At 68.4% G+C, this 57,671-nt stretch carries 46 protein-coding genes and 2 pseudogenes (2 of these 48 running past the window's edge); 24 read left to right on the forward strand and 24 right to left on the reverse strand.

Annotated elements, in window-relative coordinates:
• Together WS95_RS03070 and WS95_RS03075 are read right to left on the reverse strand one after the other, a co-directional pair.
• On the reverse strand, positions 1 to 974 hold the 5' portion of the coding sequence (locus WS95_RS03070; protein ID WP_059822234.1) for a serine hydrolase. The gene continues 109 nt to the left of window position 1, outside the view; only the first 974 of its 1,083 coding nucleotides appear in the window; it begins with the start codon at positions 972 to 974; its stop codon lies off the left edge, out of view.
• Between the two features lie 197 nt (positions 975 to 1,171).
• Positions 1,172 to 1,450: a hypothetical protein gene (locus WS95_RS03075; RefSeq protein WP_059822237.1), complete on the reverse strand. Its 279-nt coding sequence runs from the start codon at positions 1,448 to 1,450 to the stop codon at positions 1,172 to 1,174.
• Between the two features lie 51 nt (positions 1,451 to 1,501).
• On the opposite strand from WS95_RS03075, the gene WS95_RS03080 reads away from it, so the two are divergent.
• Entirely contained in the window at positions 1,502 to 2,377 is an 876-nt protein-coding gene (locus WS95_RS03080) for a LysR family transcriptional regulator (RefSeq protein ID WP_059822239.1), read from the forward strand.
• 72 nt (positions 2,378 to 2,449) lie between these two features.
• The gene (locus WS95_RS03085) at positions 2,450 to 2,734 is read left to right on the forward strand and encodes a transcriptional regulator (RefSeq protein ID WP_082727524.1); all 285 of its coding nucleotides are present in this window, start codon (positions 2,450 to 2,452) and stop codon (positions 2,732 to 2,734) included.
• Positions 2,735 to 2,843: 109 nt separating this feature from the next.
• On the opposite strand, the gene mgtA is transcribed toward WS95_RS03085, so the two are convergent.
• From mgtA to WS95_RS03095, 3 genes are all read right to left on the reverse strand, one after another.
• Complete coding sequence (gene mgtA, locus WS95_RS03090) at positions 2,844 to 5,609, reverse strand: magnesium-translocating P-type ATPase (RefSeq protein WP_059822243.1); 2,766 nt, start codon at positions 5,607 to 5,609, stop codon at positions 2,844 to 2,846.
• 47 nt (positions 5,610 to 5,656) lie between these two features.
• A complete protein-coding gene (locus tag WS95_RS35275; RefSeq protein ID WP_179950161.1) occupies positions 5,657 to 5,824 on the reverse strand; it encodes a hypothetical protein in 168 nt (55 codons plus the stop codon).
• Between the two features lie 521 nt (positions 5,825 to 6,345).
• The gene (locus WS95_RS03095; protein WP_059783303.1) at positions 6,346 to 8,004 is read right to left on the reverse strand and encodes a S8 family peptidase; all 1,659 of its coding nucleotides are present in this window, start codon (positions 8,002 to 8,004) and stop codon (positions 6,346 to 6,348) included.
• A gap of 421 nt (positions 8,005 to 8,425) precedes the next feature.
• Here WS95_RS03095 and WS95_RS03100 point away from each other — a divergent pair, with 421 nt between their 5' ends.
• On the forward strand, positions 8,426 to 9,322 hold the full coding sequence (locus WS95_RS03100; protein WP_059822245.1) for a glutamate/aspartate ABC transporter substrate-binding protein: 897 nt from the start codon (positions 8,426 to 8,428) through the stop codon (positions 9,320 to 9,322).
• A gap of 75 nt (positions 9,323 to 9,397) precedes the next feature.
• Here the strand turns inward: WS95_RS03100 and WS95_RS03105 are convergent, their stop codons facing one another.
• Entirely contained in the window at positions 9,398 to 9,946 is a 549-nt protein-coding gene (locus tag WS95_RS03105; protein WP_059822247.1) for a hypothetical protein, read from the reverse strand.
• A 300-nt stretch (positions 9,947 to 10,246) separates the two neighbouring features.
• Between WS95_RS03105 and WS95_RS03110 the strand changes: the two genes are divergently transcribed.
• Positions 10,247 to 11,494: a multidrug effflux MFS transporter gene (locus tag WS95_RS03110; protein ID WP_059783308.1), complete on the forward strand. Its 1,248-nt coding sequence runs from the start codon at positions 10,247 to 10,249 to the stop codon at positions 11,492 to 11,494.
• Between the two features lie 21 nt (positions 11,495 to 11,515).
• On the forward strand, positions 11,516 to 12,037 hold the full coding sequence (locus tag WS95_RS03115) for a GNAT family N-acetyltransferase (protein ID WP_059822249.1): 522 nt from the start codon (positions 11,516 to 11,518) through the stop codon (positions 12,035 to 12,037).
• 44 nt (positions 12,038 to 12,081) lie between these two features.
• Here WS95_RS03115 and WS95_RS03120 read toward each other — a convergent pair whose 3' ends face one another.
• The 3 genes from WS95_RS03120 to WS95_RS03130 form a co-directional block, all read right to left on the reverse strand.
• Positions 12,082 to 12,771: a hypothetical protein gene (locus tag WS95_RS03120; RefSeq protein ID WP_059822252.1), complete on the reverse strand. Its 690-nt coding sequence runs from the start codon at positions 12,769 to 12,771 to the stop codon at positions 12,082 to 12,084.
• 123 nt (positions 12,772 to 12,894) lie between these two features.
• On the reverse strand, positions 12,895 to 15,150 hold the full coding sequence (pbpC, locus tag WS95_RS03125; protein ID WP_059822254.1) for a penicillin-binding protein 1C: 2,256 nt from the start codon (positions 15,148 to 15,150) through the stop codon (positions 12,895 to 12,897).
• 10 nt (positions 15,151 to 15,160) lie between these two features.
• On the reverse strand, positions 15,161 to 21,205 hold the full coding sequence (locus WS95_RS03130; protein ID WP_059822256.1) for an alpha-2-macroglobulin family protein: 6,045 nt from the start codon (positions 21,203 to 21,205) through the stop codon (positions 15,161 to 15,163).
• A gap of 304 nt (positions 21,206 to 21,509) precedes the next feature.
• On the opposite strand from WS95_RS03130, the gene WS95_RS03135 reads away from it, so the two are divergent.
• The 5 genes from WS95_RS03135 (at position 21,510) to WS95_RS03155 (ending at position 26,679) form a co-directional block, all read left to right on the forward strand.
• Positions 21,510 to 22,016, forward strand: a complete 507-nt coding sequence (locus tag WS95_RS03135) for a sugar dehydrogenase complex small subunit (protein ID WP_059822258.1) — start codon at positions 21,510 to 21,512, stop codon at positions 22,014 to 22,016.
• A complete protein-coding gene (locus WS95_RS03140) occupies positions 22,016 to 23,635 on the forward strand; it encodes a GMC family oxidoreductase (RefSeq protein ID WP_034204694.1) in 1,620 nt (539 codons plus the stop codon). The genes WS95_RS03135 and WS95_RS03140 overlap by 1 nt, the downstream gene beginning before the upstream one ends.
• Before the next feature lie 2 nt (positions 23,636 to 23,637).
• Positions 23,638 to 24,915, forward strand: coding sequence for a cytochrome c (locus tag WS95_RS03145; protein WP_059822261.1), 1,278 nt, complete (start codon positions 23,638 to 23,640; stop codon positions 24,913 to 24,915).
• Positions 24,916 to 25,089: 174 nt separating this feature from the next.
• Positions 25,090 to 25,509 carry a DoxX family protein gene (locus WS95_RS03150; RefSeq protein WP_059822263.1) on the forward strand — a complete coding sequence of 140 codons (420 nt, stop codon included), beginning with the start codon at positions 25,090 to 25,092 and terminating at the stop codon, positions 25,507 to 25,509.
• A 63-nt stretch (positions 25,510 to 25,572) separates the two neighbouring features.
• Positions 25,573 to 26,679: a porin gene (locus WS95_RS03155; RefSeq protein ID WP_059822265.1), complete on the forward strand. Its 1,107-nt coding sequence runs from the start codon at positions 25,573 to 25,575 to the stop codon at positions 26,677 to 26,679.
• A gap of 94 nt (positions 26,680 to 26,773) precedes the next feature.
• Here WS95_RS03155 and WS95_RS03160 read toward each other — a convergent pair whose 3' ends face one another.
• On the reverse strand, positions 26,774 to 28,093 hold the full coding sequence (locus WS95_RS03160; RefSeq protein ID WP_059822267.1) for an MFS transporter: 1,320 nt from the start codon (positions 28,091 to 28,093) through the stop codon (positions 26,774 to 26,776).
• A gap of 44 nt (positions 28,094 to 28,137) precedes the next feature.
• Positions 28,138 to 29,322: a M20 aminoacylase family protein gene (locus tag WS95_RS03165; protein WP_059783324.1), complete on the reverse strand. Its 1,185-nt coding sequence runs from the start codon at positions 29,320 to 29,322 to the stop codon at positions 28,138 to 28,140.
• A 182-nt stretch (positions 29,323 to 29,504) separates the two neighbouring features.
• Between WS95_RS03165 and WS95_RS03170 the strand changes: the two genes are divergently transcribed.
• Both WS95_RS03170 and ppnP read left to right on the forward strand, forming a co-directional pair.
• Entirely contained in the window at positions 29,505 to 30,407 is a 903-nt protein-coding gene (locus WS95_RS03170; protein WP_059783326.1) for a LysR substrate-binding domain-containing protein, read from the forward strand.
• A gap of 186 nt (positions 30,408 to 30,593) precedes the next feature.
• Positions 30,594 to 30,914 carry a pyrimidine/purine nucleoside phosphorylase gene (gene ppnP / locus WS95_RS03175; RefSeq protein WP_006478890.1) on the forward strand — a complete coding sequence of 107 codons (321 nt, stop codon included), beginning with the start codon at positions 30,594 to 30,596 and terminating at the stop codon, positions 30,912 to 30,914.
• Between the two features lie 98 nt (positions 30,915 to 31,012).
• On the opposite strand, the gene WS95_RS03180 is transcribed toward ppnP, so the two are convergent.
• The 4 genes from WS95_RS03180 to WS95_RS03195 form a co-directional block, all read right to left on the reverse strand.
• Entirely contained in the window at positions 31,013 to 31,345 is a 333-nt protein-coding gene (locus WS95_RS03180) for a hypothetical protein (protein WP_052100110.1), read from the reverse strand.
• Between the two features lie 484 nt (positions 31,346 to 31,829).
• Positions 31,830 to 33,617: a chloride channel protein gene (locus tag WS95_RS03185; RefSeq protein WP_059822269.1), complete on the reverse strand. Its 1,788-nt coding sequence runs from the start codon at positions 33,615 to 33,617 to the stop codon at positions 31,830 to 31,832.
• 20 nt (positions 33,618 to 33,637) lie between these two features.
• Complete coding sequence (locus WS95_RS03190; RefSeq protein ID WP_034204702.1) at positions 33,638 to 34,051, reverse strand: MarR family winged helix-turn-helix transcriptional regulator; 414 nt, start codon at positions 34,049 to 34,051, stop codon at positions 33,638 to 33,640.
• 123 nt (positions 34,052 to 34,174) lie between these two features.
• On the reverse strand, positions 34,175 to 35,347 hold the full coding sequence (locus tag WS95_RS03195; protein WP_059822272.1) for an HPP family protein: 1,173 nt from the start codon (positions 35,345 to 35,347) through the stop codon (positions 34,175 to 34,177).
• Between the two features lie 359 nt (positions 35,348 to 35,706).
• Here WS95_RS03195 and WS95_RS03200 point away from each other — a divergent pair, with 359 nt between their 5' ends.
• Complete coding sequence (locus WS95_RS03200; RefSeq protein ID WP_059822274.1) at positions 35,707 to 36,675, forward strand: LysR family transcriptional regulator; 969 nt, start codon at positions 35,707 to 35,709, stop codon at positions 36,673 to 36,675.
• A 25-nt stretch (positions 36,676 to 36,700) separates the two neighbouring features.
• On the opposite strand, the pseudogene WS95_RS03205 reads toward WS95_RS03200, so the two are convergent.
• The 3 genes and pseudogenes from WS95_RS03205 to WS95_RS03215 form a co-directional block, all read right to left on the reverse strand.
• Positions 36,701 to 37,186 (reverse strand): annotated as a pseudogene (locus WS95_RS03205) (MFS transporter); the annotation flags it as partial.
• Between the two features lie 13 nt (positions 37,187 to 37,199).
• Positions 37,200 to 38,225 (reverse strand): annotated as a pseudogene (locus tag WS95_RS03210) (MFS transporter); the annotation flags it as partial.
• A 64-nt stretch (positions 38,226 to 38,289) separates the two neighbouring features.
• A complete protein-coding gene (locus WS95_RS03215) occupies positions 38,290 to 39,228 on the reverse strand; it encodes a 2-hydroxyacid dehydrogenase (RefSeq protein WP_059822777.1) in 939 nt (312 codons plus the stop codon).
• Positions 39,229 to 39,341: 113 nt separating this feature from the next.
• Between WS95_RS03215 and WS95_RS03220 the strand changes: the two genes are divergently transcribed.
• The gene (locus WS95_RS03220) at positions 39,342 to 40,250 is read left to right on the forward strand and encodes a LysR substrate-binding domain-containing protein (RefSeq protein WP_059822276.1); all 909 of its coding nucleotides are present in this window, start codon (positions 39,342 to 39,344) and stop codon (positions 40,248 to 40,250) included.
• 161 nt (positions 40,251 to 40,411) lie between these two features.
• Here WS95_RS03220 and WS95_RS03225 read toward each other — a convergent pair whose 3' ends face one another.
• Positions 40,412 to 41,500, reverse strand: a complete 1,089-nt coding sequence (locus WS95_RS03225; RefSeq protein WP_034204707.1) for a calcium:proton antiporter — start codon at positions 41,498 to 41,500, stop codon at positions 40,412 to 40,414.
• A gap of 541 nt (positions 41,501 to 42,041) precedes the next feature.
• Between WS95_RS03225 and WS95_RS03230 the strand changes: the two genes are divergently transcribed.
• The 5 genes from WS95_RS03230 to WS95_RS03250 all read left to right on the forward strand — a co-directional run bounded on the left by WS95_RS03230 (position 42,042) and on the right by WS95_RS03250 (position 47,790).
• Positions 42,042 to 43,598 carry a 3-hydroxyacyl-CoA dehydrogenase gene (locus tag WS95_RS03230; RefSeq protein WP_059822277.1) on the forward strand — a complete coding sequence of 519 codons (1,557 nt, stop codon included), beginning with the start codon at positions 42,042 to 42,044 and terminating at the stop codon, positions 43,596 to 43,598.
• Between the two features lie 55 nt (positions 43,599 to 43,653).
• A complete protein-coding gene (paaK, locus tag WS95_RS03235) occupies positions 43,654 to 44,976 on the forward strand; it encodes a phenylacetate--CoA ligase PaaK (RefSeq protein WP_059822279.1) in 1,323 nt (440 codons plus the stop codon).
• Between the two features lie 40 nt (positions 44,977 to 45,016).
• Complete coding sequence (locus WS95_RS03240) at positions 45,017 to 45,817, forward strand: enoyl-CoA hydratase-related protein (RefSeq protein WP_059822281.1); 801 nt, start codon at positions 45,017 to 45,019, stop codon at positions 45,815 to 45,817.
• A 136-nt stretch (positions 45,818 to 45,953) separates the two neighbouring features.
• Positions 45,954 to 46,625, forward strand: a complete 672-nt coding sequence (locus tag WS95_RS03245) for a MarC family protein (protein ID WP_034204711.1) — start codon at positions 45,954 to 45,956, stop codon at positions 46,623 to 46,625.
• 184 nt (positions 46,626 to 46,809) lie between these two features.
• Positions 46,810 to 47,790, forward strand: a complete 981-nt coding sequence (locus WS95_RS03250; RefSeq protein ID WP_059822283.1) for an aldo/keto reductase — start codon at positions 46,810 to 46,812, stop codon at positions 47,788 to 47,790.
• A gap of 25 nt (positions 47,791 to 47,815) precedes the next feature.
• Here WS95_RS03250 and WS95_RS03255 read toward each other — a convergent pair whose 3' ends face one another.
• The 4 genes from WS95_RS03255 to WS95_RS03270 form a co-directional block, all read right to left on the reverse strand.
• Positions 47,816 to 48,682: a CPBP family intramembrane glutamic endopeptidase gene (locus WS95_RS03255; RefSeq protein WP_059822782.1), complete on the reverse strand. Its 867-nt coding sequence runs from the start codon at positions 48,680 to 48,682 to the stop codon at positions 47,816 to 47,818.
• Between the two features lie 85 nt (positions 48,683 to 48,767).
• On the reverse strand, positions 48,768 to 49,424 hold the full coding sequence (locus tag WS95_RS03260) for a VC0807 family protein (protein WP_059822780.1): 657 nt from the start codon (positions 49,422 to 49,424) through the stop codon (positions 48,768 to 48,770).
• Positions 49,425 to 49,719: 295 nt separating this feature from the next.
• Entirely contained in the window at positions 49,720 to 50,784 is a 1,065-nt protein-coding gene (locus WS95_RS03265; protein ID WP_059822284.1) for a 2,3-butanediol dehydrogenase, read from the reverse strand.
• A 357-nt stretch (positions 50,785 to 51,141) separates the two neighbouring features.
• Positions 51,142 to 51,882: a GNAT family N-acetyltransferase gene (locus WS95_RS03270; RefSeq protein WP_059822285.1), complete on the reverse strand. Its 741-nt coding sequence runs from the start codon at positions 51,880 to 51,882 to the stop codon at positions 51,142 to 51,144.
• 207 nt (positions 51,883 to 52,089) lie between these two features.
• On the opposite strand from WS95_RS03270, the gene WS95_RS03275 reads away from it, so the two are divergent.
• Positions 52,090 to 53,301: an MFS transporter gene (locus WS95_RS03275; RefSeq protein ID WP_059822785.1), complete on the forward strand. Its 1,212-nt coding sequence runs from the start codon at positions 52,090 to 52,092 to the stop codon at positions 53,299 to 53,301.
• A 44-nt stretch (positions 53,302 to 53,345) separates the two neighbouring features.
• Entirely contained in the window at positions 53,346 to 53,834 is a 489-nt protein-coding gene (locus tag WS95_RS03280) for a DUF3331 domain-containing protein (RefSeq protein WP_059822287.1), read from the forward strand.
• Between the two features lie 23 nt (positions 53,835 to 53,857).
• Here WS95_RS03280 and WS95_RS03285 read toward each other — a convergent pair whose 3' ends face one another.
• Entirely contained in the window at positions 53,858 to 55,060 is a 1,203-nt protein-coding gene (locus tag WS95_RS03285; protein ID WP_034204716.1) for a GNAT family N-acetyltransferase, read from the reverse strand.
• Positions 55,061 to 55,234: 174 nt separating this feature from the next.
• On the opposite strand from WS95_RS03285, the gene pdxR reads away from it, so the two are divergent.
• From pdxR to WS95_RS03300, 3 genes are all read left to right on the forward strand, one after another.
• Positions 55,235 to 56,713, forward strand: coding sequence for a MocR-like pyridoxine biosynthesis transcription factor PdxR (gene pdxR / locus WS95_RS03290; protein WP_059822289.1), 1,479 nt, complete (start codon positions 55,235 to 55,237; stop codon positions 56,711 to 56,713).
• Positions 56,714 to 56,752: 39 nt separating this feature from the next.
• Positions 56,753 to 57,100, forward strand: coding sequence for a hypothetical protein (locus WS95_RS35540; RefSeq protein ID WP_230624768.1), 348 nt, complete (start codon positions 56,753 to 56,755; stop codon positions 57,098 to 57,100).
• A 425-nt stretch (positions 57,101 to 57,525) separates the two neighbouring features.
• Positions 57,526 to 57,671, forward strand: partial view of a CPBP family intramembrane glutamic endopeptidase gene (locus WS95_RS03300; protein WP_059822291.1) — the 5' portion only. Its footprint extends 694 nt past the window's final position; only the first 146 of its 840 coding nucleotides appear in the window; its start codon is at positions 57,526 to 57,528; its stop codon lies off the right edge, out of view.

Here is a 57,671-nt window from a genome sequence, read left to right on the forward strand (position 1 = left end):
CGCATGCGCATCACGACGCCGTGCCCCGATTCGTTGATGAAGCCGGTTTTCTGCAGCCGGATCGGCAGGCGGCGGTAGCGCACGAGCGGGTCGGAGTTGACGTACACGAGTTCGCCGTTGCCGGGACGCACGGTGGTCGACAGATCGGTCGAGAAATAGCGGATCAGCGGATCCTGCGCGGCCGCGCCGACGAGCCGTGCGAGATCTTCCGCCGTCGACACGTTGTGCGGCGACAGGCCGGTCGGCTCGCGGAAGTGCGTGTGCCGCATGCCGAGCCGGCGCGCTTCGCGGTTCATCGCGTTGACGAACGCGGTGCGCCCGCCCGGATAGTCGCGGCTCAGCGCGGCGGCCGCGCGGTTCTCCGACGACATCAGCGCGATATGGAACATCTCGCGGCGCGACAGTTCCGAGCCGACCTGCAGGCGCGAACCGGTGAACTTGATCGTGTCGCGATCGCGCGCGGTCACGCGCAGCACGCCGTTCAGCGGACGATCGGCGTTGCGCGCGACGACGGCCGTCATCAGTTTCGAGATCGATGCGATCGGCCGTACGGTGCGTGCATTGCGAGCCAGCAGCGGGGTACCGGAATCGACGTCGAGCACGTAGGCCGCGCGCGAATGCAGCGACCGGACCGCGCGCGGCGTGTAGCCGCAACTGGCGAGCAGCTTCGGTTTCGCGGGCGGGCGCGGCCGCACGGCCGTCGTGCGTTTCGCGCGTCGCTGCTGCGGCGCGGGTGCCGCGTGGCGTTTGACCGCCTGATGCGTCACGCGCGGGCGGCGATGCTTGACGGCCTTTTTCTTGCGATGGGGCTTCTTCTTGACGGCCTTCGTGTGGGCATGCGGTTGGGCGTGTATGGTGCGATGCGGCTGCACGCGTTGCGCGGACGCATTCGTGGCGAATGCGAGCAGCAGGAACGACAGGGCGAGGATCAGGGTGGTCCGGGCGCGAGGCAGGCGCGCGATGAGGCCGGTCAAGCGAAAGTCTCCTTTTCACGCGCGATGCGGCTGCGCGGAATGCGTGGGCGGTCAGCGGGTGCGGGAAATTATACGGTCGATCGTCGCGCGATGACGATCGGATGACGCGCAATGACGCGTGATACGGGAGGGTTTCCGGCGTTTTCGCGCTGCCGGACAGCGGTGCGCATGGGATGAAAGGCGGGCGGGTGCGCGGCTCAGCGCGGCCAGTTCCGCCGCGACACGACCGCAAAACTGATTGCGATCGAACCCGTCGCCGCGCGTGGCGGCGCGTCGTCCAGCGCGTCGCCGAAGCGGAAGCGGCGGCTGCGCCCGTCCGTGCATTTGGCACGACGCTTCGGTGCGCGCGCATCGGCGGCGTCGGCGCATGCGGTCGTATCCGCGACATCGGATGAGGGCTCGGCCACGCAGGCGGCCGCTGGATCGAGGGACATGAACGTGAATTCCGGGAAGGGCATGTCCGTATTGAACGCCATTGCATTCGATCGGTAAAATGAATATTTCGATCGTTACGATTCCGTTGAAGAATGGAACTCAAACTGTTGCGCACGTTCCTGACGGTCACCGAGCTGTGCCATTTCAGCCGCGCGGCCGATGCGCTGCACATGAGCCAGCCTGCGCTCAGCAAGCAGATCGGCGCGCTCGAGGCGAGCCTCGGCGGCAAGCTGTTCGAGCGCGGCCGGCATGGCGCGGAACTGACGCCGTTCGGCGAACGCTTCCTGCCCGACGCGCAGGCGCTCGTGCGCGATGCCGACGAAATCCTGGCGCGTGCGCGGGAAGCGACGAGCGGGCAGCGCGGGCACTTGCGGCTCGGCATCTGCTTGTCCGTGCTCACGCTCGTGCCGAAGCTGATCGCCGAATTCCGTCGTTGCAATCCGGGTATCGCGGTGACGCTGAGCGATCTGTCGTCGTCCGAACAGACACGCCGGCTGCGCGCCGGCAAGCTCGACGCGGGTTTCCTGCGTGTGCCCGCCGACGAAGGCTTGTCGTCGTTCAAGGTGATCGACGAGGCGCTCGCGCTCGCGGCGCCGCCGCATCTCGGCTTCAAGCGCGTGCCGGCCAATCTCGACGTGCTCAACGAGATCGGCTTCATCGCGCTGCAGCGTGCGCGCGGCCCGGGGCTGGCCGCACAGATCGACCGGTGGTGCGTCGCGCGCCGCTTCGTGCCGCAGGTGATGCAGCAGGCGGAGGACGTACAGTCGGTGCTGACGTCGGTCGCGGCCGGCGTCGGCGTCGCGTTCATCCCGTCGAGCGCGCGGTACCTGCTGCGCGACGCGACGGTGCTGCCGCTCGACGGCCGGGACGCGAAGTGGCGCGTGGGGCTCGCGTGGCGGTCCGATCGCGACGATCCCGTCACCGCGCATTTCGTGTCGTTCATGCGCGCGGCGCTCAAGGGGGCGTGACGCGGCGTAGAGTGTCCGCGATCGTTTTCTCAATGCATGCCGGCGCCGACGCCGGCCGACGAACCCGAACCGATGACTTCAGAAACCGACGCCTCCCCGCTCGATCCCGCACTCGTTGCCACGCTCGCGACGCTGCACGAAGCCGCGAACGATCCGGCCGGCAAGACGTGGTCGCTGCCGAAGATCGCGAAGCGTGCGCAGCTGCCGATGAGTACGCTGCGACGCGTGCTCACGCAGCTCGACGCCGCGGGCCTGAGCGCGACGACGCTGAACGAGGACGGTACCGGCAGCGCCGCACTGACCGACGAAGGGCGCGCGGTGTGCGCGCAGCTGTTCGGCGCGAACGACGCCGGATGAACGAAAAACGGGCCGCGGATGCGGCCGGTTCGTCACCGAACGACGGCGGGTCGGGTCGTTCGGCCCGCGCGGGTGGCGCGCGGGCCGGAACGTCGTCATCCGCGCGACATCAGAACCACTGCTTGTAGCGGCGCACGTAGATCGTCTTGACGATCTGCGCGAGCACGATGTAGCCGACCATCGTCGCGCCGAGCCACAGCCAGTAGGTGCCCGGCAGGTGCATGAAGCCGAGCGCTTGCGCGAACGGCGAGAACGGCAGCCAGCAGCCGATCGCGATCGCGGTGAAGGTCGACAGCAGCACCGGCAGCGACGCCGTGCTCTGCAGGAACGGGATCTTCTGCGTGCGCAGCAGGTGCACGACGAGCGTCTGCGACACGAGGCTCTCGATGAACCAGCCCGAATTCATCACGATCTGGCCGCTCGACCCGCCGTTCAGGTGATACAGCGCGCCCGCACCGAACACGGTCCACATCAGGATGTACGTCGTGATGTCGAATACCGACGACGTGGGCCCGACCCACAGCATGAAGCGGCCGATGTTGCCGGCTTCCCACTTGCGCGGCTTCTTCAGGAACTCGGGGTCCATCTTGTCCCACGGCAGCAGCATTTGCGACGTGTCGTAGATCAGGTTCAGCACGAGCAGCTGCGTCGCGAGCATCGGCTCCCACGGCAGGAACGCGCTGGCGACGAGCACCGAGAACACGTTGCCGAAGTTCGAACTGGCGGTCATGTTCAGGTACTTCAGGATGTTGCCGAACGTCTCGCGGCCCTTGATCACGCCTTCCTCGAGCACCATCAGGCTCTTTTCGAGCAGGATGATGTCGGCGGTTTCCTTCGCGATGTCGGCGCCGCTGTCGACCGAGATGCCGACGTCGGCGTCGCGCAGCGCGGGCGCGTCGTTGATGCCGTCGCCGAGGAAGCCGACCGTGTGGCCGTTCGCCTGCAGCGCCTTGACGATGCGCGCCTTCTGCAGCGGCGTGAGCTTCGCGAACACGGTCGTGCGTTCGACGACCTGCGCGAGCGTGGCATCGTCGAGCGCTTCGATCTCCGTGCCGAGCATCGGCTTGCCGGGTTCGAGGCCGACCTGGCGGCACACCTTCATCGTGACGGTCGGGTTGTCGCCCGTCAGCACCTTCACCGCGACGCCGTTCTCGCGCAGCGCGGCGAGCGCCGGCGCGGCCGATTCCTTCGGCGGATCGAGGAAGGTCAGGAAGCCGCGCACGACGAGATCGCGTTCGTCGGCGGTGCGGTATTGCGCGCGTTCGTCGCCGCGCGGGATCGTGCGCGTGGCGAGCACGAGCACGCGGAAACCGTCCTCGTTGTACGCGGTGGCTTGTTCGAGCAACCGCTTGCGGGCCACGAAGTCGAGCGGGCGCACGCCGTCTTCGTCCTGCACGTGCGTGGAAACCGCCAGCATTTCCTCGACCGCACCCTTGCAGATCAGCAGGTGCGTGCCGTGCGTGTCCTCGACGACGACCGACAGGCGGCGCCGCACGAAGTCGAACGGCAGTTCGTCGATCTTCTTGTAGCCCTGCGGCTTCACGCGTTCGCCGATCTCGTCGGCGCGCGCGACGACCGCGATGTCGATCAGGTTCTTCTGGCCGCTCTGGTGGAAGCTGTTCAGCCAGCCGAGCCGCAGGATGTCCTCGTTCTTGTGGCCGGACAGATCGAGGTGGTGTTCGAGGATGATCTTGTCCTGCGTGAGCGTGCCGGTCTTGTCGGTGCACAGCACGTCCATCGCGCCGAAGTTCTGCACCGAGTTCAGCCGCTTGACGACGACCTTGCGGCGCGCCATCGCGACCGCGCCGCGCGCAAGGTTCGCGCTGACGATCATCGGCAGCATCTCCGGCGTCAGGCCGACGGCCACCGCGAGGGCGAACGTGAGTGCGCTCAGCCAGTCGCCCTTGGTCAGGCCGTTGATCATGAACACGATCGGCACCATCACGAACATGAACTTGATCAGCAGCCAGCTGACGCTCGCGACGCCGCGGTCGAAGCTCGTCTCGACGCGCTTGTGGCTCACGACGTTGCGCGCGAGCGAGCCGAAGTACGTGTCTTCGCCGGTCGCGACGACGACGGCCGTCGCCGTGCCGCTGACGACGTTGGTGCCCATGAAGCAGACGTTCTCGATGTCGAGCAGCGACGCCGGTGCGTCGTTGGCCGCGGCGGGCGCATGCGTGCTCGCGGATTTGCCGGCCACCGCGCCGAGCGTGTCGTACTTCTCGACGGGCAGCGCCTCGCCGGTCAGCACGGCCTGGCTGATGAACAGATCGCGCGACGCGAGCAGGCGCACGTCGGCGGGGATCATGTCGCCGGCCGAGAGATGCACGATGTCGCCGACGACGACCTCGCGCATCGGCACCTCGCGGCGCGCCGGCTCCGCCGTGTCGGTCACCGCGCGCTGCACGGTCGCCGTCGTGCGGACCATCGCCTTGAGCTTCTCGGCCGCGCGCAGCGAGCGGAACTCCTGCACGAAGCGCAGCAGCGCGCTGATCGTGACCATCGTCAGCAGGATCGTCATGCCGACGTAATCGCGATCGTCGGGGGCCGCGAAGTAGACGTCGGTGCAGAAGCTGATGGCGGCCAGCACCAGCAGCACGTAGACGAACGGGTTGTGGAACGAGAGCAGCAGCTGGCGGCTCCAGTGCGGCGGCTTGTCGTGCGCGATTTCGTTCGGCCCGTAATGCTGCAGGCGGTCGGCGGCCTGGTCGTAGGTGAGGCCGCGCGTGCTGGTGTGCAGCGACTTCAGCGTGGCTTCGAGCGGGCGGGCCGCTTCCTGCGCGGCGCGCATGATGCGCGGGTCGTTCTGCTGGCCGGCGCCGGCCTTGATGAAGCCGCGCTGTTTCTTGTGCGAGGTGTCGTGTCGTTTCGTCATGAATCGCTCCTTGCGCACGAGGCGGCGGGCGGGGAGCGACCGTGACGTTATCGACGCACGAGCGCTCCCCGCCGCGTCGCGTCAGGCGCGATCGACTGTGGATCGGTAAGATCGGTAAAGGCGGGAACGCTCGCCGGCGCGCACGATGCGGACGGCGTGTCGATGCGCAGCGTCGCACCGGCGAGCGGTAATCGACTACTGTCGTCTGAGTTCATCTGCACTCCTGTCGGTTGCGGATAGTCGGCACGGGCGATCGGCAGCGGCGCGCGCAACGAGGCGCGCGGCCGGACGGCACGCGAACGGAGAGCGCACGCGGCCGATGCCGCGCGCAACGCGAACGCACACGCGCGACGGTGCGTCGCGTGCATTCGACAACATCAAAAATTCGGCGGGGGATCTGGCCGGTAATCAGGCCGGAAGGGCGCCGCATCCTGCTTCCCGGGATGCGGCAGAAGACGAGGCTCTGCGCGTTTTCCTCAGGCAGCAGTCAAGTTGGTCGGACACCAACTACAACTCGCATCGGTGTTCACAGAACACTCCATGTAATTAGACGGGAGCGATGGTAATGGCTCGTCGTGCGAAGCGTCAACCCTTTTGTCGGCCCTTTTTTCAGGCGTTTTTTCGGGATACTCGATCGTGCCGATGCACGTTCGCGGGCGTGCGCGACAGCCCGTCACGAAACGGCCGCGCGCGTGCCATGTCGGCATGCGCGCGGCCGCTTCGAACGAGGTGCGGGTTACCGGTTCGCGGTCGCGACGGCGGCCCCTGCATCGAGGATGCCCGAGCCTGCCGGCAGCGCCGTGCACGACGTGCCGGCCGCCAGCTTCGCCGCGCGCGTGCCGCCTTGCAGCTTCTGCAGGATCTGCGCGGGCGTGAGATTGCCGTTCACCGACAGCATCAGCGCGGCGGCCCCCGTCACCTGCGGTGTCGCGAGGCTGGTGCCGTTCGCGAGGCCATAGGTGTCGGCGCCCGGCGTCGTCGTGCCGGTGTTCGACGTCGACAGAATGTTGACGCCCGGTGCGCTCAGCGCGACATCGGCGCCGAAGTTGCTGAACGATGCGCGGCGGCCCGTCGCATCGGTCGCGCCGACGGTGATCACGCCGCGGCAGTTCGCGGGCTGGTCGAGCCCGGTCGACAGGCCGTCGTTGCCGGCCGCGACGACCACGGTCACGCCCTTCGCGGTCACGTCGTCGATCGCCTGCTGGAACGTCGTGCTACATGCGCCGACCCCGCCGAGGCTCAGGTTGATGATCTTCGCGGGATTCGGATTGTTCGGCACGCCGTTGACGGGAATGCCGGCTGCCCAGCGCATGCCGTCGGCGATGTCGCTCGTCACGCCGCCGCACTTGCCGAGCACGCGCACCGGCAGGATCTGGCCGAGCCACGACACGCCGGCGACACCGGTGCCGTTGTTGGCCGTCGCGCCGATCACGCCCATCACGCGCGTGCCGTGCCAACTGCTGTTGCTCGGCTGGCTCGCGCAGTGATAGTAGGGGCCGTTGGCGTCGTCCAGTTCCTGCTGCGTGACCCAGTCGCCCGGATCGGTTGCGTCCGGGCCGCGCGTCGAGCCGTTGTTGCTGGTGTGGACGTTGCTGATGAAGCTGTAGCCTTGCTGTATCAGGTTGCCGACGAGGTCGCCGTGCGGCCGGTAGCCGGTGTCGAGCACGGCCGTGACGACGGTCGGCGAACCCTTGGTCACGTTCCACGCGGGCGGCATGTCGATGCCGGCGGTCGGGTCGGACAGGTACCACTGCTGGTTGTAGAGCGGATCGCTCGGCGTGTCGCGGATCTGCATCGGGTGATCCGGCTCCGCGTAGTCGACGTCGCTGTCGGCCGCGAACGCCTGCGCGAGCGCGGCGGCATCGGCGGCGGCCATGCGCTGGCCGAGCGACAGCACGGCCGCGCCGTTCGAGATCGTCCGCTCGACCTGCACGTTCACCGGCGTTTGCGGGACCGTGCTCGCGTACGCGCGTGCGCTGCCGGTCACCGGTGCCGTCCAGCGCGTCATCGCGCGCTGGATCACCGCGTCGAGTCGCGAGCCGTTGTCGACGGCCGCCATCGCACGCGTGGCCGTCAGCGTCTTCAGCTTGACGATCAGGTGATCGACCGGTGGCTCGATCGGTGTGGCCTGCGCAGCCATCTGCACGGCGGCCTGCTGCGACGTGCACGCATTGCTGCCGGACGACGCGGGCGGGGTGGTCGGGGCGGGCGCGGGAGCGGGCGTCGGTGCCGGGGCCGGGGCAGGCGCCGCGTTGGAAGAAGACGGGTTGCTGCCGTCGCCGCCGCCACCGCCGCAGCCGGCGAGGGGCAGCAGGGCGGCGGCAGACAGCATGCCGGCGAGCATGCGCGCATGTGCGGGGCGCGCCAGCGCGAAATGGAAACGTTTGGCTCTCATGTTGAAACTCGATCCTCGTAGATAACCGTCGTGCCGGCGGTGGCGCCGGTCCGGGCGAGCCGGACCTTGTCGTTTTTGTCTGACGGTTGCAGCGGGTTGCTGCGACGCGCCATGCACTGGGTAACGGCGTGCGCGGCGGCTTCTTGAGTGCGTTTCGCGAGAAAAACGACGGGCGCCGCAAACGATTACGTTGCTGCGTTGCAGCGCGAACGCACGTTTGGAACAGCCGGCGGGGATGGCGCGGCCGCGCGCGCCCGGGTCGGTCGGGCGAGACGAGCGGCGCCGGGCGGTTTGCGCGGCACGGAAAACCTCGTTGAGGATCGGGCCGCGGCGGAAGGGTGTTTTACGGTTCCCCCGATGTGACGCGAATATTGTCGGGCGTAGGATCGCGATTCGCTCAACGTTTCGTCAGGAGACACGCATGGATCGCCGTTTCCGTTGGCTCGCCGTCGCGCTGGCCTGTGCGCTGGCCGGCACCGCGCACGCGCAGGCCCCTACCGGTACGCTGAAGAAGATCAAGGACACGGGTGTCGTGTCGCTGGGCATTCGCGAGTCGTCGGTGCCGTTTTCGTATTCGGACAACCAGCAGAAGAACATCGGCTACTCGCGCGACATCGCGTCGCGCATCATCGATCAGTTGAAGACGGACCTGAACCTGCCGAACCTCGCGGTGAAGGAAATCCCGATCACGTCGCAAAACCGGATTCCGCTGCTGCAGAACGGGACGATCGACTTCGAATGCGGCTCGACGACGAACACGCTCGAACGCCAGAAGCAGGCCGCGTTCTCGAACAGCATCTTTTTGTACGGCATCCGTTTCAGCACGCGCAAGGATTCGGGCGTGAAGGACTTTGCGGACCTGGCCGGCAAGACGGTCGCGACGACCGCCGGCACGTCGGACGAGCGCCTGTTGCGCAAGCTCAACGAAGAGAAGGCGATGAACATGACGATCATCAGCGCGAAGGATCACGCCGAAGCGTTCATGAACGTCACGACCGGGCGCGCGGTGGCGTTCGTGATGGACGAGCCGCTGTTGTACGGCGAGATCGCGAAGGACCGCAACCCGGGTGCGTACACGGTCACCGGCACGCCGCTCGTTCACGAAAACTACGCGTGCATGATGCGCAGAGACGATCCGGCATTCAAGCGCGTCGTCGACGGCGTGATCGCGAAGATGCAGACCTCGGGCGCGGCCGAGAAGCTGTACGACCAGTGGTTCATGCAACCGATTCCGCCGAAGGGCGTCAGCCTCAACTATCCGCTGTCGGCGGAGATGAAGCAGCTGTTCAAGAATCCGACGGACCAGGCGCAGTACTGATTCGGCCGTCGCAATGAAAAACCGCCGGCGCATGCCGGCGGTTCGAGCGTGCCGCGCCGGGTGGCGCGAAGCGTGTCAGGCCTTGATTTCCGGGCCGCGTGCGGCGGGTGCGACAGGTGCGGCCGGCGTTGCCGGGGCTGCCGAACGCGCCGGCGGCTGCGCCGGCACGAGCACGACGACCGGTTCCGGCATCGTCCAAAGCGGCATCGCGAAGCCGACCGTTTGCGGCATCGGCATCGGCATCGCGAACGCGTTGGCGAGCGCGATGTGCTGGAGCGCCATCATTTGCTGCTGCATCGCGACCATCTGCGCCTGGGCCGCCTGCATCCGGTACTGCGCGGCCTGCATCTGCCGCAGCGCGGCCGCCGGCGGCATGCCGCCCGACGACGACGTCTGCATCTCGAAGCTCGCGCCGCCTTGCGGGCTGTGCCAGCTCCACGTGCTGACCTTCATCGGGCCGACGGCCGTCTGGACGACGCGCGTTTCGGCTTTCACGGGCACGGCCTGCCCGTCGACGTTGACGAACATCGGTTGGGCGGCGGCCGCCGCGCCGGCCTGCCCGGCCAGGGCGAACATGGGCGCCAGCGCCAGCGCGCCCGCCGCCATATACGAACGGAATCGCATCTTCGTATCTCCATCAAACGAGACTGATCGAATCAACAATGACGTGCGGCTCACGGAGTGAGCCATCCGAGACAATGCGGCCTGCGGCTTAAATCAACATTAAAATCGCGGCCGGCCGGCCGGACCGACCGGCGCCCTTCGGGACGAACCGCAACCGGTATTCAACCGCGCCCGCGCCAGGGGAATCCTGTCGCGCGGTGCAACAACAGGCACAATACGGAATTCGTCGCGACCGCACGCGTGTTCGTCACTCGAACATCGACGATGCGGCACGGCTGCCTGTCCTCCTTCCCAGTCGTCATGAACGCCACGCCCACTCCCGCGCGCGAGTCGAATTCGCCGCGCTTCCTGCTGTTTCTGATCTGTCTGTTCGCGTCCGCGGGGCAGCTCGCCATCGACATCTACGTGCCCGCGTTACCGGACATGGCCCGTTCGTTCGCAACGACCCCGCAAGCGATCCAGTCCAGCGTGTCCGGCTACATGGCGGCCTACGCGCTGGGCCAGCTGATCTTCGGGCCGATCGCCGACGCCTACGGCCGCAAGCGCGTGCTCGCGTTCGGGCTCGTGATCTACACGATCGGCTGCCTGCTGTCGCTCGGCGCGCCGAACCTCGAGACGTTCGTGCTGGCGCGCTGCCTGCAGGGCTTCGGGATCGCGACCACCAACCTGCTGGCGAAGGCGATCATCACCGATTCGTTCTCCGGCCAGGCGTTGATGCACGCGTTCACGTACATGTCGATCGCGTGGGGGCTCGCGCCGATCGTCGCGCCGGTGATCGGCGCGCACCTGCAGGAATGGTTCGGCTGGCGCGCGTGCCTCGTGTTCCTGCTGGTCTACTCGCTGGCGATGTGGGCGCTGCTGTGGCGTTACCGCGAGACCTTGCCGAAGCCGGTGCATCTCGAGCCGCGCACGCTGATGGCGAACACGGGCAAGGTGCTGGCGAGCCCGGTGTTCCAGAGCTGTTTCCTCGCACAGGGGCTGTGCTACAGCATCCTGCTGGTGTTCAACATCGTCGGGCCGTTCATGGTGCAGACCACGCTGCACAAGCCGCCGACCTTCTTCGGTTATCTCGCGCTCGGCATCGGCCTCATGTATTTCCTTGGGGGCCTGTCGAACCGGATTCACGGGCGCGGGCTGCCGAGCGCCGAGCAACGGCTGCGTATCGGTGCGCGCGTGATGGCGGGCGCGTCGGTCGCGATGCTCGTGCTGGCGCTGACCGTCGGCCTGCGCGTGTGGACGCTCGCGACGCCGGTGCTCGTGATGGGCTTCTGCGCGGGCGCGATGTATCCGACGCTGATGGCCAAGGGCAATTCGTTGTTTCCGCATATCGCCGGCCTGACGAGCGCGATTCTCGGCTGTGCGCTGCTGCTCGTGTCGTCCGCGATGATGGGCCTGGCCGGCTTCGTGTCGATTCACGTGCTGACGCCGCTGGCGGTGTTCTTCGTCGCGCTGTCGTTCGTCGTGGTGTGGATGGTGACGAAGCTGCTGAGGTATCTGTCGCAGCAGCAGGCGGCGCCGGTGGTGTGCGCAAGCGAGGGGGCGGCGTAAGCGCCGGCCGGCGAACGACTCATGAACCGGATCCTGCTGAATCGCGTCGCCCGTTCCGACGCCGCCGATCTGATCGCCGCCAACCGCGCGAGCCGGCGTCATCATCTGCCGTGGGTCGATTCGTTCGTCGACCAGGCCGGGTTCGATCAATGGTTCGCCCGCTGCCTGACCGGGCCGAACGTCGGATTCGTCGCGCGCGAACGGGCGTCGGGCACGGTGGTCGGCGTGGTGAACCTCAACGAGATCGTCGGCGGTGTGTTTCAGAGCGCTTATCTTGGGTACTACGGCATGGCGGAGGCCAGCCGCAAGGGGCTGATGACGGAAGCGTTGCGCGCGACGATCGGCGTCGCGTTCGGCGAACTCGGACTGCACCGTCTCGAAGCGAACATCCAGCCCGGCAATCATGCATCGATCGCGCTGGTGCGACGGCTCAGGTTCAGGCAAGAGGGGTTTTCGCCGCGCTATCTGCGCATCGGCGGCGAATGGCGCGACCACGAGCGCTGGGCACTGCTGGCGGACGACGCGCGCGAAGCCGGCGCCTGACGGCCGATTTCCGTCACATCACGTCGCGTCGCATCCCGCGTCGCTTACAGCGGATGCGCGGCCCCGGCCTGCTGCAACAGCGACACGGCAACCGGATCCGGCAGCCCGTTCGGGTCGATCGCCCCCGCCTTGGCCAGCGCGACGAGATCGCTGTCGACGCCCGGTTGCCCGACCACGAACGAGGTGGTCAGGAACGCCGGCGCGGTGAGCGTGACCGCATAGCGCTGCTGCAGGTTCGTCACCACGGCCGATTGCGCGGACTGCACGGTGTCCGGGCTGTTCATCGCCCGCTGGTAGCGCAGGGTGCCCTGGAAATTGCCGATCAGCCCGGCCGTGTTCGTCCCGAGTTGCGCCGCGAGATAAACGAGCATCAGCTCGGTCTCGGGCGTCGTATTGAAGGTGCCGCCCGCGTAGGCGAGCGAATGCAGGCTCGCGCCGCCCGACGCCACGGTGATCACGCAGGGCAGCGCCGCGTTGAGCGTCACACGGTAGTTGCCGCCGCCGTCCGTCAGCGTCGTGGCCGAGCCCGCCGCGCAATCGACCGTTACTTGCGCGCTCGCGAGCGCGTCGCCCGTCGCGGCCGTGCCCGACAGCGAGACGGTTTGCGTGTTGTCGTTGAAGCACACGTCGACGCCGAAGCAGGCATCGCCGTTGCAGGCCTGGAGCGCGGCGAGCGTTGCAACGCACAACGCGCCCAGCGCGGGGCGGGTGAAACGCATAAGGCGAATGTTCATGGTCGCGGGCAATCCGAGAGAATGAGGCAACCGGTGCGCGTGGGGAATGGCGGCGCTGTTGTCATTCTATGTCCTGATCCGGGGAAAGCGAACACGGCCGGCCGGTAACGCCGGTTCGCCGGCTCAGGGCTTGCGCGCGGCCGGCTTCGCGAACGCGCCGCGCACCTCGAAGCCGATCGCATCCGCGACGTTGCCGCGCGCATCGACGAGTTCCAGCCGGTGCCGGCCCGGCCACGGCAGCCATGCGACGCGGTCGGCATGCCCGATCACCTTGTCGTCGAGCCGCCACGCGAATTTCGTCGCGCGCCCGGCCGAGCGCTCGAACCAGATCCGCTGGTTCTTCGGCGGAATGTCCGGGTCGATCGCGAAGATCGTGCCGTCGGTCGGCGCGCCGATCGTCAGCGGCGCACGCGCGCCGTCCTTGCCCGGCGCGACGGGCGCCGCGAGCCGGATCGTGTCGACCGCCGTGCCCGCGACGAACCACTCGTTGCGAGCCGGCTCGATGTCGCGCTCGAACGCGATGCGGCGCGTCTCGACGCCGGCCGGCGCGCGCGGCGCACGGCTCGGCAGGTCGCGGTGCAGATAGCCGACGACGGCCGACCACACGGGCGACGCGCCCGTGACGCCCGACACGTCCCACATCGGCGAGCCGTCCGCATTGCCGACCCACACGCCGACCGTATAGCGCGACGTGAAACCGACGGTCCAGTTGTCGCGCATGTCCTTGCTCGTGCCGGTCTTGACCGCCGAGAAAAAGCGCGTCGCGAGCGGGTTGTCGAAGCCGAAGGTGCGCACGCGCGCGTTGTTGTCGGACAGGATGTCGGTGACGACGAAGCTGGCGGCTTCGCTGAACACGCGCGTGCCGGCGTCCGCCCGCGCGGGCGTCGATGGACCGGAGGTCGACGTCGGCGCCGGGGCCGGCAGGTCGACGACCTTGCGCGCGACGCCGCCGTTCGCGAGCGCGCGGTATGCATTGGTCAGCGACAGCAGCGTGACGTCCGCGCTGCCGAGCGCGAGGCTGAAGCCGTAGTAATCGCCTTCCTGCGCGAGCGGCAGGCCGAGCGCGGTCAGCGTGCGCGCGAAGCGGTGCGGCGTGACGAGCACCAGCGTGCGCACGGCCGGTACGTTCAACGAGCCGCCGAGTGCGCTGCGCACGCTCACCCAGCCCTTGAAATCCTTGTCGTAGTTCTGCGGAATGTACAGGCCGCCGCCAGCGGCGAGGTTGATCGGCGCATCGTCGAGCAGCGACGCGGCCGTCAGCCGTTTCTCGTCGATCGCCTGCGCATAGAGGAACGGCTTGAGCGTCGAGCCGGCCTGGCGCGGCGCGAGCACGGCATCGACGTCGCGCGCGCTCGACAGCGCCCCGGATGAGCCGACCCACGCGCGGATCTCGCCGGTCGCGTTGTCGATCACGACCACCGCGCCGTCCTGCACGTTGCGCCGGTGCGCGGGCGCATTGAGTTCGGTCAGCGCGCGCATCAGCGTGTCGCGCGCGAAGCGCTGCAGCGGCGCGTCGAGTGTCGTGCGGACCTGCGCGCCGGCTGCGGGTTTGACCTCCGCCGCGATGCGTCGCGCGAAGTGCGGGGCGAGGGCGGCGCCGTCCGCCGCGACGTCGTTGCGCGTGGCGTTGGCCGGGCGCGCCGTGACGAGCTGCACGTAACCGTCGAGCGACGCGCACGCCTGCCCGGCATGCATGTCGCGCAGGATCCGGCACGCGCGCTCGGCGACTTTCGCGGGCGCCGCGTTGGGCGCGCGCACCAGTGCCGCAGCGATCGCGGCTTCGCGCGCGTCGAGGCCGGACGGCGCCTTGCCGAACAGCACCTGCGACAGCGCGCCGAGCCCGATCGTCTCGCCGCGGAACGGCACCAGGTTCAGATAGGCCTCGAGGATCTGGTCCTTGCGCCAGCTGCGCTCGAGCCACAGTGCGTTCACGGCCTGCGTGGCTTTCTGCGGCAGCGAGCGCTGGCCCGAGCGGCGCGGCGAATCGCCGAGCAAGCCCGCGAGCTGCATCGTGACGGTCGATGCGCCGCGCGTGCGCTCGTTCCACAGATTGCCCCACGCGGCCCCGGCAATGCCGCGCCAGTCGACGCCGCTGTGTTCGTAGAAGCGCTTGTCCTCGGACACGACGATCGCCTCGCGGAACGCGGGCGACACGTCGGCGAGCGACACCCATTCGCCGCGCCGTTCGGCGAGGTCGACGCGCGTGCGCTGCAGCGGCGTGCCGTCGCGGGCGAGCAGCACCCAGTCGGAACTGCGCCAGTTGCGGCGCACGTCGTCGTAGCCGGGCAGCGCATGCGCGACGAGCGGCGCGGCCAGCACGACGGCGACGAATATGCGGCCGGCGAAGCGCGCCGGCCGCGGCAAAGCCGGATCCATCATCGCGATCTCGTCACTTGCCCGCGTCGGCCGGCTTCACGGTCATCGGCGGGTTCGGCCACAGGCCGTACACGGACGGTGCATACAGTGCCTCGACGCGCGTCGGCGGCAGTCCGAACGTGCCGACGTTGTTCAGCCGCACCGTGTATTCGACCGAGAATTTGCCCTTCGGCAAATAGTCGTAGTACGCGCGGTAGCCGTCGAAGTCGCGCTCGACGAACGTCGGCCACGCGCCGTCCGGCGTTTTCTCGCCCTGCGTCGCGGCTTCGGAATCGCGGCCGAGGCCCGACCCGAGGATCGTCGCACCGGCCGGGATCGGATCGTTGACGGCGACCCACGTCATGTCGCTCTGCGCATCGATGTCGAGATGCACGCGCACGACGTCGCCGCGCGTCAGCACGCCGTTGACGGCGGGCGACACGGGCGTGACGGTCTTCGCGATCCGGTAGCCGGCGGCGAACGGCGAGCGCAGCGGCACGGCCGCGAGGCTTTCGACGGTCGCCCAAGGGCGGCCGGTGCCGTCCTGCGTGACCGACAGCGTGGCCGGCCCCTGCGACGCACGCGGCCACGGCAGCAGCACGCTGCGTGCGGCGGCCGCGCGGGTCGCGGGCGTGGCCGATGCGGGCGTGTCGGCGGGCGCGGCCGATGCCGCCTGCGACCACGAGATCGAGCGCGCGTCGCCGCCGAGCGCAATCTTCGTCGCGCCGGCGACCGGCGTGCTCTCGTAGGTTCGCGAGAAGCGCTCGACCGCGAGCAGGCCGAGCGCGTTCGACGTCGTCGTCTGCCATGCGCCCTGGCGTTGCAGCGCGAGCAGCCCGGCCGTCACGCGCGGCATCTCGTCCTTCCACGCCGGGTCGCCGGCGAATTCCAGCGCGAGACGCGCGGCGTTGGTCTCGTTGCTGGTCATCAGCCACCACAGGTCGTCGTCGCGCGCGGTCGAGAACACGAGCTGCGTGCCTTGATACGTGAGGCGCGCCCGCAGGATCTGCTCGACCTGCGCGCGTTTTTCGTCGCGTTGCGGGATGTCCTTCACGCGCGTCAGGATCGCGTGATAGTCGATCACCGCAGACGTCGGCCACTGGTTCGGCGCGATCTCGATCGAACCGAGCATGCGGCCCTGCGCGGCGCCGTAGCGCGACAGCGCCTCGATCGCGGCGAGCTTGCGCAGGTCGCGATCCTGGCGCGGCGCCCACGCGTTGCGCTCGAGGCGGCCGTCGACGAAGCGCGCGAGCCCGGTTTCGAGCTGCGTGCGCAGGTCTTCCGGCAGCGCGAAGCGCGGATCGAGGCGGCTGGCTTCGTCGGACACCACGAGCAGGTACGACGACAGCGTCGGGCTGCCGTGATGCGAATCGTCCGACGACGGCGGGAAGTAGCTGGCCAGGCCGTCGCCGTCGAGGTAGACGGGCATGCGCGCGATCAGCGCCTGCCATTGCGCAGGGTCGCGCAGCCCGATCGCACGCGACGTCTGCTGCTCGAGGCAGCGGTACGGATAGCGCTCGAACCAGCGCCGCACGCCGGGCAGGCCGTCGGCGAGCTTCGACTGCAGCGACACGGCGATGCCGCCGCGCGGTGCGCCCTGTGCGTTGCTCACCGCGCCGGCCGGGGCCGACACGGGCACCGTCAGCGTGCCGTCGACCTGCGCGAGCGTCGCCTGCTGCACCGTTACCGGCAGCGCGGGCACGACCTTCTGCGCGACGGCCAGCGCGTCGGACGCGCGCTTGCCGCCTTGTTCGGCCGCCTCGATGCGCCAGTTCAGCGCACCGGCCGCATCGAGCGCCTGCTCGGGCACGGTGATCGTCCACGCGACGTCGGTCGCCGCATTCGCCGCCAGCGACACGGTTTGCGGGGCGACGTCGAGGCCCGTCACGCGCGGCGTCACGACGACCTGCATCGCGCGGTCGGTCGTGTTGCGCAGCGTGACCTGCGCGCGGAACGCGTCGCCTTCGCGCACGAGCGGCGGCAGGCCGGAGATCAGTTGCAGATCCTGCGTGCTGCGGATCGACGTGCTGCCCGTGCCGAACCGGTCGGGGCCGACCGCCGCGATCGCGACGATCCGGAAGCGCGTGAGCGCATCGTTCAGCGGCACCTCGACGGTTGCGCTGCCGTTCGCGTCGAGCGTCACGCGCGGGTTCCACAGCAGCAGGGTATCGAACAGCTCGCGGGTCGGCGCGCTGCCGCCGCCGCCGCCGGCCGGCACGGCCTTGCGGCCGAAGTGGCGGCGGCCGACGATTTCCATCTGCGCGGTGGCCGTCTCGACGCCGTACGCACGCCGGCGCAGCATCGCGTCGAGCAGGTTCCAGCTGTCGTTCGGCATGAGTTCGAGCAGCGCTTCGTCGACGGCCGCGATCGCGATCTGCGTGCCGGCCGGTGCCGGCTGGCCGTTCGGCAGCGTGACCTTCACGTGCGCCTGCGCCTTGCTGCGGACCGTGTAGCGCGTCGCGTCGGTCGTCACGGTCACGCCGAGGCGGTGAACGCCGGTGCCGACCTTGATCTCGCCGAGGCCGTAGCGGAACGCGGGCTTCGACAGGTCGACGAACGCGGTCGGCGCCTCGTAGTGGCGGCCTTCGCGCCAGAACGCGCGCGCCCATTCGACGGGCGCCTTCCAGCCCCACGTGAAGAACGAGTACCACGGCACCTCGCGAATCCGGCCGCGCAGCGCGAGCACCGACACGTAGACGTTCGGCCCCCACGATTCGCCGACCTTCAGGTCGACGGTCGGGTTCTTGCCGTTCAGCTCGACGATGTGCGTTTCCATCACGCCGCCGCGCTCGACCGCGACGAGCGCGGTCGCGTAGCGGAACGGCATGCGCACCTGGAAGCGGGCCGTTTCGCCCGGTTCGTACGAGGTCTTCTCGGGGATCACGTCGATCCGGTCGGTGTTGTCGCCGCCGAACCAGAGTTCGTCCTCGCGCGTGACCCATACCGACGTCGATGCATTCGACGTACGGCCGTCGCCGTCCTTCGCGACCGCGATCAGCTGCACGTTGCCGGCCTGCTCGAGCGTCGCGTCGCAGGCCATGCGGCCCTTGTCGTCGGTCTTGCCCGAGCACAGCACGCCGAGGTCGCGCGTGTCGCTCTTGTTGTCGTACGCATAGAACCCGCCGACCATCCGCTTGCGCGACGACGTCGTGATGCGCGCGACGCCCTTGATCTCGATCGGCACCGACGCACGCGGCTTGCCCTGCAGGTCGACCGCCAGTGCCTGCACCGGCACGCGCTGGCCGACCGATACCCAGCGGCCGGCCTTGATGCCGGCCACCACCGCGGCCGGCCACAGGATCGTGTCGCCGCGAATCGTCTGCACTTCGCCGTTCGGATCCGCGAAGGTCGCCTCCAGCGCGATGCGCTTCGGCGCGTCGACGTCGGGCAGGCCCTTGAGCGTGACCGCGCCCGCGCCGTTGCGGTCGAGCGTCAGCGGCAGCTTGTCGGCGATCAGCTTCGTCGCGTCGGGATCGTTGTTCGACGACGACGCGTGGTCGTCGTCCTGCGAATCGTCGTCGGCATTGCCGTCGCTCGTGTCGGGGCGATACGGCGTGAAGCTGAAATCCTCGAAACGGTCCGCGAACGGCGGCGACGCCCATTTCATCAGCGCCGACACCTGCACGGGCAGGTTCGATGCGCCGCCGCCCGACACGTAGTCGATCTGCACCGCGAGCGGCGCTTCCTTCACGGCGACGAGCGGGCTCTTCTGCGCGTCGCGCGCGCCGATCGAGCCTTTCAGCACCGGCAGGCGGAACGCCTCGACGCGGAAGCTGCCGCTGTAATAGGTGGCGGTCGGCGCGTCTTCCGGGCCGCCTTCGAGTTCGACGCTGTACTCGCCGAGCTTCGCGGCGGCCGGCAGCGTGAACTGCGAGTCCGCGCTGTGGTCGGCCGCCCACGTGAGCGGCAGCTTGTACGTCTGGCCCGTGCCGAGATGGCGGATCGTCATGCGCGCCGGGTATTGCGAGGGGAACGCGAGGCTCTGCAGCGTCTCGGTGCGGATGAAATGCTTCATCGACACGGTTTCGCCGGCGCGCAGCAGCGTGCGGTCGAACACCGTATGCGCGCGCACGGTCGGTGCGCTGTCGGTATCGGTCGGCACGTTGAAGCGCCACGATTCGATCCCGCGGTTCCAGCCCGAGCTGACGAACGCCATGTCGGGGCCCGTCTTCGGATCGTCGACGCGCGCCGACACGAAATAGTCGTCGAAGCGCTGCTCCGACGAGCTGCACGCGCGCTTCGGCTCGAACGGCCCGTCGATCTTCAGCAGGCCCTGCGCGTCGGTCTTGCCGGCCGCGATTTCGTCGCCGTTGCAGTCCGACACGCGGATCTGCGCATTCGGCACCGGCTTGCCCTTGTCGAGCGTCGTGACCCACACGAGGTTGTTCTCGCGGCCCTGTTTCAGGTGCACGCCGAGGTTCGTGACGAGCACGGTGGTGCGCACGTACATGCTCGACGGCTTCGTGAGCAGCGAGCGGCCGAGCGCGGGCGACGCGAGTTCGAGCACGTAGAAGCCGGGCTTCTCGATCGGCACGCCGACCACTTCGAACGGGCGCAGCGTCTTCGGGTCGGCCTTCGGCAGCGTCAGCACCTGCGCGCCGGGCTCGCCCGTCAGCAGCGACAGCGAGCGCACGTCGATGCGGCGGTCTCGCGGCGCGGGCTGTTTCTCGCCGGCCGCGAGCGGCACGTAGACGGGGTGTTGGCCCTTGCGTGCCAGCAGGCCGGGCAACTGGTCGTCGATCGAGCCGGCCGTCATCGACCAGTTGTCGAAGCGATCGACGGTGCGCATCCATTGGCGAATCGCGGTGTCGTTCTCGACCTTCAGGTTCGCGAATCGCGCGCCGCCCGCATTGAGGCCGGCGATATGCAGGTCGGCCTCGACGTTGCGCAGCGTGACGGGCACCAGCGCGGGCGTACCGGGTTCGGCGAAGCGCTCGACGATCCCGAAGGTGCCCGACGAGAATTTCGCGAGCGGCGGCATCGGCGCGGTGCGCGTCGCGAGCGGGAACAGGTCGGCGTTGGACAGCGGCCGGTCGGTCACGTCTCGCAGGCCCGACGGCAGCTCGACGGTCAGCGCGGCCTGCGCGGGCAGCGGCGGGTTGAACGTGACGGTCGTCACTTCCTCGCTGTGGTCGTCGGCCGCGAAGGTCGGCGACAGCGAGCCGTCGGGGCCGCGCAGCTTGATCGCGTCGGCCTGCTTGCGCGAGATCGGCGCGTTGAACGACAGCGTGAGCGGGCGCAGCGGCGTGCAGGGCGCCTTCGCGTTCTCGCGTTCGCACGAGAAGCTCGCGGCGAACGGTGCGCGCACGGTGAAATCGAAACGCCGTTCGGTTTCGTTCGCGATGCCGCTCGGGCTCGCGACGCCCTTGCCGTACACCAGCTGCACCTTCGCGCTCGCCGGCAGCGCCTGCGAACACGACAGCGTCAGCACGCGCGCCGCCTCCTTCTTCAACCCGAAATGATCGAGCAGGGCGTTGCGCGTATCGTCGGCGGCCGCCGTGACGGGAATGCGGTTGCCGATGCCGGCCGCTTCGCACCAGATGTTCGCGAGCGCCGAGCGCGGCTCGGCCGGGCCGTTCAGCGTCATCACGAAGACCTGCCGCTCCTCGATCTCGCGGGAGCCGGGGCGCACCGACACCGGAAACGGGCCGCCCGTCTGGAACGTGAAGCGACGCGGGCCGCTGACCGCATTGCCCGCGACCGAGCGCAGCGTGTCGTTGAGCGCGACCGAGCAGCGTACGCCGGGCGGCAGGTCGCTTTCGAAATCGTAAACCCAGGTCTTGTCGTCGAGCCAGTGGCCCTGGCCGCGTGCGGCCGCCGAATCGTTGCAGCTCACGCGCGCCGGATTCGGCGCGGAGGCCGAGCCGAAGGCGACCATCGGTTCGTCGAACTTGACGACGCTCTGCCGGACTTCGGTGACGGTGCCTTGCGGCGACACGCTCACCGTGCGCGCCGCGCCCGCATGCAGCGACAGGGCCGCGGCGCCGCCGAGCGCCGCGACGGCGCCGATGCGCCAGAGCAGCCGGGTCGTGTGGTTGATTCGATGCTTTTGTTTGTTGTGCTTGTCGCGCTGCTTCATCGCTCGATTGCCCTCGGAGGGAAGCTTTCTGTTTGATTGCACGGGATTCTAACCGACCGTCATGCGCGCGCAGCATGGCATGCAGTGTGTCGCCGGCGCGCGACACGGCGGTGCGTGCCGCAGATTTGTCGCGTCGACGACACAAAAATGCAGCGAAATGTCGATTGTCACGGATTGCGGAACATTAAATGGACTATAAAAAGATTGTTTGATCCGGCGTGTGCGCGTACATTGCAGGTCCACGCCAATGTTTGAGAAATATCAAGCGTGGTTTTCCCGAATCCGGTGTTCGAGAGAAGGAAACATGCACAACGACAACACCCCCCAATCGCGTCGTGACAACGACGCAGCCGCAACCGGCATCACGCGGCGTCAATGGCTGCAGGGCGCACTGGCGCTGACGGCGGCGGGCCTCACGGGCTCGCTGGCGTTGCGGGCCCTGGCCGACGATCCCGGCACCGCGCCGCTCGATACGTTCATGACGCTTTCCGAAGCATTGACCGGCAAGAAAGGGTTGAGCCGCGTCACCGGCCAGCGCTATCTGCAGGCCTTGCAGAAGGGCTCGTTCAAGACGGCCGACAGCCTGCCGCAGCTCGCCGGCGCGCTCGCATCCGGCTCGCTGAACCCCGACCAGGAATCGCTTGCACTGACGATTCTCGGCGCGTGGTATCTCGGCATCGTCGACAACGTCGTGATTACCTACGAAGAAGCATTAATGTTCGGCGTGGTGTCCGATACGCTCGTGATCCCTTCGTATTGCCCCAACAAACCCGGCTTCTGGGCCGAAAAACCGATCGAGAGGCAAGCCTGATGGCCGATACCGATACGCAAAAAGCCGACGTCGTCGTCGTCGGATCGGGTGTCGCCGGCGCGATCGTTGCACACCAGCTCGCGATGGCGGGCAAGTCGGTGATCCTGCTGGAAGCCGGCCCGCGCATGCCGCGCTGGGAAATCGTCGAGCGCTTTCGCAACCAGCCCGACAAGACCGATTTCATGGCGCCGTACCCGTCGAGCCCGTGGGCCCCGCATCCGGAATACGGCCCGCCGAACGACTACCTGATCCTGAAGGGCGAGCACAAGTTCAACTCGCAGTACATCCGCGCGGTGGGCGGCACGACGTGGCACTGGGCCGCGTCGGCGTGGCGCTTCATCCCGAACGACTTCAAGATGAAGACCGTGTACGGTGTAGGCCGCGACTGGCCGATCCAGTACGACGACCTCGAGCATTACTATCAGCGTGCCGAGGAAGAGCTCGGCGTGTGGGGCCCGGGCCCCGAGGAAGATCTGTACTCGCCGCGCAAGCAGGCGTATCCGATGCCGCCGCTGCCGCTGTCGTTCAACGAGCAGACCATCAAGAGCGCGCTGAACGGCTATGACCCGAAGTTCCACGTGGTGACCGAGCCCGTCGCGCGCAACAGCCGCCCGTACGACGGCCGGCCGACCTGTTGCGGAAACAACAATTGCATGCCGATCTGTCCGATCGGTGCGATGTACAACGGCATCGTCCACGTCGAGAAGGCCGAGCAGGCCGGCGCGAAGCTGATCGACAGCGCGGTCGTCTACAAGCTCGAGACCGGGCCGGACAAGCGCATCGTCGCCGCGATCTACAAGGACAAGACGGGCGCCGACCATCGCGTCGAGGGCAAGTACTTCGTGCTCGCCGCGAACGGCATCGAGACGCCGAAGATCCTGCTGATGTCCGCGAACCGCGATTTCCCGAACGGCGTCGCGAACAGCTCGGACATGGTCGGGCGCAACCTGATGGACCACCCGGGCACCGGCGTGTCGTTCTACGCGAGCGAGAAGCTGTGGCCGGGCCGCGGCCCGCAGGAGATGACGTCGCTGATCGGTTTCCGCGACGGCCCGTTCCGCGCGACCGAAGCCGCGAAGAAGATCCACCTGTCGAACATGTCGCGCATCAACCAGGAGACGCAGAAGATCTTCAAGGCCGGCAAGCTGATGAAGCACGAGGAGCTCGACGCGCAGATCCGCGACCGTTCCGCACGCTACGTACAGTTCGACTGCTTCCACGAAATCCTGCCGCAACCCGAGAACCGCATCGTGCCGAGCAAGACGGCCACCGACGCGATCGGCATCCCGCGCCCCGAGATCACGTATGCGATCGACGATTATGTGAAACGCGGCGCCGTGCACACGCGCGAGGTCTACGCGACGGCCGCGAAGGTGCTCGGCGGCACCGACGTCGTGTTCAACGACGAGTTCGCGCCGAACAACCACATCACGGGCGCGACGATCATGGGCGCGGATGCACGCGACTCGGTCGTCGACAAGGACTGCCGCACGTTCGACCATCCGAACCTGTTCATCTCGAGCAGCTCGACGATGCCGACCGTCGGTACGGTGAACGTGACGCTGACGATCGCGGCGCTCGCGCTGCGGATGTCGGACACGCTGAAGAAGGAAGTCTGACCGTGCGGAAATCTACTCTCACCTTCCTCCTCGCCGGCTGCCTCGCGCTGCCCGGCCTCGCACGCGCGGCCGATTCGGCCGATCCGGCGCAGGTCAAGCGCGGCGAATACCTCGCGGTCGCGGGCGACTGCATGGCGTGCCACACCGCGAAGGGCGGCAAGCCGTTCGCGGGCGGCCTCGGCATGCCGGTGCCGATGCTCGGCAAGATCTATACGAGCAACATCACGCCCGATCCCGATACGGGCATCGGCACCTGGACGTTCGACGACTTCGAGCGTGCGGTGCGTCACGGCGTGTCGAAGAACGGCGACAACCTGTACCCGGCGATGCCGTACGTGTCGTACGCGAAGATCAACGACGACGACGTGCAGGCGCTGTACGCGTACTTCATGCACGGCGTCGAACCGGTCAGGCAGGCGCCGCCGAAGAACGAGATTCCCGCGCTGCTGAGCATGCGCTGGCCGCTGAAGATCTGGAACTGGCTGTTCCTGAAGGACGGCGTCTACCAGCCGAAGCCGGCGCAGAGCGCCGAGTGGAACCGCGGCGCGTATCTCGTGCAGGGCCTTGCGCACTGCAGCACGTGCCACACGCCGCGCGGCATCGCGATGCAGGAGAAGTCGCTCGACGAAACGGGCGGCAGCTTCCTGTCGGGCTCGGTGCTCGCCGGTTGGGACGGCTACAACATCACGTCCGACCCGAACGCGGGGATCGGCGGCTGGACGCAGCAGCAACTCGTCCAGTACTTGCGCACCGGCAGCGTGCCGGGCCTCGCGCAGGCGGCCGGCCCGATGGCCGAGGCGATCGAGCACAGCTTCTCGAAGATGACCGAAGCCGACATCGGCGCGATCTCGACGTACATCCGCACGGTGCCGGCCGTGGCCAGCGGCGACGCGAAGCAGTCGCGCTCGTCGTGGGGCAAGCCGGCCGAGGACGGCCTGATGCTGCGCGGCGTCGCACTCGCGTCGTCGGGCATCGATCCGGCCCGGCTGTATCTCGGCAACTGCGCGACCTGTCACCAGATGCAGGGCAAGGGCTCGCCGGACGGTTACTACCCGCCGCTGTTCCACAACTCGACGGTCGGTGCGTCGAATCCGACCAATCTCGTGCAGGTGATCCTGAACGGCGTGCAGCGCAAGGCCGGCAGCGAGGACGTCGGGATGCCGGCGTTCCGCCACGAGTTGTCGGATGCGCAGATCGCCGCGCTGACGAACTACCTGACCGGGCAGTTCGGCAATCCGGCCGCGAAGGTGACCGAGCAGGACGTCGCGAAGCTGCACTGACGCGGCACGGCGACGAAGCAGGGCGACAACGTAAAAGAGGAGGAGCACAGCACATCGGGCGGGCCCCGATGCCGGTTGTTGCAGAGCGGGGCGGGCGGCGCGGATGGCCGTCCGACCCGGTTCACAGGCAATCCGGTGCGTGCGATAGCGCGCATCGTTTTCGTTGATCACACCATGACACCGAATCAACCGTTTCTCGCGTCCCAGCGCGATGTGCTGCTGCTGCTTGCCCGAATCCTGATCGTGATCCTGTTCGTGATGTTCGGCTGGAAGAAGATCGTCGACTTCTCCGGTACGATCGCGTTCATGGGTAGCGAGGGCGCGCCGGCGCCGATCATCTCGGCGGCGATCTCCGTCGTGATGGAGCTGTTCGTCGGGATTGCGATCCTGATCGGCTTCCAGACGCGGCCGCTCGCCCTGTTGCTTGCGCTGTATACGATCGGCACCGCCGTTATCGGTCACCACTACTGGACGATGACGAGCGGCGAGCAGATCAACAACATGATTCATTTCTACAAGAACATCGCGATCTCGGGCGGCTTGCTCGCGCTCTGCGCGGCCGGCCCCGGACGTTTTTCGCTCGATCGCGGATAAGCAGACCCGAGGCGCGTGCATGGGGCGCGCGTCGGACGGTCGAGACTTCGAGGGGGCATCATTTTGCGACTCAAATACTTCGCATGGCTGATTGCGGCCGCCACGCCGGCGGCCGCGTTTGCACAGACGAGCGTCACGCTGTACGGCCGGATCGACGGCGGCGTCGAATACCTGAATCACATCGCGAAGCCGAACGGCGGCAGCGGGACGCGCTGGAGCGCGGAAAGCGGCGACTGGGGCACCAGCATGTTCGGGTTGAAGGGCGTCGAGGATCTCGGCGGCGGGCTGTCGACGGTGTTCAACCTGGAAACCGCGTTCCAGGTGATGAACGGCCAGACGGGTGGCGGACGCATGTGGTCGCGGCGCGCGTACGTCGGGTTGAAGAGCGACACGTGGGGCCAGTTGCAGGCCGGCCGCAACCTGTTCATCGACAGCGACGGCGTGTGGGAATTCGATCCGTTCGTTCAGCAGGCGTTTTCGTCGGCGTCGCTCGTGCGTGGCCGCAACTGGCAGCAGACCAGCAACAACATCGAATATCACAGCCCGGTGATCGGCGGCTTCGACGTGCAGGCGCAATACGCGTTCGGCAACCAGTCACGCGGCTTCAACTACGGCGCGGCCGACGATTTCGGCCGCTCGGACGGGATCATGATCTCGTACCACTCGCCGGTGCTCGACGTGCGCGGCATCTACGACGAGCTGCGCGACAACAACGGCAAGTTCAGCAATATCTTCACCGCGTCGCGCGAGTACTTCGTCGGCGCGAACGTGAAGGTGTCGAAGTTCAAGATCCAGGGGGCGTATACGCACTACCAGGCGCCGGACAGCCCGGCCGGTGTTGCCGATCGTGCCGATCACTACTGGCTTGGCGCGACCTATTCGGCGACGCCACAGTGGGCCGTGACGGGCGGCGGGTATTACGTGAAGGTGGGTGACGGCGGCGGCGATGCGTCGCACGACCCGTCGGGGCACGCGATGATGTACGTGCTCGGCACCACGTACAACCTGTCGAAACGCACGTTCCTGTACGGCACGGTCGCGTATGTGCGCAACGGCGGGAATTCGAATTTCTCGCTGCTCGCGACGCCGCGTGACGCAACGTCGGGGACGAGCCCGATGACGGGCGAGTCGCAGACGGGTGCGTATGTGGGGATGATGCATACGTTCTGAGAGGTGCAGCGCCGGAGACGCAAAAGGCACGGGTGATTGACCCGTGCCTTTTTCATTTGCGGCATGCGGCGGCTTCGGCCGCACCGTCCGCCGCTCAATCCAGCGCCTTCCCCGCCTTCTCGTCCATGCAGCGAATCGCAAGCAACGTCATCGCGCCACACCCGATCGCATACCACGCCGGTGCATTCGGATTTCCGGTCGCCGCGATCAGCCACGTGACGAAGAACTGTGCGAAGCCGCCGAAGATCGCGACACCCACGCTGTAGACGAGCGCACCGCCCGTCGCACGCACGGCCCGCGGAAACAACTCGCCGAGCATCGCGCCGGTCGCACCGATGTTGATCGCATGCACGATCGACAGTGCGGCGATGATCGACAGCAGCGACGCGGCGCCCGGCCAGCGATTCAGTGCGACGAACGCCGGGTAGATCGCGCCCATCAGCACGATGCGTGTCCACCAGACGATCCGGTTGCGCCCGTACACGTCCGACAGAAGGCCGCCGATCGGCGTCACGAGCATCAGGATCGCACCGGCGACGCAGCCGGCCGTCATCGACAACCAGGTCGGCAAGTGCAGCACCTGTACGCCATAGATCGCCATGTAGAACACGATGATGTAGTGGATCGACGTGCCGCCGATCGTCACGCCGAGGCCCGCGAATACGGCCTTGGCGTGATGGCGCAGCACGTCGGCGAGCGGCAGCGATGCGACCGGCTCGTCGTGTGCGGCGGCCGGCGCGGCAGCAGGCACTTCCTCGACGGTGCGGCGCAGCCAATAGCCGAGCGGCACGAACAGCGTGCCGATGATGAACGGCACGCGCCAGCCCCAGCTTTCGAGTTGCGCGGCGCTCAGCGTCGACGTCAGCGCGACGCCGGTGAGTGCGCCCGCGAGCGCGGCGAGCCCCTGGCTCGAGAACTGGAACGACGCATAGAAACCGCGACGATGCTGCGGCGCCTGTTCGAGCAGCAGCGTCGTCGATGCGCCGACTTCGCCGCCCGACGCGAATCCCTGCAGCAGCCGGGCGAGCACGAGCAGCAGCGGCGCGGCGATGCCGATCTGCGCGAAGGTCGGCGCGACCGCGATCGTCGCGGTGCCGAGCGCCATCAGCAGCAGCGTGAGGATCATCGCCTTCTTGCGGCCGGCGCGGTCCGCATACATGCCGATCACGAGCCCGCCGAGCGGGCGCGTGACGAAGCCGACGCCGAAGCTCGCGACCGCGAGCATCAGTTGTCCGAACGATGAATGCACGGGGAAGAACAGCTTGCCGATCAGGATCGCGAAGAAGCTGTAGACCGTGAAGTCGTAGAACTCGAGCGCGTTGCCGACGGCGGCGGCCGCGATCAGCCGGCGTTTCTTCGCGGCGGCGCGAGCATCGGCCGGCGTGCCGGCGAACGGAAGGGCGGACGTTTCCATGAGGTTCCCTTGCTTGGAGCGCGGAACTGCGTGATGAAGGGCCGTCAGGCCGCGAGCCAGGCTTCGGCGACGCGAACCCAGTAGCTCGCGCCGATCGCGAGGATGTCGTCGTTGAAGTCGTAGCCGGGGTTGTGCACCATGCAGCCGCCCTTGCTGCCGATTCCGTTGCCGATGAACGCGTAGCAGCCGGGGCGCGCTTCGAGCATGAACGCGAAATCCTCGCTGCCCATCAGCGGCGCGGTTTCGGTTTCGACGCGCTCCGCGCCGAGCATCCGGCATGCGATGTCGGCCGCGAACGCGGTCGGTTCCGCGTGATTGACGAGCACCGGGTAGCCATAGTCGTAGTCGACTTCCGCGGTGACGCCGAAGCTTTCCGCCTGGCCCTTCACGAGCGCTTCGATGCGGCGCGCGAGCAGGGCGCGCACGTCGGCGCTCAGCGCACGCACCGACAGCTTCATCACGACGGTTTCGGGAATGATGTTGAATGTCTCGCCGGCCTGCACGCTGCCGACGGTGATCACGGCCGCGTGCTGCGCGTCGACCTCGCGTGCGACGATCGTCTGCAGCGCGACCATGATGCTGCCCGCGGCCGACATCGGGTCGCGCGCGAAATGCGGCATCGCGCCGTGGCCGCCGACGCCGCGCAGCGTGATCGTCACGCGGTCGGCGGACGCCATCGCGGCGCCGGTGCGGAACGCCATGTCGCCGGCCGCGCGGCCCGGCATGTTGTGGATCGCGAAGATCGCGTCGCACGGGAAACGGTCGAACAGGCCGTCGTCCATCATCGCCTTCGCGCCGCCGAAGTTTTCCTCGGCGGGCTGGAAGATCAGGTTCAGCGTGCCGGAGAACTGGCGCGTTGCCGCGAGGTGGCGCGCCGCACACAGCAGCATCGCGGTGTGGCCGTCGTGCCCGCATGCATGCATCTTGTTCGCATGACGGCTTGCGTAGGGCAGGCCCGTGGTTTCCGAGAGCGGCAGCGCGTCCATGTCGGCGCGCAGCCCGACCGTGCGCGTGCCTTGCCCTTCGCGCAGCACGCCGACCACGCCCGTCTTGCCGATACCGCGATGCACTTCGTAGCCCCAGCCGGTCAGCAACTCGGCGACGAGATCGCTCGTGAGCGTCTCTTCGAAGGCGAGTTCGGGGTGGGCATGGATGCGGCGCCGCACCTCGACGAACTCGGGGGCGATCGCGGCGATGCCTGGGATGACGGGGTTCACGGCTTGCAGCATGGAGTCTCCTGTGGGGCCGGTGGGGCGTTTGACGCGCATATGACGACCAAGCATATAAATTTCTTTTGGGTACCAGAAGCTGCTAAATTGCTTTGGTGCACACCGTCGGTTGCCGCTCGGGAATACCCTGAGCCATGGCGCGGCCGGCCGCACGGGGTTTCCACGGATCACGCATTGCCGCCATGAAATACCATCAGCTGAAAGCGTTCGTCACCGCCGCGGAAGAAGGCAGCATTCGCGCGGCCGCGCGGCGCCTGAACGTGTCGCCGGCTGCGCTCACGAAGGCGGTCAAGGAGCTGGAGATCGCGCTCGGCGTATCGCTCGTCGTGCGCACCGCGCGCGGCGTGCAGCTCACCGCGTTCGGCCAGCAGCTGCAGGTGCGCGCGCGGCTGATCGTCGCCGAAATGCAGCGCGCCCGCGACGACATCGAGCAGGCACAGGGCGCGATGACGGGTTCCGTTGCGGCGGCGATCACGCCGGCGGCGGCGGTGACGATCCTGCCCGACGCGTTTCGGGCGTTCCGGCGCCGCTTCCCGGTGGCGCGCGTCAATCTGGTCGAAGGATTTCCCGGCGTCGCACTGCCGCGCCTGCACGACGGTTCGCTCGATTTCGCGGTGGCCGTCGTCGTCCCCGAACTGCTGGCGGCCGAGTTCGATCACGCGGAACTCTATGCGAGCCGTTCGCTGATCGTCGCGCGCAAAGGGCATCCGCTTGCGTCGGCCACCTCGCTCGCCGATCTCGTCGAAGCCGACTGGCTGATGAATCCGTCGCCGGAAAGCTCGACGCAGGTGCTGTTCAACTCGTTCGTCGCGTACGGGTTGCCGGTGCCGACGCGCGTCGTCGAATGCCCAAGCTTCGGCCTCGCGCACAGCCTGATGACCGGTTGCGACCTGATCGCGTCGATGCCGGAGCAATTGTTGCAAGGCGAATGGGCGCGCGACCAGCTCGCGGTGCTGCCGATTCGCGAGCGCTTGCCGGGCGTATCGGTGCAGGTCGTCACGCGCCGCGACAGCCCGCTGACACCGGCCGCGGCGATGCTGCTCGATTGCCTGCGCGATTCCGCGCGACGCAAGGGGCTGCGGTGAGCCGGCGCCTCGCGCAGATCACGTAGTGATCCTGACGATCGTGGGACCGGCATGTGCCGGCCGCATGCCATTCCGGCGCACGTCGCGCGAGCCGGTATCATAGCGGCCGGCCTGCCGCTACGGTCCGCCGCTACGGCCGGCCTCCCACTCCATCGCCATCCGGCATCCAGCAATCAGAGGCATCACATGACCAGTGCAACCCAATTCGACAACGTATCGGTCGTCAAGCGCGCGAACGTCTATTTCGACGGCAAGTGCGTGTCGCATACCGTGCTCTTCCCGGACGGCACGCGCAAGACGCTCGGCGTGATCCTGCCGTGCGCGCTCAACTTCGGCACGGATGCGCCCGAATTGATGGAAGTGCAGGCCGGCAAGTGCCGCGTGAAGCTCGACGGCAGCAGCGAATGGCAGACCTACGGCGCCGGCGAATCGTTCTCCGTGCCGGGCAAGAGCCGCTTCGACATCGAAGTGCTCGAGACGCTCGATTACGTCTGCAGCTACCTGTAAGACGTTTTTCGCGCAGCAAAGAAAAAGCCCCGCCGAAGCGGGGCTCGTCGCAAGCGGATGGCGCGAGGCCATCCGGAGCGCCTGTTCTCGTTACATCGTTACAGGCAGGCGTTGATGTCGCCGGCGGATGCTGCGTCGCCGCGCACGCCGACCCACGTCTTCGCACCCGGCTGCCACGACGGACGAACCATCGCGGCGGCGCCGTTCGGCGGCTGCTGGCCCGGTGCGTACACGTCGGTCGCCAGGCCGTTGGCCAGCACGTTCTGCGAGATCACCTGTTGTTGCGACTTGTCGGCCCAGGTCTTGGCGATGCACGCCGAGACGTCGGGTGCCGCCTTCTGGCTTTGTCCCACGTTCTGCACGGCAGGTTCGGCGGCATGAGCAGAAATTGCCACGGTCAATGCGATGAGCGGTAAGTATTTCGCGTTCACGTTATCTCCCTCGAGTCGTGATTGATTGAGTGGGATGCGCAGCAGTGCTGCGTGCAAGTGAGATCGCATCTGGCAGGCTCGGTTCCGGTCATTCCGAAACAAGTTGTTAACGCGCTTGCCAAACGGCGGCTCGGATGCTGCGCATGTTGCTGCGGCGCGGCATGCGTCGCGTGCGGCTCGACGTCATGCGTGGCGCGGTCGTTGCGCTGCCCGGTCGTGGTGTGGTGAGGTGACGGCCGCGGCGGGCGGCATGTGCGTGCATGCCGCGCCGCGACTCTTTATCTGATGACGAAGTGGAATGGCTGATGAATGGCCCCGTCGCATGAGCACCATGATGACAAACTTTCGCCTGCCGAATTGTTAACCAACTTTAAACGGAGAAGAGGGCCGCGCCGCGATGCGGCGCGCGACGGGCGCGCGGCATCGTGCAGCGACGTGAGGCGGGCAAGCGGTGCGCGGCCGGGCGCCGCGCACGCGAGGCGTGTCAACCAGGCTTGCGCGAGCGGGCGTCGCGCAGGTTGGGCGGGACGACCGGGCGGAAGCGCTCGCGCTTGTGTTCGTCGTCGAAGTGCTGGCGTGCCGGCTTGATCAGGTCGCTGCGCGACACGATGCCCGCGATGCGCAGCGATTGCTCGTCGGCGACCACCGGCAGGCGCTCGAGGCCGAGCATCGCGAGGCGCGACGCGACGACGCGGCACGTTTCGTGCGCCAGCGCGACGGCCGGTGCGCGGTCGGCGAACGCGGCCGAGATCGGCGCATCGGCGCCGGCCCGTGCACGCTGTGCGTCGAGCGTCGCGCGATCGACGAGGCCGAGCAGGCGGCCGTTCTGCACGACCGGATACGCGCGGTGCGTCTGCTTCGCGCCGAAGTATTGGGTGTCGACGGTATCGAGCGTCGCCGAGCCGTCGATCGTGACGAGCCGATCGGCCGACGTCATCACTTCGCCGACGTCGTGCCGCTCGAGCGGATCGACGCCGTATTCGCGATAGATGTGGTAGCCGCGGCGTGCGATCTTTTCCGTCATGATCGAGCGCTTCATCACGATGGTCGCGAAGCCGTGCGCGACGAGGGTCGCGGCGAGCAGCGGCAGCAGCGCGTTGGCGTCGTGCGTGAGGCCGAAGGCGAACACGATCGCGGTGAGCGGGGCGCCCAGCGTGGCGCCGAGCGTCGCGGCCATGCACACGAGCGGCCACAGCACCGGATCGCCGCCCGGCAGCACCGGCGACAGCACGGTGCCAAGGCCGGCGCCGAGCATCAGCAACGGGGCGAGCACACCGCCCGAGGTGCCCGAGCCGAGCGCGATCACCCACATCACGGCTTTCACGATCAGTAGCGCGAGCGCGACCTTCAGCGCGATGTGCTGGTGCAGCAGGTCGCCGATCACGTCGTAGCCGACGCCGAGCGCGCGCGGCTCGAGCCAGCCGCCGATGCCGATCACGATCGCGCCGAGTGCAGGCCACCACATCCAATGCACGGGCAGCTTCGCGAAGGTGTCCTCGACGCGGTAGAGCGCCGCCGACAACCCGCACGCGAGCATGCCCGACAGCAGGCCCGCGACGATGCACGACAGCAGCGCGACGGGCGTCGGCGCGGCGGTCGTCACCGGAAACAGCGGATCGACGCCGAAGAACACCACGCGTGCGAACCCTGCGACCGCGCACGCGAGTGCGACCGGCAGGAAACTGCGCGGACGCCATTCGAACAGCAGCAGTTCGACCGCGAGCAGCACGGCGGCCACCGGCGTGCCGAACACGGCCGTCATGCCGGCGGCCGCACCGGCGACGAGCAGCGTCTTGCGCTCGGCGGCGGTCACGTGCACGCATTGCGCGATCAGCGAGCCGAGCGCGCCGCCCGTCATGATGATCGGGCCTTCGGCGCCGAACGGGCCGCCGCTGCCGATCACGACGCCGGACGACAGCGGCTTGAGAATCGCGACCTTCGGCGACATGCGGCTCTTGCCGAACAGGATCGCCTCGATCGCTTCGGGAATGCCGTGGCCGCGGATCTTTTCCGAACCGAAACGCGCCATCAGGCCGACGATCAGCCCGCCGATCACCGGCACGGCGATCACCCATGCGCCGAGCGTGTTGTTCGCGGGCGAATGGTCGGCGAACGAGAACTGCTGGAAGAAGAACAGGTTCGTGAACAGGTGGATCAGGCTCAACAGCACGAACGCGGCAAGCGTGCTGAGCAGGCCGATCCCGGCGGCAAGCAACGCGATCCTGGGCAGGCGTTCGTTGATTGAGAAATCGCGTTTGTGTGGTGCGTTCATCGGCGTGGCGAGGGCAAGGGTCAGTAATCGATCTGGGGAACCTGGAACGTGTCCTTGAGCGACTTCAGCTCGGCGCGGTGCATGGCCGCGAGACGGGCGAGCAGCGTTTCGCCGGCCTGTTCGAGGTGGACTTCGACCTGGCGACGGTCGGCCTCGCTCGGCTTGCGCTTCACGAGCCCGAGCGCTTCGCAGCGCGTCACCAGCGCCACGACGCCGTGGTGCTGCGCCTGCAGGCGTTCCGCGAGCTCGCCGATGGTCGCCCATTCGCGATGCGGATAGCCCTTGATGTGCAGCAGCAGCAGGTATTGCAGCGGCGTCACGCCTTCGCTTTGCGCGGCGCGCTCGGAGAAGCGCTCGAAGCGGCGCATCTGGTAGCGGAACTCGGACAGTTGCTGGAAATCGCTTTTCGCGAGCGCGCGTCGGGTATCGTTCATCGAGGTCGGTCGGGCAGTCGGTTACGGTGGCGGTAAATATATCACAACATGATATAAATGGCCGAAATACCGCTGAGTGGTTGCATTCTGTATTTCGCAGGCGGTGACGGCGCGGGATGCGCGCTACGCGGCCTCGAGCATCCGGGTCTGCCGATAAAGGCCCGTGACGAGATCGGTCTGCGTGATGATGCCGGCGAGCCGGCGCGACGCATCGACGACCGGAATATGGTGGTGGCCCGAATGCGTAAACAGCGGCACGAGCGCCGTGATCGGCATCGTTTCCGGCACCGACGCGACGTCGCGCGTCATCACGGACGCGACGCTCGCGGGCTGGCCGCCGAACGATTGCGGCAGCCGCGCGGACAGGCGCTGCCACAGCGGGGTCGGACGGCGCAACTGGCGCGTGAGGTCGGCGCGCGTGACGATGCCGGTCAGGCAACCTTCGCCGTCGACCACGGGCAGCGCCTTCACGCGGTGTCGGTCGAGCAGCGTCAGTGCGGTCGCGATCGACGTCGACGGCGCGACCTCGATCGCATTCTTCGTCATCAGGTCCGCGCACTTCAACTGGCCGAACGTGCGCGTATAGGCCTGCATTTCGGTTTCGCGCAGCAGCGCTTCGAGATCGTCCGGATCGACGTCGAGCCATTCGCTGCGACGTTTCAGCACCGCGTCGAGGTCGCCGCGCGTGAAGCCGCCGCGCGCCGGTGCGGCGCCGGCCTGCTGTTTCGCTTCGGGGCGCACGCCGCCGTGCGGATAGCGGTGCCCGGTCAGCGCGTGATAGACGAGCGCGGCCGACAGCAGGATCGCCGATTGCAGCGCGATCGGCTGCAGGACGAAGCCGAAGCCGAGCGAATGGATCGCCGGGCCGCCGACCACGGCCGTGAGCGCGACGGCGCCCGACGGCGGATGCACGCAGCGCAGCGCGAACATGCCGCCGATCGCGCAGGCGATCGCGACCGCGGCGGCCGTGATCGGATCGGCGATCCATTGCGCGCACGCGACGCCGACCGTCGCCGCGACGAGATTGCCGCCGATGATCGACCACGGCTGCGCGAGCGGGCTCGCCGGCACCGCGAACAGCAGCACGGCCGACGCTCCCATCGGCGCGACGAGCAGCGGCACGAGGCCCGGCACGCCGGGCAGCAGCCGCATCGTGACGCCGACCGTCGCAATGCCCACGAGCGCGCCGGTGCACGAGCGCAGGCGCTCGCGCCAGCCGAGCGTCATCGGATGGGGAATGAAGCTGTGCAGCCATTGCCGCAACGTGCGGCGCGACGGGGAGGAACCTGACGACATGGACGGTAAGCGGTAGAGATGACGACGCGGGGCGGGGCGACGAGCGCGAAATTATATCGCGTTGTGATACATGTTGTCGCGCCGCATCAAGCCGTTGCACGCGCGCGATGCACGAATCTTGCAAATACCTTTCACTGGGTGGAAGCTTCCGCACGCGTAACCGCGCAAATTTGTCTGCAGCGGCGTACAATTCGGCGCAATCAATTCCCCGTCATGCCAGAACCCCGTCCGCGATGCCCGCTCTCCCGCCTTTTCCCCGGCACGGCGATCGATTCGGCGCGGTTCGCGGCCGCGTTCCGTTACCCCTCTGACGCGAGCGCCGCCGACGCCTCCCCACTGACTTTCCCCAAGCCAATTCAATGGACATGCTCGAAAACATGCGCCTGTTCGTGCGCGTTGTCGAAGCCGGCAGCTTTACCGCGGTCGCGAAGGAAATCGACGCGACCACCGCACAGGTGTCGCGCGCCGTCTCGAACCTCGAGGCCCACGTACAGACGCGCCTGCTGCATCGCACGACCCGCCACCTCGGCCTGACCGAAAGCGGCGAGCGCTATTTCGAGCGCGCGAAATCGATCCTCGCGGAACTCGACTACGCGAACGCGGAGGCGCGCAACGCGTTGTTGCGGCCGAGCGGCAAGATGCGCATTCATGCGATGACGGGGCTCGGGCAGAGCCATGTCGTGTCGTCGATCGTGCGCTACCAGGCGGACAACCCCGACGTGTCGGTCGAGCTGACGCTGGCGCAGCGGATGCCGAATCTGGTCGAAGAGGGCTACGACGTGTCGATCGTGACGGCGTCGCAGTTGCCCGATTCGGGCTATGTCGCGCAGACCTGCGGCACGAGCTGCAGCGTGCTCGTCGCATCGCGCGAATACCTGGCGCGGCACGGCACGCCGCACACGCCCGACGATCTGCCGAACCACGTGTGCCTGCGTCTCGACACGCCCGCGTCGCCGGCCGGCGAATGGCGGCTCGAGCACAGCGACGGCGAGGAAACCGTCTACGCGCTGCAGCCGGCGCCGTTCCAGGTCAACGTGCCGGATGCGCTGTGCGTCGCGGTGCGCGCGGGGCGCGGGATCGCGTGCGTGGCGCTGTATACGGTGCTCGACGATATCCGCGAAGGGCGCCTGATCCGCGTGCTGCCCGAGTACCGGCTGCAGACGGTGAGCGTCTATGCCGTCTACGCGACGCGCCGCTATCTCGATGCGAAGATCCGCACCTTCCTCGATCACTTGCGCACGACGCTCACGCCGGCGCTGGAGAACGATCTGCGCGAGCTCGACCGGCTCACGACGGAGCATGTGCCGGGCGGCCGCCAGCCTGCGTGACGGCGCGTGCGTGCCGCCGCGCCGCTCATGCGGCCGGCGCGATGCGGATCCGCTCGAAGCGGCCCGCGAGCCAGACATACGCCGCAATGCCGATCAGCCCGTGCGCGGCGACGAACCATAACGCGCCGGCGAACGAGCCGGTGCTGGCGACGAAGTAGCCGATCACGAGCGGCGTGACGATGCCGGCGATGTTGCCGAGACCGTTGAAGACGCCGCCGCTCAAGCCGACCATGCCTTCCGGCGCCGTGTCGGCGAGCACCGCCCAGCCGACCGCCGCGAGCCCCTTGCCGAAGAACGCGATCGTCATCAGCGCGATCACGACCGCGTTCGACGATGCGCCGTTCGCGAGCACGAGCAGCGTCGCCATCGCCATCCCCGCGACGAACGGCGTCTTGCGCGCCCTCGACGGATGCATGCCGCGCCGGATCAGCCAGTCCGACAGCACGCCGCCGAGCACGCCGCCCGTGAAGCCGCAGATCGCCGGCAGCGCGGCGACCCAGCCGGCTTCCATGAAGCAGCGTCGCCATCGCCATCCCCGCGACGAACGGCGTCTTGCGCGCCCTCGACGGATGCATGCCGCGCCGGATCAGCCAGTCCGACAGCACGCCGCCGAGCACGCCGCCCGTGAAGCCGCAGATCGCCGGCAGCGCGGCGACCCAGCCGGCTTCCATGATCGTCATCCCGCGCCCCTTGATCAGGTAGATCGGGAACCACGTGATGAAGAAGTAGGTGAGGGCCGTGATGCAGTACTGACCGATGTAGATCGCCCACAGGTTCCGGTGGCGGAACAGTTGCGACACGTCGCGCCACGACGCGCGCGACCGCTCGCGCATGCGATTCGCCTCGAGATCGACGAGCGCGCCGTGGGCGCGCAGGTGGTCGCGCTCCGCGTCGGTCATGCGCGGGTGGCCGTGCGGCTCGCGGTACCACGCGAACCACAGCACGGCGAGCGCGATGCCGAGCAGCCCCATCCACAGGAATACGTGCTCCCAGCCGAGCGCATGCGTGAGCCACGCCATCGCCGGCGTGAACAGCACGACGGCCATGTATTGCGCGGAATTGAACAGCGCCGATGCGGTGCCGCGTTCGGCGGTCGGGAACCAGCATGCGACGATCCGCGAATTGGCCGGAAACGCCGGCGATTCGACGAGGCCGAGCATGAAGCGCATCGCGAATAGCGCGAGCGTCGCGGCCGCGCCTTGCACGGCGAACGCGCCGACCGTGCCCTGCAGCATCGTGAATACCGACCACAGCAACAGGCTCAGGCCGTACACGCGTCGCGCGCCGAAGCGGTCGAGCAGCCAGCCGCCCGGGATCTGACCGATCGCATAGGCCCATGCGAACGCCGAAAAGACGACGCCGAGCTGCACGGGCGTGAGCCCGAGGTCGTGCGCGACGCCGGTGCCGGCGATCGACATCGTCGCGCGATCAGCATAGTTGACGACGGTGACCGCGAAAATCAGCGCGAGGACCGCATAACGGACCCGGCCGATCGTGCGCGCGGCGGCGGGCGAGGCGGCGACGGCAGCGCCGCTGGATCGATTGGACATGCGTGTCTCCTGGCCTCCGTCGCGCGGAGGCATCCGGTGTTGTAACGGGAGGGCGGTGCCGCGCTCAGCGCGTGACGCTGGTCGGCGGGCGCTGGCCCGCGAAGCACGCGGCGAGGTTGGCGAGCACGATGCGGCCCATTGCCTCGCGCGTTTCGTGCGTGGCGCTCGCGCGGTGCGGCTGCACGACGACGCGGTCGAGTTCGAGCAGCGCGGCCGGCACGTGCGGTTCGTTCGCGAACACGTCGAGACCGGCGCCGGCGATCGTGCCGTCGGCCAGTGCGCGCACGAGCGCGGCTTCGTCGACCAGCTTGCCGCGCGCGACATTGATCAGGAATCCTTTGGGACCGAGCGCGGCGAGCACGTCGGCCGTCACCAGCACGTTGCCGTGATCGGCCGAGGCCGCGATCACGAGCACGTCGCTGTCGCGCGCGAGCGCGGCGAGGTCGGGCACGAAGCGATAGCCGCTGTCGCGATGTTCGCGTGGGCCGAAGTAAGCGACGGGCATCCGGAACGCCTGCGCGCGCTGCGCGATCGCGCGTCCGACGCGGCCGAGCCCGACGATGCCGAGACGCTTGCCGGTGACCTGCGTCGCGAGCGGCTGGGCCGTTTTGCTCCAGCGGCCGGCGCGCACGATGCGCTCGCCCGCGCCGAGGTCGCGCAGGGTCGTCAGGATCAGCCCCAGCGCCATGTCGGCGACGTCGTCGGTGAGCACGTCGGGGGTCGTCGTCACGTGGATGCCGCGTGCCCGGGCGCGCTCGAGATCGACCGCGTCGGTGCCGATGCCGTTGATCGCGACGATCTCGAGCGCGCCGAGCCGGTCCATCAGCGCGGCGGACAGGCCGTTCGCGCCGCCGGTCACGACGCCGCGAATGCGCGGCGCCACGCGATCGAGCAGCGCGTCCGGCCGCTCGGTCGCATACAGCCGGTGCACGGTGTAACGCGCGGACAGTTCGGCGTCGATGGTGTCGGGCAGCGGCTGGGTCAGCAGGATGTCGATGGGCATGAAGGTCTCGGTCGTCGTGCGCGGCACGGGCTGCGCATCAGGTGGAACCGAGTATAGAAATCGAATCGATATCGGTCTAACATCAAAAGACTATCGATTGATTCAAGATTTGAATGATTGAACTCCATCAGCTTCGCTGTTTCGTCGCGGTGGCCGAAGAGTTGCATTTCGGCCGTGCGGCCCGGCGGCTCTTCATGACTCAGCCGCCGCTCAGCCGGCAAATCCAGTTGCTCGAGCACGCGCTCGGCATCGCGCTGCTCGAGCGCAGTAGCCGGCAGGTCAGCCTGACCGCGGCCGGCGAACGCTTCCTGCGCGACGCGCGGCACATCCTCGAATTTTCCGCACGGGCCGAGCAGGCCGCGCAGCGCGTCGCGCATGGCGGGGCCGGGCGCATCACGCTCGGTTTCACGGCCGTGAGCGCGTACCGGATGATCCCGGTGCTGCTCGCGCACGCGGCGCATGCGTTGCCGGACGTCGACGTCGAACTGCGCGAGATGGTGTCGACCGTGCAGATCGACGCGCTCGCGTCGCGGATGCTCGACGCGGGCTTCGTGCGCCAGCGCGCCGCGCGCCAGCCGCTCGAATACCGGCTCGTGCAGCGCGAACCGATGCTCGTCGCGGTCGCGGAAGGCGCGCCGCTCGCGGCCTACGAGCAGATCGGTCCGGACGAGCTCGACCGGCAGCCGTTCATCGCGTATTCGCCGAACGAGGGCAAGTATTTCCACGACATGATTTCGGGGATGTTCGCGGGCGCCGGGCGGCTGCCGAACTACCTGCATTACGTCGGCCAGACGCATACGATCCTCGGCCTCGTGCGCGCGGGGCTCGGCGCGGCGCTGGTGCCCGCGTCGGCGCGCGAGCTTCATGTGGACGGCGTGGTGTTCCGGCCGCTGGCGGGCGTCAACGTGGCGGCCGAGTTGTATCTCGCATGGCGCGCGGACAACGACAATCCGGTGCTGCCGGTGTTCAACGCGATGGTCGAGCGGTTTCTGACCCAGAGTACGGACGACACGGGCGTTTAGCTGCGCTTGCTCGCGCGAGCGGGTGCCGGCCGCAGGTAACGCGCCGTCGAGCCGGAAGCTTCGTGCGATTGCAGCCCGGCAACGGCGGCGTGGAGCGAAGGAAGGGAAAGGAATCGCGCGGCCGTGCGGCGAGCATCCGCCGGCGCGCGCGCATCGGGACGTCAGTGGGTGATCGACAGGAACAGGTACGCGGCGAACAGCGCGACGTGCACGACGCCGTGCAGCACCGTCGTGCGTCCCTGACTCAGCGTGAGCGTGCTGACCAGCAGCGTGAGCGCCAGCAGGACCGTTTCCATCGCGCCGATCCCGAGCGTGAGCGGCTGGCCGACCCAGATGAACACGGCCGCGACGGTCGGGATCGTGAGCCCGATGCTCGCGAGCGCCGAACCCAGTGCGAGATTCATGCTGGTCTGCAGGCGGTTCGCCCGCGCGGCGGTGACGGCCGCGAGCCCTTCCGGCAGCAGCACGAGCGCGGCGATCACGATACCGACCGCGGCTTCGGGCGCGCCGAGTTTCAGCACCGCATGCTCGACGGCCGGCGACAGCAGCTTCGCGAGCAGCACGACCGCGACGAGGCTCGCGAACAGCAGCACCATGCTGATGATCGCGGTGCGGTTGCTCGGCGCCGCCGCGTGCACCGCTTCGTCCGCGCTGTCGTGCGCGGCGAGGAAGTAGTCGCGGTGACGCACGGTCTGCACGAACACGAATGCGCCGTACAGCACCAGCGACGCGACGCCGGCGAACGCGAGCTGCGATTTCGAGAAGAACGGGCCGGGCGCGGCGTTCAGGTAGTTCGGCATCACGAGCGACAGCACCGACAGCGACGCGAGCACCGCGAGCGCCTTGCTCGCGCCGCGCCCCTGGAAGTCCTGTTCGCCGTGCTTCCACGCGCCGACCAGCAGGCAGATGCCGACGATGCCATTACAGATGATCATCACGGCGGCGAACACGGTGTCGCGCGCGAGGCCCGATTTTTCGGGGCCCGCGCCGAGCATCACCGACACGATCAGCGCGACCTCGATGACGGTCACTGCGACCGCGAGCACGAGCGTGCCGAACGGTTCGCCGACGCGGTGCGCGACGACTTCCGCATGGTGGACGGCGGCGAACACGGCGCCGGCGAGCGCGGCGGCGAACACCGCGATGACGAGACCTTCGACCGGCACGACGCGCGACAGCGCGAGTACCAGCCAGGCAGCAAGCGGGGCCCAGAGGGTCCAGCGCGGGAGCTGGTTGGACGAGAGCGGCATGAGGGTTTCCTTATGCGAGCGGCGGCGCGCAACGCGCCGTCACGGGTTGACGAAGCCCGGCCGTACTATCCGCCGAACGAAGACGATGAAACCGAAGAGGGGCGGCACGCAACGGCGCAGCCCTGGGTTCGCTGCCGCGAGGCGGCGAGGGGCGCGGGCGGGCCGAAGCCCGTCGCGGGATGAAACGGTTCGAAGCGGTTGTCCGCGGACGGCAAGACGAGCACGCGAGGCGACACGCGGGCCGGAAGCTCGATTCGACCCCGGAAAGGGGCGATGGACGGCGGTGACGGCGCGACACGCATCCCCCTGGAATCCGGCAATTTGTCGAATTTTATCAGGCGTTCGGGGGTCACTATCTCATATTCGAACCCTTACGTTGACCTTTCGGTAAACAAAAAGTTGCCCCGACCTTTCGATTTTTTGTCGTTGCGGGTTTCGTAACGGTTTTTTGCAAGACACATTCGGGCTCGCCCTGACATAAATTTACCGACCGGTCGGTTTATAATCGCTCGCACTTCCACTTCATGACGGATCGCAAGCGATGGCTGTTTCCTCTGCACATTCGGTGAACTCGGGCGCGCTCGCGCTGTCGGCCGTCGTCGGCGTGATCGGCGCCGGCGCGATGGGCGCGGGCATTGCGCAGGTCGCGGCGGCGGCCGGCCATGCGGTGTTGCTGTACGACCTGAACGAGGCGGCCTGCGACAAGGCGTTGGCCGGCATCCGCACGCAGTTCGCGCGGCTGGCGGAGAAGGGCCGGCTCGAACCGGCGCAGGCCGAGGCGGCCGGCAACCGGATCCGCGCGGTGCGCGCGCTGGCCGATTTCGCGGGCGCCGCGCTGATCGTCGAGGCGGCGGCCGAACGGCTCGACGTGAAGCGCGAGATCTTCGCGACCCTCGAACGCCATGTCGACGACGCATGCGTGCTGGCGACCAACACGTCGTCGATCTCGATCACGTCGATCGCGGCCGGGCTGCGCGTGCCGCAGCGCGTCGCCGGCCTGCATTTCTTCAACCCGGCGCCGCTGATGGCGCTCGTCGAGGTGGTCAGCGGGCTCGCGACCGCGCCCGACGTCGCCCGGATGCTTCATGCGACCGCCGCCGCGTGGGGCAAGCAACCGGTGATGGCGAAATCGACGCCGGGCTTCATCGTGAACCGCGTCGCCCGGCCGTATTACGCGGAGGCGCTGCGCGTGCTGAACGAGCAGGGCGGCACGCCGGCTTCGATCGACGCGGTGATGCGCGAAGCCGGCGGCTTCCGGATGGGGCCGTTCGAGCTGATGGACCTGATCGGCCACGACGTGAATTTCGCGGTGACCGAGTCGGTGTTCCGCGCGTACTTCAACGACCCACGCTACACGCCGTCGCTGATCCAGCAGGAACTCGTGAATGCGGGCTTCCTCGGGCGCAAGTCCGGGCGCGGTTTCTATTCGTATGCGGACGGCGCGACGCCGCCCGCGCCCGATTTCGAGCCCGCGCGCACCGCGCCGGCCGAGGTCGCGCTGTTTGCACAGGACGGCCCGGCCGCCGCGCTGCATGCGCGCTTCGTCGACCGCATCGCGAACGCGCGGCGCAACGACGCGCATGCCGACGATCTGCTCGCCGTGGCCGGCCGCGCATCGATCGCACTGACCGACGGCCGGACGGCCACCGCGCGCGCCGCGCAAACGGGCGTGCCGGATCTCGTGCTCGTCGATCTCGCGCGTGATTACGCGCAGGCCGGCCTCGTCGCGCTGACGCGCGCGCTCCAGTGCAGCGACGCGGCGTATGCGGACGCGGTCGGCCTGTTCCAGCAGGCGGGTTTTCGCGTCGTCGGCGTCGCGGACGTGCCGGGGATGGTCGCGATGCGCACCGTCGCGATGCTCGCGAACGAAGCGGCCGATACGGTGAACCAGGGCGTCTGCTCGCCGGCCGATCTCGATCTCGCGATGGAGAAGGGCGTGAACTATCCGTGCGGCCCGCTCGCGTGGGCCGATGCGATCGGCATCGGCCGCGTGCATCGCGTGCTGTCGAACCTCGCGGCGAGCTACGGCGAGGACCGCTATCGCGTGTCGCCGCGCCTCGCCGCGCTGCACGCGGCCGGTCGCACGTTCCGGTCGTGACCGCCTCGTCACTTCGAACACGACAACGACATCACTCCATTGGAGGAGCACCCCGATGACTCACCCGACGCATCCCGCCGCTGCCCTCGAGCCGATCGAGACCGCCAGCCGCGACGAACTGCAGGCGCTGCAGCTCGAACGCCTCAAATGGTCGCTGCGCCACGCGTACGACAACGTCCCGCACTATCGGCGCACGTTCGATGCGGCGGGCGTGCATCCGGACGACCTGAAGTCGCTCGCCGATCTCGCGAAATTTCCGTTCTCGACCAAGAGCGACCTGCGCGACAACTATCCGTTCGGCCTCTTCGCGGTGCCGCGCGAGCAGGTCGTGCGCGTGCATGCGTCGAGCGGCACGACCGGCAAGCCGACGGTGGTCGGCTACACGGCGCGGGACATCGACACGTGGGCGAACGTGACCGCACGCTCGATCCGCGCGGCCGGCGGCCGCCCGGGCGATACGCTGCACAACGCGTTCGGCTATGGCCTCTTCACGGGCGGTCTCGGGATTCACTACGGCGCGGAGCGGCTCGGCTGCATGGTCGTGCCGATGTCCGGCGGGCAGACCGAGAAGCAGGTGCAATTGATTCGCGATTTCGAGCCGAAGATCATCCTCGTCACGCCGTCGTACATGCTGAACCTGATCGACGAGATGGTGCGGCAGGGGATGGACCCGGCCGAATCGTCGCTGAAGATCGGCATCTTCGGCGCCGAGCCGTGGACGCAGGCGCTGCGCGACGAAGTGGAAACGCGCGTGGGCATCGACGCGCTCGACATCTACGGGCTGTCGGAAGTGATGGGCCCGGGCGTCGCGTGCGAATGCGTCGAGACGAAGGACGGCCCGGTGATCTGGGAAGATCATTTCTACCCGGAGATCATCGATCCCGTCACCGGCGAAGTGCTGCCCGACGGCAGCGAGGGCGAGCTCGTGTTCACGTCGCTGACGAAGGAGGCGATGCCGGTGATCCGCTACCGCACGCGCGACCTCACCGCGCTGCTGCCGCCGACCGCGCGCGCGATGCGGCGCCTGGCCAAGATCACGGGCCGCTCCGACGACATGCTGATCGTGCGCGGCGTGAACGTGTTCCCGAGCCAGATCGAGGAGATCGTCGTCGCGCTGCCGCAGTTGTCGGGCCAGTTCCAGATCACGCTGTCGCGCGACGGTCACATGGACCGGCTCGACCTCGCGGTCGAGTTGCGTTCCGAAGCGGCGGCGTCCGTCACCGACGGCGAGCGCGCGGCGCTCGCGCGCGAACTGCAGCACCGGATCAAGACGATGGTCGGCGTGTCGTCCGGCGTGACGGTGCTGGCGGCCGGCGGCATCCCCGCGACCGCGACCGGCAAGGCGCGCCGCGTGATCGATCGCCGCCAGGCCGCCTGATTTCGACGTGTGCGTCGTTTTACCCGAGGAAACCTGTTCGATGGATGAATTGAAGACCCTGGCCGTCACGGTCGATGCGCGCGGCATCGCGACCGTTGCGCTGCAGCGCGGCGACGTGCTGAACGCGTTCGACGAGACGATGATCGCGGAGCTCACCGATGCGTTCGCGACGCTCGGCCGGCGCGACGACGTGCGCGCGATCGTGCTGCGTTCGGACGGTCGCGCATTTTGCGCGGGCGCCGACCTGCAGTGGATGCAGCGCGCGAGCGCGAACGATGCGGCCGCGAACCTGCGCGACGCCGAGCGGTTCGCCGCGATGATGCACGCGATCCGGCAGTGCCCGAAACCGACGGTCGCCCGCGTGCAGGGACACGCGTTCGGCGGCGGCGTGGGCCTGTGCGCCGCCTGCGACATCGTGATTGCGAGCGATCACGCGCGATTCTCGGTCAGCGAGGCGCGCTTCGGAATCCTGCCGGCCGTGATCGGCCCGTATCTGGTCGAGGCGGTCGGCCAGCGCCAGGCGCGCCGTCTCGCGTTGACCGCGACGCAGCTCGCGGCTGCCGACGCCGTCGCGATCGGCCTGATTCATCAGGCCGTGCCGCTCGATGTGCTCGACGACACGCTCGAGCGGACGCTCGCGGAGCTCGGCCGCAACGGCCCGCACGCACTGACGGAGATCAAGCGCTTTTTCGATGCGATCGGCGAGTATCCGCCGTCGGACGAACGCGCGGCGTTCACCGCGCAGACGATCTCCCGCGTGCGGGCGACGCCGGAAGCGAAGGAAGGCTTCGCGGCTTTCTTCGCGAAGCGGCCGCCGGCCTGGGAGGCGGCCGCCGAATAAGGCTGCGCGCCGCCCGTTTACGGCGATCGACGGCGAAATCGGGCCGGCCGCATTTTGCGTCTCGGGCGCGAGCGCTTGCACTACAATGCGTGACCCCCGGCGCGTTGCCGGCCCGTTCCGACCGCTGCTTCGCACGATGATCGTCAATCGCCTCGTCTCCGAGATCCTGTTCGGCTTTACCGGCCTGATCGGCATCATCAATCCGATCGGTATCGCGTTCCTGTTTCTCGAACGAACCGAGGCGCTCACCGCGCACGAACGGGATCTGCTCGCGAGGAAGGTCGCGTTCAACGCGTTCGTCGTGCTGATGGTGGCGTTCTTCGCCGGCACGCCGGTGCTGCATTTCTTCGGGATCTCGATGGAAGCGCTGCGGATCGGCGGCGGCTTCGCGGTTGCGGTGGCCGGCTGGCAGATGCTGAACGAGCCGGACGGGCCGGGCGGCGGCGACACGCCGATCAAGCCGATCGACGCGAACGCGATCATGACGCGCGCGTTCTTCCCGTTGACGGTGCCGCTGACGGTCGGCCCCGGCTCGATCGCGACCGCGATCGCGCTGAACGCGAACCGCACGCACAAGCTGTCGGAATTCATGCTGTCGAGCATCGTGTCGATCGCCGTGTCGGTGCTCGTCGCGCTCGTGATCTGGCAGGTCTACAGCCGCTCCGCGCTGCTCGCGCGCTACCTCGGCAGCGAAGGGACCAAGGTCGCGAAACGTGTGTCGGCGTTCCTGCTGCTGTGCATCGGCGTGCAGATCATGCTGACCGGCTTCTCCGCGTTCCTGCAGCCGATCGCCGACCAGGTCAAGTAACCGGGCCTTCCGGTTCGTGCTCGTTCGCCCTCGTTCGCCCTTTTTCGTCCTTTTTTGTCCTTTCACGCAGCCTGCATGCGGCGCGCGGTCGTACGCGTTCGCGGCATGCGGGATACCATGCGACGTCTGGCGGATGCGCGGAGCGCATCCGGCCGCAAACCCGACTCGAATGGAGAGGCGTGCAATGGAATACGTGAAATTCGGATCGACCGGGCTGGACGTGTCGAAGCTGGTGCTGGGCTGCATGACGTTCGGCGAGCCGTTGCGCGGCACGCATCCGTGGACGCTGCCGGAAGCGGAAAGCCGCCCGATCATCCAGCGGGCGGTCGAGGCCGGCATCAACTTCTTCGACACCGCGAACATGTATTCGGACGGGACGTCCGAGGAGATCGTCGGCCGCGCGTTGCGCGATTTCACGAAGCGCGACGAGGTCGTGATCGCGACGAAGGTGTTCTACCGGATGCGGCCGGGGCCGAACGGCGCCGGCCTGTCGCGCAAGGCGATCATGACCGACATCGACCAGAGCCTGAAGCGGCTCGGCACCGACTACGTCGATCTCTACCAGATTCACCGCTGGGACTACGGCACGCCGATCGAGGAGACGCTCGAGGCGCTGCACGATGTCGTGAAGGCCGGCAAGGCGCGCTACATCGGCGCGTCGTCGATGTTCGCGTGGCAGTTCGCGAAGGCGCTGCACACGTCGAAGCAGAACGGCTGGACCCGCTTCGTCAGCATGCAGAACCACCTGAACCTGCTGTATCGGGAAGAAGAGCGCGAAATGCTGCCGCTGTGCGAGGACGAAGGCATCGCGGTGATTCCGTGGAGCCCGCTCGCACGCGGGCGCCTGACGCGCAACTGGGACGAAACGTCGGAACGGCAGCAGAAGGACGACGTCGGCCAGCGGCTGTACGACGCGACGGTCGACGCCGACAAGGCGGTCGTCGAGGCCGTCGCGGCGATCGCCGCCGCCCGCAACGTGCCGCGGGCGCAGGTCGCGCTGGCGTGGGTGGCGCACAAGCGCGGCGTGACCGCGCCGATCGTCGGCATCTCGAAGCCGCAGCAGCTGGACGATGCGCTCGGCGCGCTCGCGTTGAAGCTGAGCGCGGACGAGATCGCCGCGCTCGAACGCCCGTACGTGCCGCACGCGGTGGCCGGGTTCAACTGAGCGGCGTCGCTCGCCGGCGCCGCGATCAGCGCGCGGCGGCGAGCATCGGGTAGGTGAACAGGCCGAAGTGGACGACGTTCAGCCCCGCATGCGCGAGCGCGGCGGCGAGCAGGCCGCCGCGCCGCCACGCGAGCCCGTAGCCGACGCCGGCTACCGTGCCGAGCACGATCCACTGCCAGCCGCCGGCCGCGTGCGCGGCGCCGAACAGCACCGCGCCGGCCGCGAGCGCGACCCACGGGCCCCACGGGTAGGCGCGGAACACGCGGGTCAGTCCGCCTTGCACGTAGCCGCGGAACAGCGCTTCCTCGGCGAGCGTCACCAGCAACAGGTTGTTCACGAGCCACAGCCAGCCGGACGGCGGCCACTTCGGCGCCCAGCCGACCATCCCGAACGCGAGCGCGCCGGCCAGGCACGCGGCGGCCGTGGCGACGGCCGCCACCACGCCGGTGCGCAGCGCGCGCAACGGCGCGACGTCGGGAGCCACCCACGGCAGCGCCCACACCAGCCACAAGCCGACGAGCGGCTTGTCGAAATTCAGGTACATCGTGAACGGCACGGCGTCCGGCGTGAAGCGGGTCGGGCCGATCACGCGCGGATTGTGGAAACCGGGCAGCAGGTGCAGGCTCAGCGCGATCGCGAGCGCGGCAAAGACGAGGTGCGCGGCGATGCGCACCGCGAGCGGGCGCTCGGGCGACACGCCCCAGCCGGCCGCGATCAGCAGCGCGAACGGCGCCAGCGCGATCGGCGCGAGCTGGCCGAACGCCAGGGCGCCCGCATAGCCCAGCGCGGCGAGGCCGATGCTCAGGCCGTGCAGCGGGCGATGCCACGCGAAAGCGGCGGCCGCGAACAGGGCGAGCCAGATCGTGGCACACGGAAGGAGCGAAAGGGACATGACGGGAAGCGGATCGGCGGACGAGACGCCGCGCATCATACAGCAGGTGCGGTGACACGCCGCCGCACGGCCGGGCAGCCGCGCGTCAGCGGCCGGCGGTTTCGGTGACGCCTCCGGCGCCCGGGATGTCGACGCTGTTGCGCACGCGCATGCGCCGCCGGTACCAGAACGTCCACAGCAGCAGGCAGCCGAACACCGTGTAGCCCATGACCGGCGACACGACCAGCACGCGCTCGACCGGCCAGCTGACGACCATCCACCAGCGCAGCAGCATCTCGAGCGTCATGACGGCGCCCCATACGAACGTCATCAGCCGCAGCATCTGCCGCAGGCCCGGCTGCGCGTCCCAGACGGCTTCGAAGTGCGCGGCGCCGCCGTCCATCTCGCGGGCCACGGTCGCGCGGGCCAGATAGAAGATCAGCGGGCGTTCGCGGAACAGCGACAGCAGGAACACGACGCCGATCGTGCCCGAACCGATCGATTCGCGCATCAGCAACGTGCGCGGACTGCCGCCGAACGCCATCCCGACGATCGACAGCGTGATGCCGAGCAGCACGATGGCCGCCACCGCGTCGATGCGGCGCGAGCGGATGAATTCGACGATCGACCAGACGATCGGCGGCACCGCCGACGCGTACAGCGCGCCGGTTTCGCCGAAATACGGATGCGCGACCCGATAGGCCACCCAGGGCAGCACGAGGTTGACGAAGAGTTCGAGAATCAGGCCGGCTCGCGGTTTCACGGTGCGCCATTCCACGCAGGTCGGGGCGAACGCGCGAAACGCGTGGTTGCCCCCGGTTGCCCCGAAAAGGGTTCGGCCCAGTATATCGAAGAATCGCGCCGGGTTAGGGATGGCGAATGTTTCGGCATCACGCATCCGGATGGAACGGTACATGGCGGCCGCTTCGGACGATGGCGATAGCGGGAAGGGCGGCGCCGTGCAGGCGCGCCGCCGCCGCACGTGCGACGCCCGGCGGCGGGGCGGGCGGGCAGCCTGCGCTGCGCGGCCGCCATCGATGCCGCGGCCGCGCGAGCGGTCAGGAGACGGCCGGACGGACGATGATCTTCACGTTACGGTCCTTGTGGTTGACCAGTTCCTCGAAGCCGTGCGCGACGATGTCGCCGAGCGCGATGCGCCCGGTGATGAGCGGCTGCACGTCGATGCGGCCGTCCGCGATGAAGCGGATCACGTCCGCGAATTCGCCGTTGTACGCGAGCGAGCCGATCACTTCCTTCTCGGTCGACACGATGTCGAAGAAGTTGAACGGCGCCGGTTCCTCGAAGATGCCGACCATCACCGACTTGCCGGCCTTGCGGATCACGTCGATCGCGAGCTTCGCGGTGGCGGTGTGCCCGATGCATTCGAACGACACGTCGGCGCCATAGCCGCCCGTCAGCGCCCTGACTTCGGCGACCGCGTCGGACGTCTTCGGATCGACGACGACGCTCGCGCCGACTTCGAGCGCCTTCTGCTTGCGCGCGGCCGACATCTCCAGCGCGATCACGCGCCCGGCGCCCGCGGCTTTCGCGCACATGATCGTGCACAGGCCGATCGTGCCCGCGCCGACCACGACGACGGTCTGCCCGACGATGTTGCCGGCCTTCTTCACCGCATGCAGCCCGACCGCGAGCGGTTCGATCAGCGCGCCGGCCTCGGTCGGGAAATCGTCGGGCAGCTTGTACAGCAGTTCGGCCGGCACGTTCACGTATTCGGCGAACGCGCCGTTGTTCATCAGCCCGGTGAACGCGAGGTTCTCGCAGATGTTGTACAGCCCGTGCCGGCAATACCAGCAGGTGCCGCAATGCTGGCACGCGTCGGCCGTCACGCGGTCGCCGACCGCGAAGCCCGACACGTCCGCGCCGAGTTCGGCGATCTCGCCGCTGAACTCGTGACCGAGGATGCATTGACCCTTCAGGCCGGTCAGCGGATGCGGCGCGTCGACCGGGATGAACACCGGCCCGGCGACGTATTCGTGCAGATCGGAGCCGCAGATGCCGCACCAGTGCACGCGGATCGTGACCCAGCCTGCGGGCGGGTGCTCCGGAACGGGAACCGCTTCGACGCGGATGTCGTGGCGGCCATGCCAGACGGCGGCCTTCATGCTGGGGGGCGTGATCGGTGCGGGTGTACTCACGTTGCTGTCTCCGTCGGGTTGTCGTCGGGCGCGCGGCAACGCTGCCGGTGTGCCCGTTGCGCGATTGCGCGATCGTCCGGTATGCAGGAACGGGGCCAGCGTGAATCGGGGCGGTACGGGGCGGTCGAAAGGGGGCGCCGGATGCGTTGCACCATGTCGCTCGGTGCCGACCGGCCAGGATTTGGAAGGAAGGGTGCGTCGGATTTGCTGCGATAGCGCAACATCGGGTCCGCTGAGACGCCGGGACGTTCGTCTCAGCGCGATGAGACGAAGCGCGAGACGGACGGTGGCGAACGGCGATGGACGATGCGGTTCGATTCGCGGTCAGGCGACGACTTCGTCCACGGCGACGGTCGCGAGCGGCGTGAATCCGGCGGCGCGGTACAGCGGCTGGCCGGCTTCGGTCGATATGAGCCACACGCGGTGCGCGCTCCGGCGCCGTGCGTGGGCGACGATCGCGGCGAGCAGTTGCGTCGCGAGGCCACGGCGGCGGTATGGGTCCGCCGTCGCGACGCGATCGACGACGATATCGCGCGGCGACGCGAAGCCGTAGCGCGCGGTGGCCGCGATCTGCCCGTCGAGCCGGTGCGCGAACAGGAACGCGGCCGGATTCGGCTGGAACGGCGGGAAGGCGCCGCTGGCGTTGAACGCGTCGATCGCGTCCGGCGTGTCGCAGGCGAGCGCTTGCGCGAGCGCGTCGTCGCCCGCCAGCCCGGCGATATCGGCGGCCATGAAGTGCTCGTCGGTCAGCCGGCGCGTCCTGCCGTGCAGCGCGGACGGCAGCGGCGCGGCGCCATAGCGCGTGATCCACGCACCGACGACGAACGGGCCGGCGCCGGACCCGGGCGCCCCCTCGATCATGAAATGCTCGAAAGGCCGGCCCATCGCGTCGTCGAACTGCACGACGTGGCCGTCCGGGCCGTCGTGCAGCGGCGCATCGCGCCGGTCGCGCGCGGCGCAGTACCCGGCGATGAACGTGCGCACGGCGGCCTTGCGGCGGGGGAAGGCGGACCAGGCTTCGTCGAGCGGGAACAGCGTGGCCGGTGCAGGGGAGGCGGTCGGCATTCGGACGGGCATTGTCGGAGCGAAGCCGACAGCTTAGCCGAGGATGCCGTCGCTTGCCGTGCCAGCCATTGTCGCCCTCACCGAAACGAATCGTTGCGCACGTTACCCCTTTACTTGAAGTTAACTTCAATTTGTATCATGGGCGCCGGTCCGATTGCGGCCGTGCGAGACATCCCGTCGCACGCGGCCGCCTCAACGGAGGTGACGATGACCGAATCGCCTGTCGCGGCCGAGGCCGCCACGCTGCCGTCGCGCAGCTACCGGGCCGCCGTCGCGAACGTCGTGCTGGCGAGCATCGTGTCGGCGCTGCACGTCGGCAAGGCGACGATCGCATTGCCGTCGCTGCAGCACGAGTTCGGCGGCTCGCTCGCGTCGCTGAGCGGGATCATGTCGGTGTTTCCGTTCGTCGGCGTGTTCGGCGGGATTGCCGCCGGGGTGCTGGTGCGGCGCTGGGGCGACCGGCGACTGCTGGTGACGGGCCTCGTCATCCTCGGCCTGTCGAGCATCGTCGGCGCATGGGCGGGCAGCTTCGCGCTGCTGCTGGCCACGCGCTTCGCGGAAGGGCTCGGGTTCGTGATCGTGGTGGTCGCCGCGCCGGCCGTGCTGAACCGCGTGACGCCGCCCGAGCGGCGCAATTTCGCGTTCGGCCTGTGGAGCACCTTCATGCCGGCCGGCATGGCGCTGTCGATGCTGGTCGGGCCGCTGCTCGGCGGCTGGCGCAACGGCTGGCTCGCGGCCGCGGCGCTGACGCTCGTCGCCGCCGCCGCGGTGCCGGTCACGACGTCGGCCGACGCACCGGCGCGGCAGGCCGCGGCGACGCGCATCGGGCCCGCGCTGCGCACCGTGCTCGCGGCGCGCTCGACCACGCTCCTCGCACTCGGTTTCGCGACCTACAACGTGCAGTTCTTCGCGGCGATGACGTTCCTGCCGGTGTTCCTGATGCAGCGTCTCGGCGTTGCCGTCGGCGCGGCCGGGCTGATCAGTGCGGCGATCGTCGCTGCATGCGTGATCGGCAACCTGACGGCCGGCTGGTTGCTGTCGCGCGGGGCGCGACCGGGGCTCGTGATGGCCGCGACGTCGGTCGCGATCGGCGCGGCGGGGGCGGGCCTCTTCAGCGCGGCGACGCCCGCACCGCTCGCGGTCGCGCTCGGGTTCGCGTTCTCGGCGATGGCCGGGATGCTGCCCGCGACGATTCTCGCGTGCGCGCCGGGTTCCGCGCCGTCGCCGTCGCTGGCGCCGCTCAGCATCGGCTGGGTCGTGCAGGGCAACTATCTCGGCCAGGTGATCGGGCCGCTGACGATCGGCGCGATCGTCGGTGCATTCGGCTGGTCGGGCGGCGTCGGGCTGATGCTCGCGGCCGCCGTCGTCGGCGCGGCGATCGGCCTGTGCCTGCTGCGCGAACCGATGGGCCGGCGCTGAGTGCGGCGCCGGCGTCTTTCAACCTGCACGGAAATCCGTCAAGCATGCTCGACATCATGGAAAGCCCGACCCGCGAAGAAGACCTGTCGTGCGACGTGTCCGCGTCCGCGCTCGGCGAAGACGATCCGATGCCGTCGCGCGGCGGCGTGCTCGCGCATTCGCTCGTGACGATCGGGCGTGCGCCGATTCCGGAGCACGCGACGGCCGCGGTGTCGCCGTTGCGCCCGCAACTGTTCGTCACGGTGCTCGAGGCCGGTCGCGACGGGCTGCTGGTGCGATGGGTCGAGAGCGGCCGGTGTCATTACGGCGAACAACGCTGGCGCTTGCGCGTCGCGTTGCAGCCCGGTCGCTGCGCGCTCTCGGGGCAGCCGATCGCGCCCGGCGAACCGGTGTTCCGGCCGGTACGGCGGCCCGTGCCGGCCAATGGCGACGAGATGATCTGCCCGGCTGCGGTGCCGGGCATGGCCGGTGCGGCGCACGACGACGTGCCGGAGGACGGCGACGCCCGCGATCCGGCCGATGTTCATGGCTGAACATCGGCCGTCCGGGGGCGACGTTACTTCTTCAGATCGTGCCGGTACTGAATGAAACCGGCGTTGTTCGCGAGCTTGTCGTACAGCGCGCGTGCGGTCGTGTTGGTTTCGTGCGTGAGCCAGTAGACGCGGCTCGCGCCGGCTTCGCGGGCGCGTTCGTACACGGCCTCGATCAGTGCGCCGCCCGCGCCTTGCCCGCGCGCGTCGGGCGCCGTGTACAGGTCCTGCAGGTAGCAGTACGGCCCTTCGGTCCAGCACGAGCGGTGGTAGATCGCGTGCACGATCCCGACCAGCGCCCCCGACGCGTCGAACGCACCGAGCACGAACATCGGCTCGGCCGGATCCATCAGGCGTGCCCACGTCGTCGCGAACACCGCATCGCTCAGCGCGGTGTCGTAGAACTTCTGGTAACCCTGCCACAGCGGACGCCACGCGGCTTCGTCGGCGGCGACGAGCGGGCGCACCGCGACGCGCGTGGCATCGTTCGCGCGGCCGGCGGCGTCGCGCGCGCGGGCCTGCGCGTGGCGGATCGCGGCGAGCGACTGGCGCTGTTCGCCTTGCGCGTCGAAGTTCTCCGGCGCGAGCCACGCGTCGAACGCGGCGCGGACATCCGGCCATTCGCCGTCGATGATCGAGAACCACGCGGTGTCGCGATTGCGGCCGCGGTAGACGATCGCCTGCCGGAACGTGCCTTCGTAGCGGAACCCGAGCCGCGCGGCCGCCTTGCGCGACGGCGCGTTCAGGTCGTCGCACTTCCATTCGTAGCGCCGGTAGCCGAGCGTGTCGAACGCATACTTCATCAGCAGGAACTGCGCTTCGGTCGACACCGGCGTGCGCTTGAGCAGCGGCGAGAACGTGACGGAACCGACCTCGATCACGCCGTTGGCCGGATCGATGCGCATCAGCGCGAGCGTGCCGACCGCGCGGCCCGTGGCGCGGTCGATCACCGTGTAGTGCAGCGGATCGGTGCTCGCCTGCGCGCCGCGCGCGTAATCGCGGTAGCTGGACTCGTCGGCGTACGGGCCGTGCGCCAGATAGGTCCAGTCGCTGCCGTCGGGCGCCTGGGCGTAGGCGGCGTACAGGTCGGCCGCGTGGCGCTCGGCGTCGAGCGGTTCGAGCCGGCAGTAGCGGCCTTCGAGCGCGATGCGCTCGGGGCGCGGACGCGCGGACCAGTCGGGAACGGGTTGGCCGATGGGCTGCTGGAAAGCGTTGGTGAGCGTGGGCAAGGTCGATCTCGCTTCGGTTGGCGGCCGGCGACATGCCGGCATGCAGACGATCGTAGTCCCGGCGAGGTACCATGAGAAGCGCCAGCGAACGGCAAATTTATGGTGCCACGATCGGTGGCCGTCAGCCGTACGCCGCTCACCGTACGTTCGACCTTTTCACGCTGCGATGTTCCGATGACGACTGCCTTTCCTTCCGGCGGCGCGCCGTTGCTGCCGCTCGATGCGCCGCTGGCGCGCACGCCCGGCGCACCTTCGCTGCAGCGCCAGTTGCTGCGTCGCGTGCGCGACGCGATTCTCGGCGGCGCGATGCCGGCCGGCACGCGGCTGCCCGGCACGCGCGCGCTGGCCGAAACGCTCGGCGTGTCGCGCAATACGACGGCCGCCGTGTACGAGCAGCTCGTCGCGGAAGGCTTCCTGCAGTCGGACCGTCGCGGCACGCGGGTCGTCGGGCTGTCGCGGCCGGCGCCGCCGCGCCGGCGTGCCGCGCCGCCGACCGTCGCGCAGCGGCTCGGCCGGATTCGCGCGAGCCTCGTCGGCGCCGGCGAATCGGAGGGCTTCCGGCCGGGCGTGCCGGCGCTGTCGCATTTTCCGGTGGACGCGTGGCGGCACGCGATCGATCGCGCGTTACGCCGCGCCGGCCGCGACCTGCTGGCGTACGGCGATCCGCTCGGCGAGCCCGCGTTGCGCGAATCGATCGCGCGCCATCTGGCCGTCACGCGCGGCGTACGCTGCGATCCCGAGCAGATCGTGATCACGGAGGGCGCGCAGGGGGCGATCGCGCTGTGCGCGCAGTTGCTGACGAATCCGGGCGATACGGTGTGGGTCGAGGAGCCCGGCTATCGCGGTGCGCGCACCGCGATGCAGGCGGCCGACCTCGACGTCGTGCCGATGCCGGTCGACGCGGAAGGGCTGCGCGCGGAACCGGACGACTGGCGCGAGCGACCGCCGCGCCTCGTCTACACGACGCCGTCGAACCAGTTCCCGACCGGCGCCGTGCTGTCGATCTCGCGCCGGCTCGCGCTGATCGATGCGGCGCGCCGCCATCGCGCGTGGATCATCGAGGATGACTACGACAGCGAATTCCGTCACACCGGCGAGCCGATCGGCGCGATGCATGGGCTCGCGCCCGATTCGCCGGTCGTCTATCTCGGCTCGTTCAGCAAGACGATGTTTCCGGCGCTGCGGATCGGTTTTCTCGTGCTGCCCGACGCGTTGCTGGCCGCCGTGCGGCCGGCGCTGCCGGAGATGCTGCGCGGCGGGACGCGTCATGTGCAGCTCGCGCTGGCCGATTTCATCGAGACGGGCGAGTACGGCCGGCATCTCGGGCGGATGCGCAGGTTGTATCGCGACCGGCGGCGTTTGCTGCTCGCCGCGCTCGACGGCAGCCTGAGCGTGCCGCACCAGGTCGAGGGCGGCCCGTGCGGGCTGCATCTCGCGCTGCGGCTGCCGGCGCGTTATCGCGATCGCGCGATCGTCGAGGCGGCGCGCGCGCATGGCATCGGCCCGTTTCCGCTGTCGGGTTTCGCGATCGATGCGGCGCGGGCACGCAACGGGCTCGTGCTCGGTTTCGGCAATACGTCGGCCGATGCGTTCGAGCCGATGTTGCGGATGGTGTCGGCGATCGCGGAGCAGGTGGCCGCGGATGGTGCGTGACGGTATAGTTGCGCGATTCCGACTTCCCCCCACCCGATCATGATTGCATGCCGTCCGTCGTTCCTGTTCGTTGCCGTTGCCTGCGCGTCGCTGGCGGCGGCCGCTGCCCACGCTCGACCGACACGCGACGGCTTCGTTTGCGATACCGACAAGCATCACATCGTGATCGACCGCGTGGCGGATCGCGGCGCATTGCGCTACCGCGCGTGGAACAAACCGCATCCGGTCGATGGGAAGCCGGACGTCGAAGTGCTCGGCGGCACGGAAACCACGGGCGGAACGGATCCGTGCGTGAGCACCGACTGGTCGTTCAAGCGCGGCAATATCGAGTACTCGGTATCGGACAGCGCCGCCTGCACGGACGGCAAGCCGCCGCGCGGCGCTTAGGGGATGGTCTCCGTGACGATCGACAAGGAATTCGCCGCGCGTTACTGGTGCGTCAGGTAATCGGTGCTTTCAAAATATTGAAACGCCGGGCAGGCCGAAAATCGCTAAATATTTTAAAAGATCGGCCGATATCTCGATATTAACGACGGCTGATTGCGCAGTCCGATTCGCGCGTTTTGTCTTTTCGATCGTAAAGAATGGTCAACGGCGCTTGCCACGATTCGTGCCATGAGCGACGATCCCTCTCCGTAACAAACGGTTACTTTCCGGCGATGACTCGATGTGGCGGACAAAGACCGGGCAGGCCGCAATGAGTCACGTTCGTCGTGTGCTCCGATAAATAACAATGCCGATCGGACGAGATCGGCTGCAGGCATCCGGGCGCGATTACCGCGTATGCCGCCTGCGAAATCGTATCAATCCAGATGAAATCTGATTCAAGCTCTTATTGCTTCCCGAATCTGCTCGAAGCGTTTTTTACCGTCGTCGTGCTGAACATGGTCGAGTATCTGATGAACTCGATCATCTGGTCGGCTGGCCGCAGCGCCGGGCTGCAGACGATGGCAATCGC

It is taken from the genome of Burkholderia sp. MSMB1826 (assembly GCF_001526325.1).
Classification (GTDB): Bacteria; Pseudomonadota; Gammaproteobacteria; order Burkholderiales; family Burkholderiaceae; genus Burkholderia.

What these genes read in the sequence shown, in the direction of transcription:
- WS95_RS03075 (WP_059822237.1), bottom strand. Translation starts at nt 1,450, where the DNA reads ATGGCGTTCAATACGGACATGCCCTTCCCGGAATTCACGTTCATGTCC.
- WS95_RS03080 (WP_059822239.1), top strand. Translation starts at nt 1,502, where the DNA reads ATGGAACTCAAACTGTTGCGCACGTTCCTGACGGTCACCGAGCTGTGC.
- WS95_RS03085 (WP_082727524.1), top strand. Translation starts at nt 2,450, where the DNA reads ATGACTTCAGAAACCGACGCCTCCCCGCTCGATCCCGCACTCGTTGCC.
- mgtA (WP_059822243.1), bottom strand. Translation starts at nt 5,609, where the DNA reads ATGACGAAACGACACGACACCTCGCACAAGAAACAGCGCGGCTTCATC.
- WS95_RS35275 (WP_179950161.1), bottom strand. Translation starts at nt 5,824, where the DNA reads ATGAACTCAGACGACAGTAGTCGATTACCGCTCGCCGGTGCGACGCTG.
- WS95_RS03095 (WP_059783303.1), bottom strand. Translation starts at nt 8,004, where the DNA reads ATGAGAGCCAAACGTTTCCATTTCGCGCTGGCGCGCCCCGCACATGCG.
- WS95_RS03100 (WP_059822245.1), top strand. Translation starts at nt 8,426, where the DNA reads ATGGATCGCCGTTTCCGTTGGCTCGCCGTCGCGCTGGCCTGTGCGCTG.
- WS95_RS03105 (WP_059822247.1), bottom strand. Translation starts at nt 9,946, where the DNA reads ATGCGATTCCGTTCGTATATGGCGGCGGGCGCGCTGGCGCTGGCGCCC.
- WS95_RS03110 (WP_059783308.1), top strand. Translation starts at nt 10,247, where the DNA reads ATGAACGCCACGCCCACTCCCGCGCGCGAGTCGAATTCGCCGCGCTTC.
- WS95_RS03115 (WP_059822249.1), top strand. Translation starts at nt 11,516, where the DNA reads ATGAACCGGATCCTGCTGAATCGCGTCGCCCGTTCCGACGCCGCCGAT.
- WS95_RS03120 (WP_059822252.1), bottom strand. Translation starts at nt 12,771, where the DNA reads ATGAACATTCGCCTTATGCGTTTCACCCGCCCCGCGCTGGGCGCGTTG.
- pbpC (WP_059822254.1), bottom strand. Translation starts at nt 15,150, where the DNA reads ATGATGGATCCGGCTTTGCCGCGGCCGGCGCGCTTCGCCGGCCGCATA.
- WS95_RS03130 (WP_059822256.1), bottom strand. Translation starts at nt 21,205, where the DNA reads ATGAAGCAGCGCGACAAGCACAACAAACAAAAGCATCGAATCAACCAC.
- WS95_RS03135 (WP_059822258.1), top strand. Translation starts at nt 21,510, where the DNA reads ATGCACAACGACAACACCCCCCAATCGCGTCGTGACAACGACGCAGCC.
- WS95_RS03140 (WP_034204694.1), top strand. Translation starts at nt 22,016, where the DNA reads ATGGCCGATACCGATACGCAAAAAGCCGACGTCGTCGTCGTCGGATCG.
- WS95_RS03150 (WP_059822263.1), top strand. Translation starts at nt 25,090, where the DNA reads ATGACACCGAATCAACCGTTTCTCGCGTCCCAGCGCGATGTGCTGCTG.
- WS95_RS03160 (WP_059822267.1), bottom strand. Translation starts at nt 28,093, where the DNA reads ATGGAAACGTCCGCCCTTCCGTTCGCCGGCACGCCGGCCGATGCTCGC.
- WS95_RS03165 (WP_059783324.1), bottom strand. Translation starts at nt 29,322, where the DNA reads ATGCTGCAAGCCGTGAACCCCGTCATCCCAGGCATCGCCGCGATCGCC.
- WS95_RS03170 (WP_059783326.1), top strand. Translation starts at nt 29,505, where the DNA reads ATGAAATACCATCAGCTGAAAGCGTTCGTCACCGCCGCGGAAGAAGGC.
- ppnP (WP_006478890.1), top strand. Translation starts at nt 30,594, where the DNA reads ATGACCAGTGCAACCCAATTCGACAACGTATCGGTCGTCAAGCGCGCG.
- WS95_RS03185 (WP_059822269.1), bottom strand. Translation starts at nt 33,617, where the DNA reads ATGAACGCACCACACAAACGCGATTTCTCAATCAACGAACGCCTGCCC.
- WS95_RS03190 (WP_034204702.1), bottom strand. Translation starts at nt 34,051, where the DNA reads ATGAACGATACCCGACGCGCGCTCGCGAAAAGCGATTTCCAGCAACTG.
- WS95_RS03195 (WP_059822272.1), bottom strand. Translation starts at nt 35,347, where the DNA reads ATGTCGTCAGGTTCCTCCCCGTCGCGCCGCACGTTGCGGCAATGGCTG.
- WS95_RS03200 (WP_059822274.1), top strand. Translation starts at nt 35,707, where the DNA reads ATGGACATGCTCGAAAACATGCGCCTGTTCGTGCGCGTTGTCGAAGCC.
- WS95_RS03215 (WP_059822777.1), bottom strand. Translation starts at nt 39,228, where the DNA reads ATGCCCATCGACATCCTGCTGACCCAGCCGCTGCCCGACACCATCGAC.
- WS95_RS03220 (WP_059822276.1), top strand. Translation starts at nt 39,342, where the DNA reads ATGATTGAACTCCATCAGCTTCGCTGTTTCGTCGCGGTGGCCGAAGAG.
- WS95_RS03225 (WP_034204707.1), bottom strand. Translation starts at nt 41,500, where the DNA reads ATGCCGCTCTCGTCCAACCAGCTCCCGCGCTGGACCCTCTGGGCCCCG.
- WS95_RS03230 (WP_059822277.1), top strand. Translation starts at nt 42,042, where the DNA reads ATGGCTGTTTCCTCTGCACATTCGGTGAACTCGGGCGCGCTCGCGCTG.
- paaK (WP_059822279.1), top strand. Translation starts at nt 43,654, where the DNA reads ATGACTCACCCGACGCATCCCGCCGCTGCCCTCGAGCCGATCGAGACC.
- WS95_RS03240 (WP_059822281.1), top strand. Translation starts at nt 45,017, where the DNA reads ATGGATGAATTGAAGACCCTGGCCGTCACGGTCGATGCGCGCGGCATC.
- WS95_RS03245 (WP_034204711.1), top strand. Translation starts at nt 45,954, where the DNA reads ATGATCGTCAATCGCCTCGTCTCCGAGATCCTGTTCGGCTTTACCGGC.
- WS95_RS03250 (WP_059822283.1), top strand. Translation starts at nt 46,810, where the DNA reads ATGGAATACGTGAAATTCGGATCGACCGGGCTGGACGTGTCGAAGCTG.
- WS95_RS03255 (WP_059822782.1), bottom strand. Translation starts at nt 48,682, where the DNA reads ATGTCCCTTTCGCTCCTTCCGTGTGCCACGATCTGGCTCGCCCTGTTC.
- WS95_RS03265 (WP_059822284.1), bottom strand. Translation starts at nt 50,784, where the DNA reads ATGAAGGCCGCCGTCTGGCATGGCCGCCACGACATCCGCGTCGAAGCG.
- WS95_RS03270 (WP_059822285.1), bottom strand. Translation starts at nt 51,882, where the DNA reads ATGCCGACCGCCTCCCCTGCACCGGCCACGCTGTTCCCGCTCGACGAA.
- WS95_RS03275 (WP_059822785.1), top strand. Translation starts at nt 52,090, where the DNA reads ATGACCGAATCGCCTGTCGCGGCCGAGGCCGCCACGCTGCCGTCGCGC.
- WS95_RS03280 (WP_059822287.1), top strand. Translation starts at nt 53,346, where the DNA reads ATGCTCGACATCATGGAAAGCCCGACCCGCGAAGAAGACCTGTCGTGC.
- pdxR (WP_059822289.1), top strand. Translation starts at nt 55,235, where the DNA reads ATGACGACTGCCTTTCCTTCCGGCGGCGCGCCGTTGCTGCCGCTCGAT.
- WS95_RS35540 (WP_230624768.1), top strand. Translation starts at nt 56,753, where the DNA reads ATGATTGCATGCCGTCCGTCGTTCCTGTTCGTTGCCGTTGCCTGCGCG.